Origin of the sequence: Achromobacter kerstersii, assembly GCF_902859595.1 — a bacterium.
Lineage (GTDB): Bacteria > Pseudomonadota > Gammaproteobacteria > Burkholderiales > Burkholderiaceae_B > Achromobacter > Achromobacter kerstersii.
In genome coordinates this window covers 284,468-341,088 of sequence record NZ_CADIJQ010000001.1, presented here as the reverse complement: position 1 = coordinate 341,088, position 56,621 = coordinate 284,468, and the positions used below count along the sequence as shown (strand labels likewise).

General features: G+C 62.1%; 55 protein-coding genes (2 of these 55 running past the window's edge). 26 read left to right on the top strand and 29 right to left on the bottom strand.

Features of this window, described 5'->3' with window-relative positions; genetic code table 11:
• Window positions 1-1,004 carry the 5' portion of an aminotransferase-like domain-containing protein gene (locus HV765_RS01590; protein WP_175168544.1) on the bottom strand. 424 nt of this gene lie to the left of the window's left edge, so 1,004 of the gene's 1,428 nt are visible here — the first part of the coding sequence; it begins with the start codon at window positions 1,002-1,004; its stop codon lies beyond the left edge, outside the window.
• A 154-nt stretch (window positions 1,005-1,158) separates the two neighbouring features.
• Between HV765_RS01590 and HV765_RS01585 the strand changes: the two genes are divergently transcribed.
• From HV765_RS01585 to HV765_RS01575, 3 genes are all read left to right on the top strand, one after another.
• A complete protein-coding gene (locus HV765_RS01585) occupies window positions 1,159-2,445 on the top strand; it encodes a hydroxymethylglutaryl-CoA reductase, degradative (protein ID WP_175169455.1) in 1,287 nt (428 codons plus the stop codon).
• Window positions 2,446-2,537: 92 nt separating this feature from the next.
• Entirely contained in the window at window positions 2,538-3,041 is a 504-nt protein-coding gene (locus HV765_RS01580) for a hypothetical protein (RefSeq protein ID WP_175168543.1), read from the top strand.
• A complete protein-coding gene (locus HV765_RS01575) occupies window positions 3,038-4,426 on the top strand; it encodes a tripartite tricarboxylate transporter permease (RefSeq protein WP_054427986.1) in 1,389 nt (462 codons plus the stop codon). Before HV765_RS01580 ends, HV765_RS01575 begins: the two co-directional genes overlap by 4 nt.
• A 132-nt stretch (window positions 4,427-4,558) precedes the next feature.
• Here HV765_RS01575 and HV765_RS01570 read toward each other — a convergent pair whose 3' ends face one another.
• The 3 genes from HV765_RS01570 to HV765_RS01560 are packed head-to-tail and all read right to left on the bottom strand — an operon-like array spanning window position 4,559 to window position 7,725.
• Window positions 4,559-5,545, bottom strand: coding sequence for a Bug family tripartite tricarboxylate transporter substrate binding protein (locus tag HV765_RS01570; RefSeq protein WP_175168542.1), 987 nt, complete (start codon window positions 5,543-5,545; stop codon window positions 4,559-4,561).
• Window positions 5,542-6,747: a CaiB/BaiF CoA transferase family protein gene (locus HV765_RS01565; protein ID WP_175168541.1), complete on the bottom strand. Its 1,206-nt coding sequence runs from the start codon at window positions 6,745-6,747 to the stop codon at window positions 5,542-5,544. The genes HV765_RS01570 and HV765_RS01565 overlap by 4 nt, the downstream gene beginning before the upstream one ends.
• Window positions 6,748-6,786: 39 nt before the next feature.
• Entirely contained in the window at window positions 6,787-7,725 is a 939-nt protein-coding gene (locus HV765_RS01560; protein WP_175168540.1) for a hydroxymethylglutaryl-CoA lyase, read from the bottom strand.
• Between the two features lie 178 nt (window positions 7,726-7,903).
• Here HV765_RS01560 and HV765_RS01555 point away from each other — a divergent pair, with 178 nt between their 5' ends.
• Window positions 7,904-8,632 (top strand): IclR family transcriptional regulator, encoded by a 729-nt coding sequence (locus HV765_RS01555; protein WP_175168539.1) that lies wholly within the window; start codon window positions 7,904-7,906, stop codon window positions 8,630-8,632.
• A 99-nt stretch (window positions 8,633-8,731) separates the two neighbouring features.
• Window positions 8,732-9,889, top strand: coding sequence for an NAD(P)H-dependent flavin oxidoreductase (locus HV765_RS01550; protein WP_175168538.1), 1,158 nt, complete (start codon window positions 8,732-8,734; stop codon window positions 9,887-9,889).
• 64 nt (window positions 9,890-9,953) lie between these two features.
• Here HV765_RS01550 and HV765_RS01545 read toward each other — a convergent pair whose 3' ends face one another.
• On the bottom strand, window positions 9,954-11,426 hold the full coding sequence (locus HV765_RS01545; protein ID WP_054427992.1) for a sensor histidine kinase: 1,473 nt from the start codon (window positions 11,424-11,426) through the stop codon (window positions 9,954-9,956).
• Window positions 11,423-12,151, bottom strand: a complete 729-nt coding sequence (locus HV765_RS01540) for a response regulator transcription factor (RefSeq protein WP_054427993.1) — start codon at window positions 12,149-12,151, stop codon at window positions 11,423-11,425. Before HV765_RS01540 ends, HV765_RS01545 begins: the two co-directional genes overlap by 4 nt.
• Window positions 12,152-12,300: 149 nt before the next feature.
• Here HV765_RS01540 and HV765_RS01535 point away from each other — a divergent pair, with 149 nt between their 5' ends.
• From HV765_RS01535 to msrA, 5 genes are all read left to right on the top strand, one after another.
• A complete protein-coding gene (locus HV765_RS01535) occupies window positions 12,301-12,933 on the top strand; it encodes a cytochrome b/b6 domain-containing protein (protein ID WP_175168537.1) in 633 nt (210 codons plus the stop codon).
• Window positions 12,934-12,943: 10 nt separating this feature from the next.
• Window positions 12,944-13,735, top strand: coding sequence for a molybdopterin-binding protein (locus tag HV765_RS01530; RefSeq protein WP_175168536.1), 792 nt, complete (start codon window positions 12,944-12,946; stop codon window positions 13,733-13,735).
• A gap of 41 nt (window positions 13,736-13,776) precedes the next feature.
• Window positions 13,777-14,118 (top strand): pentapeptide MXKDX repeat protein, encoded by a 342-nt coding sequence (locus tag HV765_RS01525; protein WP_054427996.1) that lies wholly within the window; start codon window positions 13,777-13,779, stop codon window positions 14,116-14,118.
• Between the two features lie 95 nt (window positions 14,119-14,213).
• On the top strand, window positions 14,214-14,714 hold the full coding sequence (gene msrB / locus HV765_RS01520; RefSeq protein WP_175168535.1) for a peptide-methionine (R)-S-oxide reductase MsrB: 501 nt from the start codon (window positions 14,214-14,216) through the stop codon (window positions 14,712-14,714).
• 32 nt (window positions 14,715-14,746) lie between these two features.
• Window positions 14,747-15,436, top strand: a complete 690-nt coding sequence (gene msrA / locus HV765_RS01515) for a peptide-methionine (S)-S-oxide reductase MsrA (protein ID WP_054427997.1) — start codon at window positions 14,747-14,749, stop codon at window positions 15,434-15,436.
• Between the two features lie 69 nt (window positions 15,437-15,505).
• Here msrA and HV765_RS01510 read toward each other — a convergent pair whose 3' ends face one another.
• A complete protein-coding gene (locus HV765_RS01510; RefSeq protein WP_175168534.1) occupies window positions 15,506-16,717 on the bottom strand; it encodes a diguanylate phosphodiesterase in 1,212 nt (403 codons plus the stop codon).
• A gap of 190 nt (window positions 16,718-16,907) precedes the next feature.
• Here HV765_RS01510 and HV765_RS01505 point away from each other — a divergent pair, with 190 nt between their 5' ends.
• Together HV765_RS01505 and HV765_RS01500 are read left to right on the top strand one after the other, a co-directional pair.
• Window positions 16,908-17,390, top strand: coding sequence for a DUF2165 family protein (locus HV765_RS01505; RefSeq protein WP_175168533.1), 483 nt, complete (start codon window positions 16,908-16,910; stop codon window positions 17,388-17,390).
• 81 nt (window positions 17,391-17,471) lie between these two features.
• Window positions 17,472-17,837: a VOC family protein gene (locus HV765_RS01500; protein WP_054428000.1), complete on the top strand. Its 366-nt coding sequence runs from the start codon at window positions 17,472-17,474 to the stop codon at window positions 17,835-17,837.
• Window positions 17,838-17,900: 63 nt separating this feature from the next.
• On the opposite strand, the gene HV765_RS01495 is transcribed toward HV765_RS01500, so the two are convergent.
• From HV765_RS01495 to HV765_RS01445, 11 genes are all read right to left on the bottom strand, one after another.
• Window positions 17,901-18,509 (bottom strand): PqiC family protein, encoded by a 609-nt coding sequence (locus tag HV765_RS01495; RefSeq protein WP_175168532.1) that lies wholly within the window; start codon window positions 18,507-18,509, stop codon window positions 17,901-17,903.
• Entirely contained in the window at window positions 18,506-20,170 is a 1,665-nt protein-coding gene (locus HV765_RS01490; protein WP_175168531.1) for a PqiB family protein, read from the bottom strand. Before HV765_RS01490 ends, HV765_RS01495 begins: the two co-directional genes overlap by 4 nt.
• A complete protein-coding gene (locus HV765_RS01485; protein ID WP_276529718.1) occupies window positions 20,167-20,730 on the bottom strand; it encodes a paraquat-inducible protein A in 564 nt (187 codons plus the stop codon). Before HV765_RS01485 ends, HV765_RS01490 begins: the two co-directional genes overlap by 4 nt.
• 68 nt (window positions 20,731-20,798) lie before the next feature.
• A complete protein-coding gene (locus HV765_RS01480) occupies window positions 20,799-21,431 on the bottom strand; it encodes a paraquat-inducible protein A (RefSeq protein ID WP_175168529.1) in 633 nt (210 codons plus the stop codon).
• A 96-nt stretch (window positions 21,432-21,527) separates the two neighbouring features.
• Window positions 21,528-22,049: a lipid-binding SYLF domain-containing protein gene (locus tag HV765_RS01475; RefSeq protein WP_175168528.1), complete on the bottom strand. Its 522-nt coding sequence runs from the start codon at window positions 22,047-22,049 to the stop codon at window positions 21,528-21,530.
• A 193-nt stretch (window positions 22,050-22,242) separates the two neighbouring features.
• Complete coding sequence (locus HV765_RS01470) at window positions 22,243-23,157, bottom strand: SMP-30/gluconolactonase/LRE family protein (RefSeq protein ID WP_175168527.1); 915 nt, start codon at window positions 23,155-23,157, stop codon at window positions 22,243-22,245.
• 57 nt (window positions 23,158-23,214) lie between these two features.
• Complete coding sequence (locus tag HV765_RS01465; RefSeq protein WP_054428007.1) at window positions 23,215-24,048, bottom strand: NAD-dependent epimerase/dehydratase family protein; 834 nt, start codon at window positions 24,046-24,048, stop codon at window positions 23,215-23,217.
• Between the two features lie 38 nt (window positions 24,049-24,086).
• Window positions 24,087-25,079, bottom strand: coding sequence for a TRAP transporter substrate-binding protein (locus HV765_RS01460; RefSeq protein ID WP_175168526.1), 993 nt, complete (start codon window positions 25,077-25,079; stop codon window positions 24,087-24,089).
• Window positions 25,080-25,151: 72 nt separating this feature from the next.
• Window positions 25,152-26,423 (bottom strand): TRAP transporter large permease, encoded by a 1,272-nt coding sequence (locus HV765_RS01455; protein WP_175168525.1) that lies wholly within the window; start codon window positions 26,421-26,423, stop codon window positions 25,152-25,154.
• Window positions 26,420-27,010 (bottom strand): TRAP transporter small permease, encoded by a 591-nt coding sequence (locus tag HV765_RS01450; RefSeq protein WP_054428010.1) that lies wholly within the window; start codon window positions 27,008-27,010, stop codon window positions 26,420-26,422. The genes HV765_RS01455 and HV765_RS01450 overlap by 4 nt, the downstream gene beginning before the upstream one ends.
• Window positions 27,011-27,134: 124 nt before the next feature.
• A complete protein-coding gene (locus tag HV765_RS01445; protein WP_175168524.1) occupies window positions 27,135-28,070 on the bottom strand; it encodes a 3-hydroxyacyl-CoA dehydrogenase family protein in 936 nt (311 codons plus the stop codon).
• A 143-nt stretch (window positions 28,071-28,213) separates the two neighbouring features.
• Between HV765_RS01445 and HV765_RS01440 the strand changes: the two genes are divergently transcribed.
• Complete coding sequence (locus tag HV765_RS01440) at window positions 28,214-29,107, top strand: LysR family transcriptional regulator (protein ID WP_175168523.1); 894 nt, start codon at window positions 28,214-28,216, stop codon at window positions 29,105-29,107.
• Between the two features lie 70 nt (window positions 29,108-29,177).
• Here the strand turns inward: HV765_RS01440 and HV765_RS01435 are convergent, their stop codons facing one another.
• Window positions 29,178-30,608, bottom strand: coding sequence for an MltF family protein (locus HV765_RS01435; RefSeq protein WP_175168522.1), 1,431 nt, complete (start codon window positions 30,606-30,608; stop codon window positions 29,178-29,180).
• Window positions 30,609-30,907: 299 nt separating this feature from the next.
• Window positions 30,908-32,467 (bottom strand): sensor domain-containing diguanylate cyclase, encoded by a 1,560-nt coding sequence (locus HV765_RS01430; RefSeq protein ID WP_254600397.1) that lies wholly within the window; start codon window positions 32,465-32,467, stop codon window positions 30,908-30,910.
• A gap of 420 nt (window positions 32,468-32,887) precedes the next feature.
• Between HV765_RS01430 and HV765_RS01425 the strand changes: the two genes are divergently transcribed.
• Window positions 32,888-33,280, top strand: a complete 393-nt coding sequence (locus HV765_RS01425; protein ID WP_054428017.1) for a PRC-barrel domain-containing protein — start codon at window positions 32,888-32,890, stop codon at window positions 33,278-33,280.
• 13 nt (window positions 33,281-33,293) lie between these two features.
• Here HV765_RS01425 and HV765_RS01420 read toward each other — a convergent pair whose 3' ends face one another.
• The 3 genes from HV765_RS01420 to HV765_RS01410 all read right to left on the bottom strand — a co-directional run bounded on the left by HV765_RS01420 (window position 33,294) and on the right by HV765_RS01410 (window position 38,152).
• The gene (locus HV765_RS01420) at window positions 33,294-36,347 is read right to left on the bottom strand and encodes an efflux RND transporter permease subunit (protein ID WP_175168520.1); all 3,054 of its coding nucleotides are present in this window, start codon (window positions 36,345-36,347) and stop codon (window positions 33,294-33,296) included.
• The gene (locus HV765_RS01415; RefSeq protein WP_175168519.1) at window positions 36,344-37,453 is read right to left on the bottom strand and encodes an efflux RND transporter periplasmic adaptor subunit; all 1,110 of its coding nucleotides are present in this window, start codon (window positions 37,451-37,453) and stop codon (window positions 36,344-36,346) included. Before HV765_RS01415 ends, HV765_RS01420 begins: the two co-directional genes overlap by 4 nt.
• 81 nt (window positions 37,454-37,534) lie before the next feature.
• Window positions 37,535-38,152, bottom strand: coding sequence for a TetR/AcrR family transcriptional regulator (locus HV765_RS01410; RefSeq protein WP_175168518.1), 618 nt, complete (start codon window positions 38,150-38,152; stop codon window positions 37,535-37,537).
• Between the two features lie 97 nt (window positions 38,153-38,249).
• Here HV765_RS01410 and HV765_RS01405 point away from each other — a divergent pair, with 97 nt between their 5' ends.
• The 3 genes from HV765_RS01405 (at window position 38,250) to HV765_RS01395 (ending at window position 42,865) form a co-directional block, all read left to right on the top strand.
• Window positions 38,250-39,704: an efflux transporter outer membrane subunit gene (locus HV765_RS01405; protein ID WP_175168517.1), complete on the top strand. Its 1,455-nt coding sequence runs from the start codon at window positions 38,250-38,252 to the stop codon at window positions 39,702-39,704.
• A gap of 101 nt (window positions 39,705-39,805) precedes the next feature.
• Complete coding sequence (locus HV765_RS01400; RefSeq protein ID WP_175168516.1) at window positions 39,806-40,876, top strand: NAD(P)/FAD-dependent oxidoreductase; 1,071 nt, start codon at window positions 39,806-39,808, stop codon at window positions 40,874-40,876.
• Window positions 40,877-41,203: 327 nt separating this feature from the next.
• A complete protein-coding gene (locus HV765_RS01395) occupies window positions 41,204-42,865 on the top strand; it encodes an arylsulfatase (protein ID WP_175168515.1) in 1,662 nt (553 codons plus the stop codon).
• A gap of 209 nt (window positions 42,866-43,074) precedes the next feature.
• On the opposite strand, the gene HV765_RS01390 is transcribed toward HV765_RS01395, so the two are convergent.
• Complete coding sequence (locus tag HV765_RS01390; protein ID WP_054428022.1) at window positions 43,075-43,365, bottom strand: hypothetical protein; 291 nt, start codon at window positions 43,363-43,365, stop codon at window positions 43,075-43,077.
• A 262-nt stretch (window positions 43,366-43,627) separates the two neighbouring features.
• On the opposite strand from HV765_RS01390, the gene HV765_RS01385 reads away from it, so the two are divergent.
• A complete protein-coding gene (locus HV765_RS01385) occupies window positions 43,628-45,247 on the top strand; it encodes a methyl-accepting chemotaxis protein (RefSeq protein WP_175168514.1) in 1,620 nt (539 codons plus the stop codon).
• Between the two features lie 241 nt (window positions 45,248-45,488).
• Window positions 45,489-46,316, top strand: a complete 828-nt coding sequence (locus HV765_RS01380) for an alpha/beta hydrolase (RefSeq protein WP_054428062.1) — start codon at window positions 45,489-45,491, stop codon at window positions 46,314-46,316.
• Between the two features lie 4 nt (window positions 46,317-46,320).
• Here HV765_RS01380 and HV765_RS01375 read toward each other — a convergent pair whose 3' ends face one another.
• Together HV765_RS01375 and HV765_RS31770 are read right to left on the bottom strand one after the other, a co-directional pair.
• Window positions 46,321-47,241 (bottom strand): tripartite tricarboxylate transporter substrate binding protein, encoded by a 921-nt coding sequence (locus HV765_RS01375; RefSeq protein ID WP_254600396.1) that lies wholly within the window; start codon window positions 47,239-47,241, stop codon window positions 46,321-46,323.
• On the bottom strand, window positions 47,238-47,486 hold the full coding sequence (locus HV765_RS31770; protein WP_254600395.1) for a hypothetical protein: 249 nt from the start codon (window positions 47,484-47,486) through the stop codon (window positions 47,238-47,240). Before HV765_RS31770 ends, HV765_RS01375 begins: the two co-directional genes overlap by 4 nt.
• A 130-nt stretch (window positions 47,487-47,616) precedes the next feature.
• Between HV765_RS31770 and HV765_RS01370 the strand changes: the two genes are divergently transcribed.
• From HV765_RS01370 to HV765_RS01355, 4 genes are all read left to right on the top strand, one after another.
• Window positions 47,617-48,603, top strand: coding sequence for a Bug family tripartite tricarboxylate transporter substrate binding protein (locus tag HV765_RS01370; RefSeq protein WP_054428025.1), 987 nt, complete (start codon window positions 47,617-47,619; stop codon window positions 48,601-48,603).
• A gap of 44 nt (window positions 48,604-48,647) precedes the next feature.
• Entirely contained in the window at window positions 48,648-49,436 is a 789-nt protein-coding gene (locus HV765_RS01365) for an SDR family NAD(P)-dependent oxidoreductase (protein WP_175168511.1), read from the top strand.
• Window positions 49,437-49,564: 128 nt separating this feature from the next.
• A complete protein-coding gene (locus HV765_RS01360; RefSeq protein ID WP_175168510.1) occupies window positions 49,565-50,236 on the top strand; it encodes a lysozyme inhibitor LprI family protein in 672 nt (223 codons plus the stop codon).
• Between the two features lie 31 nt (window positions 50,237-50,267).
• Window positions 50,268-51,221, top strand: a complete 954-nt coding sequence (locus HV765_RS01355) for a LysR family transcriptional regulator (RefSeq protein WP_175168509.1) — start codon at window positions 50,268-50,270, stop codon at window positions 51,219-51,221.
• Here HV765_RS01355 and HV765_RS01350 read toward each other — a convergent pair.
• Window positions 51,156-51,890 (bottom strand): SDR family oxidoreductase, encoded by a 735-nt coding sequence (locus HV765_RS01350; protein ID WP_175168508.1) that lies wholly within the window; start codon window positions 51,888-51,890, stop codon window positions 51,156-51,158. The two genes, HV765_RS01355 and HV765_RS01350, sit on opposite strands and share 66 nt — an antisense overlap.
• Before the next feature lie 356 nt (window positions 51,891-52,246).
• Here HV765_RS01350 and HV765_RS01345 point away from each other — a divergent pair, with 356 nt between their 5' ends.
• The 3 genes from HV765_RS01345 (at window position 52,247) to HV765_RS01335 (ending at window position 55,518) form a co-directional block, all read left to right on the top strand.
• Entirely contained in the window at window positions 52,247-53,176 is a 930-nt protein-coding gene (locus HV765_RS01345) for a helix-turn-helix transcriptional regulator (RefSeq protein WP_254600394.1), read from the top strand.
• A gap of 234 nt (window positions 53,177-53,410) precedes the next feature.
• Window positions 53,411-54,442 (top strand): DUF1254 domain-containing protein, encoded by a 1,032-nt coding sequence (locus HV765_RS01340; protein WP_175168507.1) that lies wholly within the window; start codon window positions 53,411-53,413, stop codon window positions 54,440-54,442.
• A gap of 47 nt (window positions 54,443-54,489) precedes the next feature.
• Window positions 54,490-55,518 (top strand): AraC-like ligand-binding domain-containing protein, encoded by a 1,029-nt coding sequence (locus tag HV765_RS01335; RefSeq protein WP_175168506.1) that lies wholly within the window; start codon window positions 54,490-54,492, stop codon window positions 55,516-55,518.
• A 105-nt stretch (window positions 55,519-55,623) separates the two neighbouring features.
• On the opposite strand, the gene HV765_RS01330 is transcribed toward HV765_RS01335, so the two are convergent.
• Complete coding sequence (locus HV765_RS01330; protein ID WP_254600393.1) at window positions 55,624-56,472, bottom strand: hypothetical protein; 849 nt, start codon at window positions 56,470-56,472, stop codon at window positions 55,624-55,626.
• A protein-coding gene (locus tag HV765_RS01325) for an acid phosphatase (protein WP_254600392.1) crosses the window boundary here: on the bottom strand, window positions 56,472-56,621 show its end. It continues 624 nt past the right edge of the window; the window shows 150 of its 774 coding nt (coding positions 625-774); its start codon lies off the right edge, out of view — the gene reads right to left on this strand; it ends in the stop codon at window positions 56,472-56,474. Before HV765_RS01325 ends, HV765_RS01330 begins: the two co-directional genes overlap by 1 nt.

The following is a 56,621-nucleotide window of genomic DNA, read 5'->3' as shown; positions in this document are numbered from 1 at the left end:
GCAATAAACCCCACGCGCAGCGCCGCTGAAAACGATTTTGAAAAACTGCCGATATAGATCGTGCGTTCCAACTGGTCCAACGCCGACAGCCGCACGGCAGACGTCGGTTTGAAATCCGCCAGCGCATCGTTTTCCACGATCATCAGGTTGTAGCGCTCGGACAGCTGCAAGACCTTGTACGCCTTCGCCAGCGAGATATCCGACCCCGTCGGGTTGTGCGCCAACGACTGCGTGAAAAACAAGCGCGGTTTCTCGCGCTGCAACAAGGCTTCCAGCGCGGCTACGTCAGGGCCATCCGATAAGCGCGGCACGCCCAGCATGCGCACGCCCGCCAGCTTCAGCTTGCCAAACAGCGGGTAGTAGCCGGGGTTGTCGACCAGCACGGTTGCGCCCGGCGGCACGAAATAGCGAATCACCAAGTCCATGGCTTCGTTCGCGCCATGCGTCAGCACCAGCTGGCGCGGCGCCACGTTCACGCCCACATCGCCCAGCTTGCGCACCAGGCTTTCGCGCAACGGCGCGTAGCCAAAACGGCTGCCATAGCGGAACAAGGCGCCCAGCCCAGTACGCACCACCTTCTGGTGATAGCGGTCCATGCGCATGTCGGCCAGCCATTCCACGGGCGGAAAGCCATCGCCCGCCTGCACGGCGTCGGGCTGCGTCTTGAGCTGTTCGCGCATCAGCCAGACGATGTCCATGGCGCGGCTCAGTTGGCCGGGCTCTTCGTCGGCCGCCTTGCGCGCAAAGTCGCCGTCCAGCACGAAGAAGCCGGAACCCCGGCGGGGTTCCACCAGCCCGCGCGCCACCAGCATTTCAAACGCCACCACCACCGTGTTCTTGGCGTAGCGATGCAACTGGGACAGTTCGCGCAATGAAGGCAGCTTGTCGCCCGGCCGGTAAACGCCGTCGGCGATTTGCTGGCCGATCAGCTTGGCCAGGCTTTCCGCGATGGGCGCCGCACGCGGCCGCGGGCCTGAATTGCCGGAGTGTTTAAGGTCGTCCATGCCGAGTGTTCTGCGTGATGGGCCGTCTTCGCGCATGACGGCCAGGGCGTAAAAATTGGTGCAGTGCGATGGTACTGTTTGCCAAAACTGTACCTCTCAATGGCGGTACAGTTTACCTAGAATCTGGCCACACATTCTTATACGGAGACCTGCCATCGTGGCCGATTCACGCCTGCCCAATTTCCGCGCGCTGACCCCTGCGCAACGCCTGGCCGCCATTGCTGACGCCGCCTCGCTCACCCCCGAAGAACGGCAACTGCTGGCCCAGCCCGGCGCGCTGGGCCTGGACCGCGCCGACGGCATGATCGAAAACGTCATCGGCGCATTCGAGCTGCCGCTGGGCGTGGCCGGCAACTTCCAGGTCAATGGCCGCGATGTGCTGGTGCCGATGGCAGTGGAAGAACCGTCGGTCGTGGCGGCGGCGTCGTACATGGCCAAGCTGGCGCGCGAATGCGGCGGCTTCGAAACGTCCAGCACCCGGCCGCTGATGCGCGCCCAGGTGCAAGTGCTGGGGCTGACCGACCCGCAAGGCGCACGGCTGGCGCTGCTGCGCGAACGCGAGCGCATCGTGACGCTGGCCAACAGCCGCGACAAAGTGCTGATTGAACTGGGCGGTGGCTGCCAGGACATCGAGGTCCACGTGTTCCCCGACACGCCGCGCGGCCCGATGATCGTGATGCACCTGATCGTGGACGTGCGCGACGCCATGGGCGCCAACACCGTCAACACCATGGCCGAGGCCGTGGCGCCGCTGGTCGAAACCATTACGGGCGGCTCGGTGCGCCTGCGCATCCTGTCCAACCTGGCCGACCTGCGGCTGGCGCGCGCCCGCGTGCGCCTGACCCCGCAAGTGCTGGACACCAAGGAGCGCAGCGGCGCCGAGATCATCGAAGGCGTGCTGGACGCCTACACCTTCGCCGCCGTCGACCCCTACCGCGCCGCGACGCACAACAAAGGCATCATGAACGGCATCGACCCGGTCATCGTCGCCACCGGCAATGACTGGCGCGCGGTGGAAGCCGGCGCGCACGCCTACGCCGCCCGCTCGGGCCGCTACACGTCGCTGACGCAATGGGAAAAGGACACGTCGGGCGCGCTGGTTGGCACCATCGAAATGCCCATGCCCGTGGGCCTGGTGGGCGGCGCCACCAAAACGCATCCGCTGGCGCGCGTGGCCTTGAAGATCATGGACGTGCGTTCCGCCCAAGAGCTGGGCGAAGTGGCGGTGGCGGTCGGCTTGGCGCAGAATCTGGGCGCGCTGCGCGCCCTGGCCACCGAAGGCATCCAACGCGGCCACATGGCGCTGCACGCCCGCAACATTGCGCTGGTGGCAGGCGCCGTGGGCGCCGAGATTGATGCCGTCGCCAAACGCATGGCCGAAGAAAAGGACGTGCGCACCGACCGCGCGCTGGCCTTGCTGGAGGAATTGCGCAAGCGATAACGCCCGGCCAGCACAGGCCACCCAGCATGCCCCCATAAGAACAGAGGCGGCGCACGGTAACGCCGGCGCCGCCCAACCCAACGGAGAGAGACATGGAACCAAAATCCCCGGCGCCGTCCTGGCGCCTGGCCGAGGTATGGAGCGACACCGTAGACCTGCGCCAGCTGGCCTGGGCCATCGGCATCGGCATCACCATCAGCGTGGCGGGCTTCTACGCCGCCAGCCGCTGGTTGCGCGGCATGGTGGCGTCGCCGGAACTGGCGCACGCCTACGCGATGCTGGCCGGGCTGGCAGGCTGCGTGATTGCAGGCGTGATCTGCGCGCGCCTGTTCCCGCCCAAACGCGAAGTCATCGAACACACGTCCACGCATGACCCGGCCTGGCGCGCCGAAGTGCTGGCTGAATTGGCCGAGCAACCTGGCGGTTTGGGCACCCTGGCGGACCTGCCGGAAGCCGTGGTGCGTGAACTGAAGGAACTGGATCTGTACGACCTGTTCACCGAGCCTCCGGCAAAAGCGGCTGACTCGGCCACCGCCACCGCCACCGCCACCGCCAACACTCTGCCGCAAGGCGCATCCAAGGAGGCGCTGGCATGAGCGACCCGATCCTGCTTGAACAAATCATGGTGGCCGCCGCCATGGGCCTGCTGGGCGCCGTGGTGTTCGCCGCCATTGGCTTGGTGTCCGGCACCGATGAAACCACCACGCTTGCGCCCCTGACCTTGCTGGTCGTGCTGCTGGGCGTGCCGCCCGCCGGCGTGTTCACGTTCTTCTTGGCGGGCGCCGTCGCCAAACACATGACGCACGCGGTGCCAACGGCCTTGCTCGGCATTCCCGGCGACACGCTGGCCACCCCCTTGCTGCAAGACGCGAATATGTTGCGCAAGCTGGGCGTGCCGCACATCGCGCTGCGCAAGATGGTGTCGGGCGCCATCGTCGCCGCCTTTGTCGCGGTGCCGCTGGCCGTGCTGTTCGCCGTGCTGCTGGCGCCGTTTGGCGCGGCCATCACCAAGTCTGCGCCGTGGATTTTCCTGGCCGCCGCCGTGTTGATCGCCTACTTTTCCGCAGGACGCTGGGCCGCCGTGGCGCTGCTGGTGCCGTTCGTGGTGGTGATCATCGCGCTGCAAAGCCTGACCGCCAAATACGGCGTCAAGCTCAGCATCAGCTACTTCCTGGGCATCGCCATCGGGCCGCTGATTGCCGATCTGTTCACCGTGATCTCGCCCATGGGCCGCGCGAAGATGATGCGCGAAAAGGTCCGCACGTTCTCGCTGGCGCCCGACGTCAAGGGCTGGTCGGGCTATTTCCCGAACCCGCTGAAGGTCATGGACCGCACGCAGACCCGCTGGACGCTGGCCACCGCCGCCATCTCCAGCGCCACCTTCGTGTTCAGCCCCGTCGCCATGACGGTGGTGCTGGGCGAGCTGGTGGGCTCGCGCATCAAGCACGCGTATCACCGGCTGACGACGGTGCTGTCGGCGCGCAATGGCGTCACCGAAGCCACGTACATCGCCGAAGCGCTCATTCCGCTGATCGCATTCGGCCTGCCGCTCAGCCCCGTGGCCGCCGGCCCCGCCGCGCCGCTGTTCAACGCGCCGCCGCGCTTTACGGTTGACGCCGCCACCGGCGAAACCCACAACCTGCACAACCTGCTGAACCACTGGGAATTCCTGGGTTACGGCATGTTGGCGGTGCTGCTGGCCGCGGTGGTGTCCTACCCCTTCGCCATGAACTTCGCACGCCGCGCCGCGTTGTTCGTGTCGCGCAAGGTCAGCCACGAAGCCATCATCGCCACGTTCGTCGGCCTGATCATCGTGATCAGCATCTGGGAAGGCCAGTTCCTGGGCCTGCTCGTGATCCTGACGATGGGTCTGTTCGGCGGCTTGTTGTCGCGCTTGTTTGGCTTCAACACGGGCGTGCAGTTCATGGGCTACTACACGGCGGTGCTGTCGGTGCCGGCCATTGTGAAGCTGATGGCCTGACGGTTTGCGCCCGCTTGGCATGCAAGGGCCGCCCGCGAATCGGGCGGCCCATTTTTTTGCCGGGGCGGCCCTTTTTGCCGGGGCGGCCCTTGTGCCGGGGCGGCCCTTGTGCCGGGGCGCCCCGTCCGTCATCTACGCCGCCGTCTGGATATTGGCTTCGCGGATCAGCCGTGCCCACTTCTGTTGTTCGTCCCGGATGTATTGCTGCGCGGCCTGGGGCGATCCGCCCATCGGCTTGCTGCCTTCCGCCGTGAACATGGCGATGGTGGCCGGGTCCGCCAGCACTTTTTCAACGACGCCGTTGACCGTATCAATGATCTCGGGCGGCGTGCCGGCCGGGGCCACCAGCGCCTTCCAGTCCACGGCCTCGAAGCCATCGAACCCGGATTCCGCCACGGTCGGCACGTCGGGCAGAATCGACAGGCGTTCGCGGGAAGTGACGGCCAAGGGGCGCAGCACCTTGCCTTTCAGCATTTCCTGCGCGGCCTGCGGCGTGGCGAACATGTAGTCGGTGTTCTCGCCCAACAGGTCGTTCAACGCGGGCGCCGCGCCCCGGTACGGCACGTTCAGCACCTGAAACTTGGCTTGATACGCCAACAGCTCGCCCGCCAGATGGCCCACGGTGCCGGACCCGGCCAGCGCCTGCTTGATGGCGCCGGGCTGCGCGCGCGCTTCCTTGACCAGATCGGCCAGCGTGTTCCAGCGCGCGTTGGCCTTGACGACCAACACCACGGGCAGCGACGCCACCATGGCGACCGCCGCGAAATCCTTGGTGGCATCAAACGGCATCTTGGGCATCAGCGCCGGGTTGATCGCCAGGTTGGCGGTTTGGCCCAGGCCCAGCATGAAGCCGTCCGGGCGCGTCTTGGCCACGGTATCCAGACCGATGTTGCCGCCCGCGCCGGGGCGGTTTTCCACCACCACGGACCACCCGGCGGCCCCGGTGATCTTGGCCGCAATCGCGCGCGCCACCGAATCGGTGCCGCCGCCCGGCGTGTACGGAACAATCAGCCGGATGGGCCGGCCGTCCGGATAGGCGGACGCGGCATGCAGCCGCAACGGCAACGCGGCCGCGCAAAGCGTGGCGCTCAAAAACGAGCGTCGGGTCAGCGTGATCATGATGGTTGGTCTCCTTCTGTTATGCGCCTTGCCTTCAAGGCCGCGATCTCGTCGTCGCGATAGCCGACCGCCCGCAAGAGCGCGTCGGTGTGTTCGCCCACAGCCGGCGGCTGCAAGCGGATGGGGGGTTGCCGCCCGTCCAGCGTCAAGGGGGCCAGCGGCACGAAGCTCTCGCGCCCGTCGGGCAGCGTGATCGGGGCCAGCCCACCGGTGGCTTTCAGATGCGGGTCGTCAAACAGCTGTTCGGGACGGGTGATGGGCGCAAAGGGCAAGCCTTCTTCTTCGAACCGTGCGGCAAGCGCCGCCGCGGGGTAATCCGCCAGATGCGAACGCAGCAGCGGCATCAGCCACTCGCGCGCCTGCACGCGGTCGTTGTTGGTCTTTAGCCGCGTATCCGCCAGCCATTCCTGCAAGCCGAAAGCGCGGCAGAAGATGTCCCACTGCTTGTCGCTGACAACAGCCAGGAAGATCTGCTCGCCATCCTTCACGGTGAACACGTCGTACACCGCCCAAGCCGATATGCGGCTGGGCATCGGCGCGGGCGCCTTGCCCGTCATCGCGTACTGCATCATGTGCTGGCCGACCAGGAACACGTTGTTCTCGAACAGCGAGGCCTGCACTTCCGTGCCGACGCCCGTGTGTTCGCGTTGCGCCAGCGCCGCCATCGCGCCCATCGCCCCGAACATGCCGCCCATGATGTCGTTCACGCTGGAACCCGCGCGCAGCGGGTCGCCTGACCGGCCCGTCATATAGGCCAGCCCGCCCATCATCTGCACCACTTCGTCCAGCGCGGTGCGGTTGTCATACGGGCCGGGCAAAAAACCCTTGTGGCTGACGTAGATCAGCCGGGGGTTGCGGGCTTTCAGCGCCGCATAGCCCAAGCCCAGCTTGTCCATGACGCCCGACTTGAAATTCTCACTGACGACGTCGGCGGTATCGATCAGCCGCCGCGCGGCTTCAACGCCTTCGGGCTGCTTCAGGTCCAGCGCGATGCTCTTCTTGTTGCGGTTGAACATGGGGAAAAACCCCGCGCCCGACCCCAGCAGGCGGCGCGTGGTGTCGCCGCCTATCGGTTCGACCTTGATCACTTCCGCGCCCAGGTCCGCAAGCAGCATGCCGCACGTGGGCCCCATCACCATGTGGGTGAACTCGACGACGCGGATGCCTTCATATGGAAGGCGGGACGTTGCACGGCTAGTCATGGGTAATGCACCTTGATTGCGAGGGGTAAGCGGATGCCGCTAGCGCGCCTGGACAAAGCCCAGAGGCAAGCCGGCGTCGGGCGTCATGCCGTAGAGCGGCTCGCCGGGCAGGCCGGCGGCCAGCGGCTGACGCGCCGCGATGATTTTTTCCAGGTCGATGCCGGTGCGCACGCCCATGGCCTCGAACATGAAGACGAGGTCTTCGGTGACGACATTGCCGGACGCGCCTGGCGCGTAGGGGCAGCCGCCCAAACCACCCAGCGAACTGTCGAACGTGCGCACCCCTTCGTCCCAGGCGGCCAGGCAATTGGCCAGGCCCAGCCCGCGCGTGTTGTGCATGTGCGCGGCGCCCGCCTTCGACCCGATTTCACCGCGCAAGCGCCGGAACAGCCGGCGCACCTGCGCCGGGTTGGCATGGCCGACGGTGTCCGACAAGCCTGATTCATCGGCGCCCGCTTCCACGCACATCACCGCCAGCCGAATCACCTCGTCTTCCGGCACCAAACCTTGCAGCGTGCAGCCGAAGGCAGTGGAAATGCCGGCCTCAAGCTTTACGCCGGGCGCGATGTCGTCCCGCAGCGCGGCAATGGCGCGCACGGTGTCCACCATGTCTTCCGGGGTTTTCCTCACGTTGGCCAGCGAATGCGCGCGGCTGGCCGAGACGGGCATCGTCAGCTTGTGCACGCCGGCCCGCAGCGCGGCCTCGGCGCCACGAAGATTGGGCACCAGCGCCATCACCGTCACACCCGGAATGCGCGCGGCATAGGCCACAACTTCAGCCGCGTCGGCCATTTGCGGCAGCAAGCGCGCCGGCACAAACGACGCCACTTCAATTTCGCGCACGCCGGCGGCGGCCAGCGCATCGATCCAGCGGAACTTGTCAGCGGTGGGCATCGTGGCCTTCACCGATTGCAGCCCGTCGCGCGGGCCGACTTCACTGATCAGGACATCGGTGTCGCTTGCGGCGGAATTCGCCATGGCGTGAGTCTCCGTTAAATTCTATCTTATAGAACGATGTTCTTTCTAATAGAATTAAACGACAAACCAAAAATTGCTGTCAAGCGCGATTTAGCGGGAGTGATGGCGCCGCGTTTGCCTACAATGTCGCGCAGCCGTTCTGAAGGATGGAACCTGCCGCCACAATTCAAGGAACCCTATGCCGCGTAAAGCCGCCACCGAATCCGTTGCCGATGCCGATGCCGCCCAAGGCGGCGTGGCGGCCGTTGACCGCGCCTTGAGCCTGATGGCCGTCTTCACCCCCACCGACCGCACGTTGTCCTTGGGTGAACTGGCCGAACGCACGCGGCTGTACAAAAGCACCGTGTTGCGTCTGCTGGCATCGCTGGAACACGCGCAATGGATTCAGCGCCTGGACGACGGCCGCTATGCGCTCGGCCCCGAAGTCGCCCGCCTGCACGGCATCTACTCGGCGTCGTTTTCGTTGGAGCACATCGTCGTGCCGGTGCTGCGCGAATTGGTCGCGGCCACAGGCGAAAGCGCGGCGTATCACGTGCGCCAAGGCGACGCGCGCCTGTGCCTGTACCGCGTCGATTCCCCGCACCCGGTGCGCGACCACATCCGCGCGGGCGACCTGCTGCCCTTGGAACGCGGCAGCGGCGGACGCGTGCTGACGGCCTATGACGACATCCTGGGCAATGCGCCCGGCCCCGAGCAGGCGCTTTACACGCGCATCCGCCACGACGGCTACTTTGCCGCCATGGGAGACCGGCTGAACGAAGTAGCGGGTATCTCGGCGCCCGTGTTCCTGCTGTCGGGCGGCATCGCGGCGGCCGTGACGCTGACCGCGCCCGCGCACCGCTACAACCCCGACCACCTGAGCCACGTGCTGAACGCCGCGCGGCGCCTGACCGGCCGGGTGGGCTGAACACTACGCCGCGCCTTTGCCCCCCGCTTGATCCTGCGCAAGGCGACCCGTCACCCCTTGCTCTAGCCTCTGTCCACTTGACCAGAGGAAAGACTCATCATGACGTGGTTCAAATCACTCAAACTCGCCGGACGCGACTTGCTGCCCATTGTTCAGGGTGGCATGGGCGTTGGCGTTTCCGCTCATCGTCTGGCCGGCGCGGTCGCCAGCCAGAACGCGGTGGGCACCATCGCCAGCATCGATTTGCGCCATCACCACCCCGATTTGCTTGAGCAAACCGACAAATGCAATGACCGCGATCTGATCGACCGCGTCAACCTGGAAGCCCTGGACCGCGAAGTCCGCGCCGCGCTGGACACGGCGCAAGGCCGGGGTCTAGTCGCCGTGAACGTCATGAAGGCCGTGCGCGGGCACCCCGCGCTGGTGCGCCAGGCCTGCGAAAGCGGCGCGCAGGCCATCGTGATGGGTGCGGGCTTGCCGATGGATCTGCCTGAAATGACGGCGGATTTTCCGAAGGTGGCGCTGGTGCCGATTCTGTCGGAAGCGCGCGGCGTGGCCGTCGTGCTGAAGAAATGGATGAAAAAAGGCCGTCTGGCCGATGCCGTGGTCATTGAGCACCCCGGCTATGCGGGCGGCCATCTGGGCGCGGCGCGGCTGGATGACATCCACGACGAACGCTTCGATTTCCAGCGCGTGCTGGCCGAATGCCATGCCTTGTTCAACGAGCTGCAACTGGGCCAGGACGCGCCTCGCCTGATCGTGGCGGGTGGTGTCGGCAGCCATGATCAGGTGCGCCATTGGCTGGCCAACGGCGCCGACGGCGTGCAAGTGGGCACCGCCTTTGCCGTCACGCATGAAGGCGATGCGCACGAGAATTTCAAGCGCGTCTTGATCGATGCCGACCCGGCCGAGCTGGCGGAATTCACCAGCGTGGCAGGACTGCCGGCACGCGCCGTGGCCACGCCGTGGCTCACGCGCTATCTGCGCCAGGAAAAGACCCTGCAAGCCGGCACGCGCTGCGATCCCCGGCGTTGCAGCCAGCGCATGGACTGCCTGACGCAATGCGGGTTGCGCGATGGCCTGTCACGCTTCGGCCAATTCTGCATCGACTTGAAGCTGGCCGCCGCCCTGCGTGGCGAAGTCAGCCGCGGCCTGTTCTTCCGCGGCGCGTCGAAACTGCCGTTTGGCCACGCGATGCGTTCGGTGCGTGAACTGATGGACTATCTGCTGCACGGGCAGATGCCCGCCACGGCGTGATGGCCGATTAGCAACAGCGCCGAAACAACCACCGGAAGGCACCGCAAGACTCGACCGCCCCGCCCTACCGCGCCGCCGACAGATCAAACTGGAACACGGCGCCGGGTTCGGGGCGTTCCACCAGCCGGATCTCGCTTTGATGCAGCTGCAAAATACGCTGCACAATCACCAGCCCCAAGCCGCCGCCATCGCGCGGCCCCCGGTTCAGCGCCGACGCACGCGTGAACAGGCCGCTACGCAATTCCGGCGGAATACCCGTGCCGGAATCACTGACCTGCACCTGCACGCGGTTCTGCGCCACGCCCAGCTGCAATTCGATCCGGCCGCCCGGCGGACTATGCCGGATGGCGTTGTCCAACAGATTCGTCAGCACCCGTTCGATCAGCCCTAAGTCCGCGCGCACCAGCGGCAGGGCCTGCGGGATATCGGTGGTCAGATGCTGCTGACGCGCTTCGGCCGCCAGCTCGAATTTTTGAAACACGTCCTGCACCAATTCCGGCAATGAAAACGTCTCGGGCTCCAGCCGCACCAGCCCCGATTCCAGCCGCGCCAGCTCAAACAATTCCTGCGCCAGCCGGCCCACCTTGCGGCTTTGCGCCAGCGCGATGTCCAGATACCGGCGGCGTTCGCCTGCGTCCAGCGTCTCGTCTTTCAGCCGCAGCGTTTCCAGATAGCCGTGCAAAGACGTCAGCGGTGTGCGCAGGTCATGCGAGATATTGGCGACCAGATCGCGCCGCTGCTGATCTTGCCGCGTCAGTTCACGCCATTGATCTGAAATGCGCCGGCCCATCTGAACAAAGCTACGCCGCAGCAACGAGATTTCATCGCCGCTGTTATCTTGCGCATCACCCGGTTGCTCCAACGCCGCCAGCGCCTGGCCGTCATCGCCATCAAACGCCTTGACCGCCCGCGTCAGCCCGCGCAACGGCCGCGTGATCAGCGCAAACGCGGTCAAGCCCGCCACCAACCCCAACAAGGCCACCAGCGCAATCGACCACAGCGTGGTGCGCAACACGGAACTGCGCGATACCGCCATCGCCAACGCGTCGTGCGCCTGGCCTTGCAGCACCACATAGACATAGCCCTTGTCCTGCCCGCCCACGCGCACCGGTGCGGCGCTGAAGACCTTTTGCGCGTCCACGTTGCGCGGGTCATCGCCCACAATCGGCAGCATGCCGCCTGACAACAGCTGTTTGATGGGCGCCAGATCGACACGATCGCGCTTGATCTGGCCGGCCGGCGCGGCGTCGCCAACGATTCGGCCATCGTTGGACAACAGGTACACCTCAACCGCCGGGTTCACCGCCATCAGCATGTCGAACAGCGAGCGCACGGCATCCGGTTTCCAGCCGTTGGCATCCATCAATTCGGTGGTGCCGGCAATGTGCTGCGCCAGCCCGCTGGACAAGCGCTGCACCACCTCTTGTTCGTAGCGCGAATTGGCGGCGATCTGCAACCATGCCGACGCGCCGCAGCACGCCAGCAACAGCAGCGCGAACACTGCCGACAAGCGTTGGGTCAATGTTGTGCGTTTCATGTTGCGGCTCCCGCGCCGCCCGGGTCCGCCGCAAACTTGTAGCCCCTGCCCCAAACGGTCAGGATGCGCTGCGGGTTGGACGGGTCGGCTTCGATCTTCGTGCGCAGCCGATTGATGTGGGTGTTGACGGTGTGCTCATAGCCTTCGTGCTGATAGCCCCACACATGATTCAGCAAATCCATGCGCGAGAACACCTTGTCGGGATGGCGCGCAAAGAAATGCAGCAGATCAAACTCGCGCGGCGTCAGGTCCAGCCGGCGGTCATCGATGTCAACCGTGCGCGCGATGGGGTCAATGGACACGCCATGCACCGCCAGGCTGCCGGCGTCGATGCGCGCGTTGCGCTCCACGGCGTCGCTGCGGCGCAGCAGCGCCCGCACACGCGCCACCAGCTCCAGCATGGAAAACGGTTTGGCCAGGTAATCGTCCGCGCCCAGCTCCAGCCCCAGTATGCGATGCACCTCGCTGGACCGGGCGCTGGTGATGATGATGGGCGTGTAGCGCGCCATGGCGCGGGCGCGTTTGCAGATTTCCAGGCCATCGATGCCGGGCAGCATCAGGTCGAGCACCAGCGCGTCCCAGCTGCCCTCTTCCAGCCGCCGCATGCCTTCGTTGCCATCGGCGGCGTGTTCCACCGCATAGCCTTCGTCGCGCAAGTGCAAGCGCAGCAATTCGGCAATGTGGGCATCGTCTTCAACAATCAGCACGCGTCGGGGCGTATCCATGGGGGGGAGCTCGGGCCAGTTCAGTACCGCCATTGTCGCCAATACGGGGCGGTGGAGTTATCACAATTATTTTAAGTTTGCGTGAGGACTTGGATATCGGCCCCGGGGAAGAATGGCTCCAACAAGTAAACGCCCCCCGGAGACCCGCCATGATGGCAAGCCCCGCAACCCCCGATACCCCGGCCGCCCCGCGCGCCGCCGGCGTCATTCACCCCGGCTGGTTGCGGGTGATGCATTGGATCAACGCGCTGGCCGTCGTGATCATGGTGATGAGCGGCTGGCGTATTTATAACGCCGCCCCCTTCTTCAACTTCGTGTTTCCCAAAGACATCACGCTGGGCGGCTGGCTGGGCGGCGCGCTGCAATGGCACTTTGCCGGCATGTGGCTGCTGTTCGCCAACGGCCTGCTGTACCTGGCCTTGAACGTAGGCACCGGCCGGCTGTTCCGCAAGTTCTTCCCCGTCAGCCCCCGTGGCGTCGCCGCCGACCTGGGCGCGGCGCTGCACGGCAAGCTCTCGCACAACGACCTGCGCCATTACAACCAGGTGCAGAAATTGGCCTACCTGTTTGTCATCGTCGACATCGTGGTGCTGGTGCTGTCCGGCCTGGTGCTGTGGAAGTCGGTGCAATTCGACCTGCTGCGCGAGCTCTTGGGCGGCTATGAATTTGCACGCCGCATCCACTTCTTTGCGATGGCGCTGCTGGTGGCTTTCGTGGCCGTGCACCTGGTGATGGTGGCGCTGGTGCCCCGCAGCCTGATCGCAATGATCCGCGGCAAATAAGGAGCCTGACGTGAGCCAGAAAAGACGTTTGTCGCTGTTGGGCCTGGATGGCGGCGCCATCCTAAAAGAAGCCAAGAACCTGTTGGCCAAGCGGGTTGAACAACCCTCGCGCCGCACCTTCCTGCGCAACAGCCTGACCTTGGGCGGGCTGGCGATGCTGTCCGGGTGTTCGCTGTCGGATGACGAAAACGTCGAAAAAGCGCTGTCCACCGTGTCGCGTTTTAACGACCGCGTGCAGGGCTGGCTGTTCGACCCCAACAAGCTTGCGCCGACGTATCCCGAATCCATGATCACGCGGCCGTTTCCATTCAATGCCTATTACGGCATCGACGAGGTTCGCCACGTCGACGAGGAATCGTTCAGGCTGGAAGTGACCGGCATGGTCGCCGACAAGCGCCAATGGCGCCTGGAGGAACTGCGCGCCATGGCCCAGATCGACCAGGTCACCCGCCACATCTGCGTGGAAGGCTGGAGCGCCATCGGCAAATGGGGCGGCGTGCCCTTCTCCACGTTCCTGAAACGCGTGGGCGCCGACCTGACGGCCAAGTACGTGGGCTTCAAGTGCGCTGACGACTACTACACCAGCATCGACATGCCGACCGCGCTGCACCCGCAGACGATCCTGGCGCTGACCTATGACGGCAAGACCTTGCCCCCCGAGTACGGCTTCCCCATGAAGCTGCGCATGCCTACCAAGCTTGGCTACAAAAATCCCAAGCACATACAGGCGATCTTTGTCACCAACACCTACCCAGGCGGTTACTGGGAGGACCAGGGCTACAACTGGTTCGGCGGAAGCTAGGTGGAAATTCCAATAGTCCCTCTCCCTCAAAGGAACGCATCATGAAGACTCTTACCACTGCCGCTTTTTCCCTGTGCCTGGCCTTTGGCGCCGTGGCCGCTCATGCCGCCGACACCATGGGCAAAGACAATATGGCCAAGGATTCCATGTCCAAAGACAGCATGTCGAAAGACGGCATGTCCAAGGGGGGAATGACGAAGGACGGGATGGCCAAGGATGGCATGGCGAAGGACGGCATGGCCAAGGACGGTATGTCGAAAGATGGGATGTCGAAAGATGGAATGTCCAAGAGCGGCATGTCCAAGGATGGCATGTCGCACGACGGGATGAAGAAGGATTCCATGTCGAAGGACGGCATGGGCAAGGACGACATGAAGAAGTAAGGCTGCGCTTTTCAGCCCGAACAATCGCCGGCACGCGGGGCGACAGCATTCGCCCGCCCCGCCGCCCGCCCCCGCCACGTTTTACGGAGCCCGCCATGACATTGAATCGCAGACATTTCCTGAGCCTGGGCGGCGTTGCGGCCCTGGCCGCCGGCATGGCCCCCTTGCTTGCCGCACGCAGCGCGCCGCCCAAAGCGGCCGCCTCGTTTCCCTACACGCTGACCGACGCCGAATGGCGCACCCGCCTGACGCCCGCGCAATTCGATGTGCTGCGCCGCGAAGGCACCGAACGCCCCTACACCAGCCCGCTGAACGACGAGCACCGCAACGGCACGTTCTCGTGCGCGGGCTGCGAGCAGCACCTGTTTGCATCCAGCACCAAATTCGATAGCGGCACCGGATGGCCCAGCTTCTGGCAACCGCTGGCGGCCGCCGTGGGTGAAACCCGCGACAGCAGCTTTGGCATGGTCCGCACCGCCGTCCACTGCGCCAACTGCGGCGGCCACCTGGGCCACGTCTTCGACGACGGCCCCCGCCCGACCGGCCTGCGCTACTGCATGAACGGCGTGGCCATGACGTTCGCCCCGCAAGCCTGATCCTAAACGCCTATTTTCAGGACCGACTCATCATGACATTCACCATCCGCAACCTCTGCGCCAGCCTGGCCGCCGCCACCGGCCTGCTGGGCGCAGCCGCCACGCAAGCCGCCGAGTCCGCGTTCATCATCCCGCCGCCCGCGGTAGATCAAGCGAATGACGCCACCGCCCAGCAAAAAGCCGTGATCGCAGGCGGGTGCTTCTGGGGCGTGCAAGCCGTGTTCCAACACGTCAAGGGCGTATCCGGCGCCGTGTCCGGCTACGCAGGCGGCAAAGCAAACACCGCCAACTACGACACCGTCAGCAGCGGCCGCAGCGGCCACGCCGAAGCCGTCGAAATCACCTACGACCCCAAGCAGATCAGCTACGGTCAACTGCTGCAGATCTATTTTTCCGTGGCCCATGACCCCACCCAGCTGAACCGCCAAGGCCCCGACAGCGGCACGCAATACCGCTCAACGGTGTTCCCCGCCAACGACGACCAGCGCAAAGTGGCTGAAGCGTATATCGCGCAGTTGAACAAAACCGGTGTGTACCCCAAGGCGCTGGCCACCACGGTGGAACCGCTGCAAGCGTTCTATCCGGCCGAGGGCTACCACCAGGACTATCTGGTGCGCCATCCCAACAGCATGTACATCGTGGTGAACGACATTCCCAAGGTAGAGAACCTGGCGAAAACGTTTCCCGACAAGTGGCGGGATAAGCCGGTGCTGGTGAACTGACAACGCGGAATTAACCCACTCCTTGTGCGCCGGCTGAGCCGGCGCTTTCCCTTTCTTGACCCGAGGCCGTCACCGGCGCTCCGGCCACCAGATATCGGGTACGCGATTTAACGCGGGCCTGGCGAACAGATACCCCTGAAACCGCTCTACGCCAGCGGCTTGCAGCCAGCACCACTCCTCCACTGACTCAACGCCTTCCGCTACCGGCGTAATGCCCATTGCCTTGCATGCCTGGATGATGGCAAGCACGATGGCTTGCCGTGGCCCATCGGTATGGATGTCTTGGATGATCTTGCGGTCGATCTTGAGCTTGTCCGGCTGAAACTCCGCCAGAAGCGACAGCCCCGCGTATCCCGCGCCGAAATCATCAATCGCCACGCCGATGCCCGCAATGCGCAATTGCTTGATGGCGCCTCTGAACGAGCCTAAGCACGAAATGGCCTCCTGCTCGGTCACCTCTACGAACACCTGGCTGGGCGATAGGCCGCTCGCCAATATTTGATCAACCAGCAGGTCCACGGCATTGGGGATGGCAATCAACGACATCGGGAACAGGTTGACCGAAATCTTGATGTGTTGCTGACCGAGCCGATGCGCCAGTTGAAAGGCGCGTGCTTTGGACTCAAGGTCGGTCTGATAAAGCAGCTCAGTGGGAAGCGATGAAAAAAGCTGCTCAGGCGATCCGCCGGACGGACCGCGGATAAGAAATTCGAATGAGGTGATGTTGCGCCGCATCGGATCGACAATCGGCTGAAGCGCAAATTGATAGTGGTTTCCGTGCGCAGGTTCCTCACCATCGCGATGACTGGGGTAAGCGACTGGCGCGAAGGTCCATTCTGATGCGGGATCGCCTTCGACGATGTGCGCAATCCCGCGGGCGTTCACGTACATCAAGAGGATCTTGATCACCCGGTCGTCACTACTGGCAAGATGCGCGCTGACTTTCATCTTGGCAAGAATCGCCTTCCGGGGCTCCTCCGAAGCGTCTCGCAAGTCGATCAACGCCATCGCATCGCCATCGAATCGACGATCTGGTGCATCGTCTCGCAAAAGATGGACCACGTTGATGTGCCTGGGATCGCGTTTTATGACTTCAAACAGTGCATCGACGGCATCGTGAGGGCCTTCCAGCAGTTGCACGAAATGCACGCCATCGAAAAGCAAAATTCCCGTAATCGAAGCCGCGGCGTTCCGTTCTTGAGCGCTCTGCATTAACCGGCTGAGGTCATTCGCTTGAAGCGGCGTCGCGACGCGGCTGCGATAGATCAAGGTTGAGAGCATGGGCGTCCTCCCTTACATCGATTGAGACGGTTTTATGCCAAAAGCCTATCACGGCCGGATAAGCCCGCTCTTGCACGACCTTGCCGTCGCATCGGAGCCAAATGCCCCCAGCCCGCACGGGGGCTTTACCGCATGAAAAAAGCCGCGCTCATATTATGCAAGCCAGATCTTGTTTAATAGAGGCGCCCTGTTGATTCCGTTTACCGCCATTTGGTTGTTCCTGGCCGTTCAGGCTGTCGGCTTGGCGCTGTGGCTCACGCTTGCCGCACTGAACAATAGTCGTGATTTTGTAGGGTCCGCCGCAGCCGTCGGCGCAACGATGGCCATGCTGCCGTTGAAAGAGCCGCCCCGCATTCCCACGCCCTTGCTCAGCCGCGCCGTTTCCGCGCCCTATGCGCATCGGGCGGCGCTTAGTGTGTTGCTGTGGATCCAAACCATAGGCGCCGCACTGGCCTGGGCGGGCTGCTACCTGTTGTTGATTCAGGGGGATCTAGACTCCGCACGGCCTTGGCTGAATGGCGCGCTCGCCGCCATGTCTGCCTGCCTCTTCGCCATGCATCTTGCCGGCTTGTGGTTTGGATACTGGATTCGCCAAGACACGCTGCAACTGACCCATGTCGCTCTGCTGCTCTGGACCGGAATTGCGTTCCTGAGCTTGAATCTGATTCAGTGAAGCGCCCGTGCCTGAAAACGCGAAATAATGGCGATCTAAGTTTATGGACGGCAAGCCCGCCGTCCCCAACGGAGAGGCGTCATGTTTGATCACCTTGGTTTCGGCGTGAGCGATATGGATGAAAGCCGCAAGTTCTTTCTTCAGGCGCTGGCCCCGCTGGGCGTGGGCTTGGCCATGGAAGGCCCCAACAGCGTCGGCTTGGGCCGGCAAGGCAAGCCATCAATGTGGCTGTACGCCACATCCGCCGTGACGCCGCCCTTGCATATCGCCATTGCGGCCCACGCCCGAGCCGACGTCGACGCGTTCTACCAAGCCGCTATCGCCGCGGGCGGAAAGGACAACGGCCCCCCAGGCTTGCGCCCGCACTACCACCCCCACTACTACGCCGCGTTCGTCCTCGGCCCCGATGGCCACAACGTGGAAGCCGTGTGCCATCAGCCAGAGTGAATCAGGAAGGCGCAGAGGTCGATGTTAAAGACGTTGACGTGTCGTTGAGCGTTGCGGCCAGTGTCAACATTTCGACTGCCGCGAAGCCATCCACGCCTTCGCGTCCTGGCCGATCTGATGGGCCAACGCAGCAATCAAGCGCTGCTGCGCCTGCACTAACGCGGGATAACCGGCGGCGGCAGGTTGCTCAAAACGTCCTTGGCAAACCAGCGTGGCGCCGCCCGCGTCACGCGCATCCCGCAGGGTCCAGCCCGCTTCAAGCTGCACGCGCTTTCCCGGCCATGCGTCAAAGCGGCGGACCTGAAGTTTCACTTTGATCACCTGCGCATCGCTTGGCCACGACAAGCCGGCGACGTCCTGGGTGCCCAGGCCATCGGCAAGCTGCGCGGACAGCGCATTGCGTATCTCTTCGTCCAGCGGACCCAGCCAGCGTTCGTCATCCAGGACGGCGAGCATGCCGCTGTCGTCTTGTCTGACGACGAGTTGGGGTTGGTTCAGATATTCCGGCACCGTCACAGGCAGCACGTCGACCAGGAAGCGCGCGGGCGCCGCCTCGCGCCGGACATCGTCCTGTGCGCTTAGCAAGGTGTAATAGCGTACCGGCGCAGAAGTGGTGCAAGCCGCCAGGCCCAGGGTCAGAATAAACAGGCTGAATCGAATAGACCGGGTCATCGCGGAAGCGTCTCCATCGTGCTTGCGGGCGGCGTGCTGGACGCCTCGAACGTGGCGTTCTTGGGGCGGCCTCGCACCAGCGCCTCGGGGTTTCGGCTCAACAGGTCGGTCAATGTCCGCACTGAACGAGCGGCGCGCTGAATTTCCTGAAGGGTCTGTCCCAGGCTTTGTCGCAACGTCGCGTCCTCGGCCAGCATGCCGTGGGCGGCGCCAATGGTTTGTTGCGCTTGGCGCAAGGTCTGCGTGGCCTGTGGCAGAACCAGGCCGTTCACTTGCAGCAGCGCTTTGTTCAGGTTGGCAAACGACGCATCAAGATTGCGCGCGATGCTGTCCAGGGGCATTTTGTCAATCTTGCCCACGATGTTGGCGACGCGCGCTTGCAATTGATCGAACGTGCCACTGACCGTGGGCAGCGTGATCGGACGCCGTTGCGAATCGAATACCACCTTTGGGGTGTTGGGTATGAAGTCCAAGGCGATATAAAGCTGGCCGGTCAGCAAGTTTCCCGTCCTGGCCTGCGCCCGCAAGCCGTGGGCCACCATTTCTTGCAGCAGGCGTACCAGCCTGTCTTCCTCGGTCCCGTCGGACGGCGGCATTTTTTCCATGATTTCATTGAGCCGCTGCGGATACACCACGATGCCGACTTTGGATTGAAAGCGCCGCCTGTCGGGATCGTAATCCGGCTTGATCGAGATGACCTTGCCCAGGTCCATGCCATCGAACTGCACGGGCGCCCCAATGGCCAGCCCCCGCAGGGATTGCTCGAAGACCAGATAAGCGGTTTGCGATGGCCCGTCAGGCGGCGCCAGCGCCGCCTGCTGATCCTTGGCCAGTTCGTACGTGGCATCCGCCTGGGCGGGTTCACCGGTCAGCCCCAAGGCCGTGCCGAAAGACACGCCCCCGGCCAGAATGGTGGCAATAGACTGGGTTTGCAGCTTGAACCCGTCTGCGCCAAGCGAAACATCCACGCCGCTGGCGTTCCAGAAGCGCGTCGCCGTGGTGACAAAGCGGTCATAAGGCGCATTGATGAAGAGCCGCAGGGCGACGGCCTTGCCATCGTCGCCCAACTGATAGGACGCCACGCGGCCGACCTGAATGCGTCGGTAATAGACAGGAGACCCCACATCCAGCGAGCCGAGATCTTCGGTATGCAGAATGAACGATCGGCCAGGCGTGTCGCCTATCACAGTGGGCGGACTTTCCAGGCCAGTGAACTCTTTTGCAGGCTCCGTTGATTGCCCGCGATCCACGCCGATGTATGCCCCCGACAGCAACGTATCCACGCCGGAAACCCCATCGATGCCGATGCGCGGGCGCACCACCCAGAACCGCGAGCCTTCGCGCGCCAGGCTGGCCGCATCCTTGTCCAGCGCCACCGTTGCCACCACACGGGAACCGTCTTCGCTAAGGCTGATTGCCGTCACCGTGCCCACATTCACGTCCTTGTATTTCACAAGGGTCTTGCCCTCTTCCAAACCGGCGGCAGTACGAAACGTAATCGTGATGACCGGGCCTTCAGTGACCCAGGTTTGCACCAGCATGGAAAGGCCGACCAACGCGGCGATCAGGGGGACCAGCCAGACAAGCGAGATCCGCCACGTTCTGCGGGGGATCACCGTGGGCGCATCCAGCCCGTGAAGATCCTTGGAAGATTCAATCATTCAACACCACCATTGATTTCACCATCCCAGATATGTCTGGGGTCGAACGACATGGCTGCGAGCATGGTGAAAATCACGACCATGCCGAAGAAAAGGATGCCGACACGCGGCGATATATCGGTAAGGCCTTGGAATTGCACCAAGGCAGCCACCACCGCCACCACCAGCACATCCAACATGGACCAGTACCCCACAAACTCCACCAAGCGGTACAACTTGGCGCGCTCACGTGTCGCCCATCGGCTACGCCGCTGTGAGGTCACGAGCAACAGCCCAAGAATCAGGAATTTCGCGCAAGGCACCGCCACGCTCGCAATGAAAATAACGAACGCGATGCCATAGGAGCCCGATGTCCAGAACTCCACGGCCCCCTCCATGATGGTGCTGCTGCTGCCCCTGCCCAGCAGACTGGAATGCATGACCGGCAGCACATTGGCGGGGATGTAGCAGATGATGGCGGCCACAAGCAGCGCCCACGCGCGAGCAAACCCGTTGGGACGCCGTTGATGCAGCGTTGCGCCGCAGCGGGGGCATTGAACGTCTCGCCCGGGCGTGTCCACGCGTTCGCAAACCAGCCCGCATGTGTGGCAGCCCACTACCGACAAATCGCTTGCGAATGGCGTCCTGGTCACGCCGCACCGCCACGCCGCAATGCCGATTCATCTTCGGTCTGATCCCACAGCGCAGACAGGTCTCGGTGAGCAATCACCGTCAGCAATACCATCAGGGCGGCAGTCGCCCAGACGCCTGCGCCGAGCGTCACGTCCACAAGACTCACCAGCTTGATGATCGCCACCAGAATCCCAAAAATGGCGACCTCGACCATGCTCCAGGGACGCAAGATCGCCAGCGCCCTCAACGCCCGGGCAAAGCCCGGTGCGCGACGGCCAACCCGCGCATAGCTCAGCACCCATGTCAGCAAGGCGATCTGGGCAAGCGGCACCAAGATCATCACTAAGCCTGCAACGATGGCAAGGGGCGCCACGCTTCCCTGGGCCAAGGCCCAAGCGAATTCCCACAACGTTGCCTGCCGGTGCGTGCCATTCAGGCTGATGCGGACGATGGGGCAAACGTTTGCGATCAGAAATACGACGGCTGTCGCGATGGTCAATGCCAGCCATCGGTCCGCATCCAGCGGGTTGGCGCGCTCAAGCACGGCGTCGCATCGACGGCAACGCGCGACCTCGCCTGCCGCCAGCGTGCAACGCCGGTACACGCTGTCGCAATGCTCGCAGGCCACCAGGTGTGGGTAAATGTTCATATCGTTGGCGGCATAACGCTGCGCCGGCTGCTGCTGCTGCTGCGATTGCCTTGCGCAGGCCTGCCCATGAAAACCGGCTGACGCAGACGCCGGGCCTCAGGGGCGGATATGGGTAATCTTCGAGCCCTCAAGCCCCATACCCGCCATCAACCCTTGTGCGCCGAAGGGCACGGCAAACACTTCCTGAGACAAGGTTGTCGTCGACAAGGTGGAAGCGATGGATTTATCCCAAGCCACCAGGCTGGGGCCACTGCCCAACGCCCAGCCGTCACTCTTCTCCAGATAGTTCAGCGACTTCTGGTTCATGAAGAAAAGCGCATAGCCAAAGGTCTGGGCGCCGGCTTGCAGCCCCAAGGACACCGCGGAGATTTCGTAGTAACCGATAGGCTCCTTGCCCTTGAACAAGGCGCCTTGCCCATGCTCGCCGCCCACCACGAAGCCCGCTTTATAGATCTTGGGAAAAACCAAGACGGCCACCGCTTTGTCGCCCAGTTCTTTCGTGCTGGGTTCGACCGCGTAAAGGTGCTTCAGCGCATTGGCGGATTCATTGCGAATCGCGAGTGCAGAATCAGCGAAGGCCACGCCTGGTGGCAGCAGCAAGGCGGCGAACGCTAGCAAGGCCGACCGCAGGCAACGCGCAAACGGGCGTCGAAAAGATTTCAGCTTTTTATGACTTGCCATGAACTTGGAAAACCCTGATTTGGTTGTACGCGCGCTCCGCCAACGATGTGTGTGCGTGGCTGGCCGTAGCGCGACGTACTCTATACGTACGTCTCAGGGCAAGCTTGCCATTTGATGCCAACCAGGGGCTTCAAACACCCGAATACATGACCCGGCCCGCGGTGGGCATCGGGGCTCGCAGGATGGACCCTGACTCGGACTCGGTGATGTAAAGCGTTTTGCGGTCCGGGCCGCCGAAGGCAACATTGGTCGTCAATGCCCCGAGCGGCGAATTGATGCGCAACATGGGCTCGCCCCGGTTGCTGAACAACCAGACCGCGCCCAGCCCCACATGCGCCACGGCCAGATTGCCGTCTTCATCGATGGCCAGGCCGTCCGGCCCGCCTCCGCCGGACATCTGGATGAAGGTTCCGACTTTGGTCACCTGCCCCTCGCGAGTGAGCGGGACGCGCCAGATGGCGTTTGCCCGCGTTACCGCCACATAGAGCACCGACTCGCTGGGGTCCAGCACCAGACCGTTGGGGCTGGGGATATTGTCCAACAGGCAATCAACACGGCCGTCGGCCCGACGCCGGAATACCCGGCCGGTCTGGTCGTGCCAGCCGGTCAGCCCTTGATCGGTGAAATACAGATCGCCGTTAGACGCGAACACCAGGTCGTTCACGGCCTTCAGACGCTCAAGGTGCACCCTTTCAAGCACGGGCGTTGCCTTGCCCGTTTCAGGATCAAGCTGCATGATGCCGCGCGCATAGTCCGCAATGAAGATGCGCCCGTCCCGGTGGATCTTCAGGCCATTGGGTTCGCCGTCGTATTCGGCGATCAATTCGAACCCGCCCTGCGTGTCCACCCGGAACACGCGGCCCCAAGGCACATCCACGCAATACAGACGCCCGTGTGCGTCAAAAGACGGACCCTCCAGCAGGGAATGAGGCGGCTGGTTGCCCGGCTGGTAGCGATGCCACTCGGAAGTGCCTTCCGGCTTGCGGAAGGCGTCGGGCAGGCGGGCAAAGACTTCGGCTTGAATGGCAGGCGGTGCGGCGTACATGGTTTCCCGGCAACTGGTTGATGGCTGGTGGACGGCAACGATTTCTACGCGGGCCGCTCAAGAAATGCGGTCGGTCGTGCCAACGAACTCCAGGGGGCAATAGAAGCCGCCATGGAACTGGGCGGCGATGGGGTCCTCGGGTACGTTCTGGGCGAGTATTTCCGCGGCGAAAACTTCGGAGTCGTCTTGCGGCTCGTACCCCAGGAATTTGACGTTGGAGTTGTCCCACCGGTTGCGCAGGTTGTTCGACGCGCCATAGACCACAACGAAGTGATAGGACTCGTGCTCAATGCAGCGGCGCGCCAACTGCGCCATGTCCCGGTGGCTGAGCCAGGTCAGGAGCTGGCGTGCTTCGCTTGGGCGGTCGGGCGTGCGGAATGTGCCGATGCGCAGGCAGGCAACCGACATGCCGTACTTGTCGGCATACATCCTGCCCAGGGCCTCGCCAAACACTTTCGAGACGCCGTACAGCGAGTCCGGCCGGGGTTCCACAGTGTTGTCCAGAAATTTTTCCCTGCGGTGGTAGCCCACGGCATGGTTCGAACTGGCGAAAATGACGCGCGGCACGTGTTGGCGGCGAGCCGCCTCGAACACGTTGTAGCAGCCGTCGATGTTCATCGGCAGAATCTTGTCCCACGTGTCCACGCCGGGAATCCCGGCCAGGTGGACGACGCAATCGATGCCTTCCATGCAACGCGCAACCGAATCCATGTCGCGCACATCGATCGTGCAGATTTCCTCGCCCGCTTGCGCGGGTTCCTGTTCGGCAATATCGGCCAGGCGCAGCAAGGCATAGCGGCCGCGCAGATGTGCGCGCAGGCATTTGCCTATGTTCCCTGCCGCGCCCGTGATCAGCACCCGCAGGTTTTCAGGTTGGTTGAAATGAGTCATCGGCTTTCCTGTTTTTTCCGGCGGGGCGGAGTCATGGATCATTTTTTGGTGTTGGCTTTGGCTTCGATCACGGCGTCATAGAGCGCCTGGCCGCCTGGCGCATCGCCGACCAGCTTTTTCACGACAGGCCGGGTTGCCTGCACCAGGGAGTCAATGTCGCTCGGATGAACGACGGTGACGCCCTTTGCCGCCATGGTCTTCATCCCGTCGTCGTAGACCTTCTTGTAATAGTCGCGGGCATAGGCCATGGCTTCATCGGCAGACTCCTTCACGATTTTCCGGTCGTTCTCGGAAAGGGAATCCCAACGCGTCTTCGACATGACCAGCAGCGCCGGATGGATATTGATGTGCGTCATGTTGAAGTACTTGGACACCTCGATGAACTTGTCCGACACGAATTGATCCGGGGTGGTCTCGCCGCCGTCGATCACCTTCTGCTGCAGCGCCAGGTACAGCTCGGAATACGCCATCGGGGTGGCCTGTGCGCCCAGGGTCTTGTAGCTTTCGACGTATCCCGGCGACTGGATGACGCGGATTTTCATGCCTTTCAAGTCGCCAGCGGAATTGATGGCACGGTTGCCAAAGACGTTGCGTTCAATGGCGGAAAACCAGCCCAGGCCGACAAGGCCATACTTGGGAAGGATGGCCATGAACTTGTCGCCAACGGGTCCGGCCAGGATCTCATTGGCCTGCTGGACGTTGTCGAACAGAAACGGTGTGTCAAAAACCAGGAACTCTTTCACCACATTGTTCAGGGCCGGTTGCCCGGTAACAAACAGGTCCGTCGCGCCGGCCACGGCGCCTTGAATCATCGTGAGTTCCCCGCCCAACTGTGAGTGCGGGAACACCGTGACGTTGATCTTGCCGTTCGATTTCTCTTTGAGGATATCGGCAAATTTCTGCGTGCCGACGTGGAACGGGCTGTCCGTGGTCAGTGTGTGCCCCACATCCATGTTCAATGCATGAGTGGGCGCCGACAGCAGCAACAGGCTGATGGCTCCCGTACCAATGATCTTCTTGAGCATGCTCATTTTTGTCTCCTGGGTGACTTCCAGATTTATGATTTTTTTAGTTCGCACCGGGCGGCGGCCCGGTGCTGCTGCCTACAGAAACGCGGTACTGAGGATGGGCACGTACGAAATGATCATGATGTCCACGACCAACACCGCCAGGAAGAGGACCAGGTAGCGGGCCAACTGATGCATCTTCAGCTGGGCAACCTCGCACACCACGAACAGATTCACGCCCACTGGCGGCGTCACCATTCCGACTGCCAGGTTGGTGATCACGATCATGCCGAAATGGATCGGGTCGATGCCGAAGGCCACGCTGATGGGCGCCAGGATCGGCACAATGATCAGGATTGCCGCCAGCGCTTCGATGAACATGCCAACGACGAACAACATGATGTTCACCAGCAGCAGGAAAACGATGGGGTTGGTGGTCATCGAACCCAGCATGGCGGCAACGCGCTGCGGCACCTGGTTGATGGTCAGCAGGTAGGCAAACACCGCGGCAAAAGCGACGATCAGCAAGATGATCGCGGACATCACCGCGGCCCGGCCGAAGATGGTGGGCAAATTCTTGAGGGTGATTTCCTTGTAGACGAACATCCCCAGCGCCAGGCCGTAGAGCACCGCAACGCAGGATGCCTCGGTAGGCGTGAACAAGCCGCCATAGATGCCGCCGAGAATAATGACGGGCATCATCAGCGCCAACATCGCGTCCCGCAAGGCCGTCAGCACGCCAGTTGTCCAGTCCTTCAGGCTCATCACACGCACGGCGTCAAAGCCTTTGATGCTGGCGATCACGCAAACCGTCAGGATCAGCGACAAGGCAATCAAGAGCCCCGGCAGAATGCCCGCGATGAACAGCGCACCGACCGACACATTGGCCGTCAGCGCATAGACGACCATGGGAATGGAAGGCGGGATGATGGCCCCCAGTTCCCCGGACGACGCCGCAATCGATGCGGCGAAGGCTCGTGGATAGCCCTTTTTCTCCATTTCGGGGATCAGCACCGAGCCAATTGCCGCAGTGGTTGCGGACGACGACCCGGACACGGTGGCAAACAGCAAGGACGTGAGCACGGCGACGGCGCCCAAGCCGCCTCGAATCCAGCCGACGAACGCATTGGCCAACTGAACCAGCCTTCGCGCCACGCCGCCCGACTGCATGAGATGGCCCGCAAGAATGAAGAATGGCACGGCCATCAGGCTGAATGAATCCAGCGCCTGGAAGGCCATCTGCACCACCATCAGTAGCGACCGGTCACCCGATTGCAATGCCATCGCCGCGGACAGCCCCAGCGCGGTCATGATCGGCGCGCCGATCAGCATGATCAGAAAAAACGACAAGCCAAGCACGAGAATCATATTGCCCCCTCGACACTGTTCTTGATTTCCATGGCCTCTTCCATTTCCGCTGATTCACGTTGTGGCGATTCCACGTTCAGCAGCTCTTTGGCTGCATTGGTCAGCGTGTTCGCACACATGAGCAGGCAGCCGATCGCCATACATGCATAGACATAGGCCATGGGCATTTCCATCGCGGGCGACCATTGCTTCATGCCCAGTTCAATCAGCCGTGTGGATTTCCATACCAGCAGCACCGCCAGCGCCAGGGTCAGCAGATGGGACACAAACCGCAGCCAGCGGGCAAGCCGCTCGGGGACCAGGCTGGCAAAGACGTCGACCCCGATCAGGCGCAGGTGGTAGGCGGCCACCGCGCCGCCAATGAAGACGCTTCCGACCATCAGGAAGCGCGCAAGCTCTTCGGCCCATGGCGTGGACACCGAGATGCCGGTGTAGGTGTAAAGCAGCCGGGCTAAAACAGAAATGGAAACGGCAACGATCATGCCGAAGAGAAAAAGCCCGGCGACTTTTTCTGCGGCGTTGTTGATGGACTCCATGGTTCGTTGCACCGCCCGGAACGTGCTGTGGGATGCAGAGTGTTCGTTCATCGTGCCTCCCCGTGTTGCTTGTCTTGTCTCATCACCTCTCCCCTTTGTTTTTGGCAGGGAACTGCATTGCAGATTTTTATTGTTGGCGTCGTTTATGAATGCCGCGCTTGCTGGATATGGGGTGTCAGTGGGCCACCTCTTCATCCGCCAGAATTCGCGCGGCTTTCAGCAGTGCCGTCTCGTAACGTCTCTGTTCGACCGCCACTTGCTCGGGCGTCCATTGGTAGAAGCCGCGCAACGAGGGCGATTTCACGCCGATGTCGCCGTTGGCGACCAGTTTGCGCATGTAGGCGCTGGGCTCCTGGTCGGTACGCAAGTACGGATACATCGTCGTCGCCGCCGCGCAGTGGATGTCGATACCCGCCAGATCTTTTTGCAGCAGCGGGCCGGCCGCGATGTACCGAAAGCCGAACCCATAGCGCACGGCGGCGTCTACGTCTTGCGCCGAGGCGAAGCCCTCTTCGACCAGGGCGATTGCCTCGCGCATCAGCGCATGCTGAATGCGGTTGGCCAGAAACCCCGGGATATCGCGCTTGACGCGGATCGGCTTTTTGCCGACCGCCAGCATGATGGCGCTGACATCATCGGCGGTCGACGCATCGGACGCCTCGCTGCAAACCACCTCCACCGCCGGCACAAGATGGGCGGGCATGAAAAAGTGCAGCCCGAGCATCCGGCTCTGGGTCGCCAGGCCTTTCGCGATCTGGCTGATGGGAAAGCTTGATGAATTGCTGGTCAAGGGAATCGGGGCTGGGCACAGCGTTTCAAGTTCGGCAAAGACTGCCTGCTTGAGTGCGAGATCCTCGAATACGCATTCAATGACGATATCGACATCGGCCCAGTCCACATGGATCAGCGCACTATGAATGGATGGCGGTGATTGACGCCCATCGGCGCCAAGCGCCTGCGCGGCAGCATCCACTTTTCCGGGCAAGGCAAGCCGCGCCGCCGCATCCGACTCGACAACATGGACGCGCCACCCCGCCACATTGAACATGGCGGCCACCGCGCAACCCATGGTTCCACCGCCCACCACCACCACTTTGTTGATGCTGCTCATCGCTTGTTCCTGGTTAGGTGCCTGGTCAACTGCTGCACCACAATTTACAGAGGCGGTAGCGATTGGTAAAATTCAAAGAAACGAATAGAGTTTTCAAAAATATCAATAGTTCGTCAGTTGGCGTACCAACACGGAGACCGGTAATGCTGGGTGATCTCAAGCAGTTGCGCGCCTTCCTCGCGATCGCCCGCCTGGGAAACTTCACCCGGGCCGCCTACGAACTGCACATCTCCCAGTCGGCGCTCACCATCCAGATCCAGCAGCTTGAAAAGCACTTGCGCACGGAACTGTTCGACCGCAATCGCAGAAGCGTGACGCTGACGCCGCATGGCCAGGAACTGTTCCCGCGAATCGAACGCTTAGTCGCTGAAATTGAAGACCTGGTCACCCATGCCCGAGAGGCAACCGATCCCGACCGTGGCACCGTGACGGTGGCGGCCCTGCCGTCGGTGGCTGCGGGCCTATTGCCCCGTGCGATTCATCGGCTGAATCGCGACTATCCCCGCATTACCCTCCGTATCCGAGACACCGTGGCCGCTCGCCTGACCTATATGATCCGCAACGGCGAGGTCGATTTTGGTGTTGGCAGCCCGGTTAAACGCGATCCGGAGCTGGTCTGGGAGAAGTTGATGACCGACCGCTTCTGCGCCTTTGTGGCGCCGGATTACCCGTGGACGAAGCGGAACTCAGTGAAATTCAAAGACCTGGCCGGCCCGCCGCTTATTCTGCCGGTCAGGGAAAGCAGCATCCGCATGCACATTGAGGCCGCGGCCGACAAGAACAAGATTTCGCTGCCCGCGGCATACGAGGCCGTCTATAACTCGACCATCACGGCGATGGCGGCGCAGGGGCTCGGGGTGGCCATCCTTTCAGAGCTGGTGGTGCGAGGAGACGACACCACGCGCCTGCGGCGCATTGCGATCGAAGATCCTCCGCTATATCGATACATCGGCATCTTGCGGCGGGCGGGCCGCTCGCTGTCCAGACCGGCCGAGTTGCTCATCGGCGCGTTGCGGGAAGCGGCAAGTGCGGACTGATTCGCCAAATTGAATATCGCGTATCAAGGGCGACTTGCTGTCGTGCTGTCGCAGAGCGCAGTCAGACTCCTTAATTCGCAGCGCCCTGCGCCCGCACGAGCGAATAGGCGATGTAGTACTTGTAGATGTTGCTGACATACTGAACGGTTTCCCGGCCGATGCGCTGGGCGGCGACGCGTTCCACGTTGTCGAACCACACGTTCGGGTCCAGTCCTTTTTCGGCAGCTTCCTTGCGCAGCTGACTGATCCGGCCGGGGCCGGCGTTATAGGCAGCAAACGCGAACAGGCCCTTGTTCAGTTCCGTCATGGGCTCTTTGGCGTAGTACTGGTCAATCATGAAACGGATGTATTTCACGCCGCCGTGAATGTTCTCTTCTTCGCGGCGGATGTCTCCCACGTCCAGGTCTTTGCCCGTGGCGGGCATGATCTGCATGACACCCACCGCGCCCACCGAACTCTTGGCCTGTTGATCCAGCCGCGACTCCTGATAGCCCTGCGCCATCATCAACAGCCAGTCAATGCTGTACTGATCGCTGTACTTGCGGAAGAACTCTGCCAACCGGTGGAATTTATCGATTTCCTTCGGGTCCGTCGCGCCCTCCACCCACTGAACGGACTTCAAGTACTTGGTCAGTTGCTGGTTGCCGAATGACGTGCCAACGCGGTTCTTCTCCATGAAGGGATTCAGCGTGGCGGCCAGCTTGGGCGAACCCTTCCGGAAGGCGAACGCGATGTCATTGCCCGTAGCCACTTCCAGGTTTTCATACACCCGTATCTGCGGAAAGATCTGCTTCCAGAAATTCGCCAGATAGCGGTCCGACACGGTGTACTTCACCAAGTCAGCACTGACCATTTCCAGAATGTCGTCGGTTTCGAACACGCCAGGCGCATCGCGGACGATGGCGGGCTTCAAGCCCCTGGCTTCCAAATCCGTGTTCAGCTTTTTGACGCTGCCGTAATAGCTGCTGGCGGGGTTAATGAAGAGTTCCTGCCCGGCAAGGTCGTCCAGCGATGTCAACGCCGGCGCACCGGGCGCAGCGACGATGATTTCGGGCACGCCCTTTGCCAGGGGCGTACTGAAGTCCACTTGCTTCTGACGTTCTTCAGTCACCGTTAGATTGGCGGCGATGATGTCGCCTTTTCCTGCCAGCAAATCCGGGATCAGACGTTCTCGGGACGTGGGCAGAAAGACGACGTGAACCCGGACGTTCTTGTTCTTCAGTTGTCGGTTCAAGTCGTTATCGAACGCCGTCATCATTTCAGCAATGATGCCGCGCTGGGTGCCGCCCTGGTCCAGAAAATAAAGGGTTCTGTTGTAGGGCACCAGCACGCGGATCTGCCGGCGCTGAATCATCCCGTCCAGGTCGCCCGTCCAAGGCTTGATGTTATAGGCCAGCGTCAGGGGATCGGTCTTGGATGGCGGATCGGCCGCGTGGGACACGCCTGCGGATACGAAAGGCAAACATGCGGACAGCGCCAGCGCAATTAGACGGAACGACATGGCGCCTCCGAAGCGTGGGAACGATGAAGCTATCTCGTCAAGCAAACCCACTGAATAGCAGTGTCAGACTGCAATTTGGAATTGCCCGCCGCATAGCGTGTCAGACTGCAATTTCAAAATGATATTGCAGTCTGACTCCGCGATTCACATTTATTGTGGCGACCTCGCTGAAGCATCCTGCAAGCGCACGCCGTCACGGTGGGCGCGGCTTAGGGCTTTCACCATGAATGCGTGGGAGCAACGTTGTCCGGTCTTCGAAAAGCCGCCCTTGCCCCAAAACCAGGCCCCGCCGGGTCGTGCTATCGATAAGACACCGATTCAATCCGATTGCGTCCCCGTTGCTTGGCGTAATACAGCGCGCGGTCACTGCGGCTGAGCGCCAGCTCTGCATCCTCGTCCTTCGTATGCAGCGCGGAAATGCCGATGCTGACCGTCAGCGGTATGTGCCGCCCGCCCGATGAGTACGGCGTATCGGCGATCTGGCGCTGCACGTTTCGGGCGAACAGGTGTGCGTGTTCGATGTCGGTATCGGGCAGCACAACGGCGAACTCCTCGCCGCCGATGCGCCCCACCAGATCGGTGTCGCGCAACTGGGCGCGCAGCATATTCGCAAAATGCTGGAGCACCCCATCGCCGATGGCGTGGCCCCAGGTGTCGTTGATGTGCTTGAAGTGGTCCAGGTCGCACATCAGCACCGCCGACCCCAGGCCGCCGTGGCCCTTGATACGCGTGAGTTCTGCGGCGATGCGCGACATGAAATGGCGCCGGTTGGGCAAGGTCGTCAGCGCGTCCGTGGCGGCGAGCTCGCGCAGTTCGAGTTCAGCGCGCTTGCGGTCGGTGATATCCGTGACGAATCCGTGCCACACCACGCCACTGTCGGCATCCCGCCGCGGGCTGGCGTCGCCCTGCCGCCACCGCACGCCCTGCTCCGGCAGGCAAACGCGGAACTCCATGTGCCAGGGCGTTAGCGCAGCGGCTGCTTTCTGCAACGACGCGCGATAGGCGGCCAGGTCATCGGGGTGGATGCGCTGTTCGATCGCGGTGGTGCTGGCGCGCACATCGTCGGCGGTGAGTTCGAACATGTCCCAGATGCCAGCGCTGACATACGAAAACAACGAGCCGCCCTCGGGCACCGGCCGGCACTGGAAGACCAGGCCAGGTACGGCGTCGGTGAGGTTGACGACAAGGTCGGCCGTCTGTTTAAGCCGCTCCGACATGGCGCGCACCGCGCTGATGTCGGTGGTGGTGCCCATCATCCGCAGCGCCTTGCCCGCGTTGTCCCGGCTGATCACCTTGCCGCGGCTGCAAATCCACTTGTAGCTGCCGTCTTTGCAACGGATGCGGTGCTCAACTTCGTAGCTGTCGGTCTTGCCGTCGAAATGGTCCTGCATGACCGCGCGCACGTAGTTCAGGTCGTCAGGGTGCAGGCGGGTGTAGGCGTCTTCGATGCGCGTCGTCAGCTCCGATTCAGAATAGCCAAGCAAGGCCTTCCAGCCAGGTGAATAGGTGATTTCACCGGTCACCACATTGCGATCCCAGACGCCCGTGCCACTGCCCGCGATGGCCAGCGACAGCTTTCGGGCCTCTTCGCGCCAGGGGTCTTCGCCCTCGCGCTCGCCCGACAGCGCATGGCGCTGTTCGATCGCCGTGGCCGCCAAGCCAGCCAGGTCTTTCAAGGCCTGGCTGTCTTCATCCGTGACGTCGCGCGCTTGCCCGTGCAGCAGCCGCAAACCGCCAAGCAGGCGCCCATCGGCGGCGCGCACCGGGCATTCGATGGACCAGGGTTGGGAGTCCGCGGGCGGCGTGCCGTCCACCGCCTGCCATGCAGCATCTGCATCGGTGCACGCAAGGATGGCCATGTCCACACTAAACAGCCGCCGGGCCAAGCGCGCCAACCGGGCTAGCGAGCCGTCAGGTTCACATTGCGCGCCGTCCGCGCGATCGCCAGGGGGTGGGGTTACATACGGATCACCGGTAACGGGCATTTCAGGGCCTGATCAATACGGCATTCACCGGTACCGCCGGGTTGCACGTGCCTTGCATTTTGTCACGATCCGCACGGAAACAGCATCGTTTTGGAAGGTGTGGCCGCCACGCCGCACTTACGAGCGGAATGCGCTGCCCTTAGGCATAAGGCTTGCTGAGCAGAGCCACAGCCACGGCCCCCGCTGGGGAACCCCCTCTGGCCCACTCTGCAGTCATCGTCCTTCCGTTACGCGGAGGACGACTGCCGCGCGCAATACAAAGTGCCGAAGGCAACATTCCAAAGGAGATCCGCGATGAGCGAAAAAACTGCATTGTTAGGCTTGGCCGTCCTGCTGGGCGTCTTTTCAAACGTGCCGGCCGCTTTGGCGCAGGGCGCGCCGCAGTCGGTAACCGAAGTCCGCGTGGATGTTGCGAAGGTGGACGCGGGATACCGCGCATCGAAGATGAGCGGCTCCACCGTCTACAACAGCAAGAAGGAAAAGATCGGCACCGTCGATGACCTGATCCTGGGGCCTCCGGATTGGGTGCCGTACGCCGTCCTGTCGGTCGGCGGCATACTCGGCGTGGGTAATCACCTTGTGACGGTGCCCTTGGCACAAATGCAGGTTGCCGACGATCAGTTGGTGCTGCCGGAGGCAACCAAGGACACGCTGAAGGCGCTGCCCGAGTTCAAGTACATGAAATAGGGCCAGCGGGCGGCTAGCGTTGGATCTTGAACCAGATGGAGTACATGGCTGGCAGGAATACCAACGTCAGAACGGTTCCCGCCAGCGTGCCGCCAATCAGCGTGTAAGCCAGCGTTCCCCAGAAGACGGAATGGGTCAGCGGAATAAAAGCCAGAATAGCCGCCAGCGCCGTCAAGACAACCGGGCGCGCTCGCTGCACCGTTGCTTCGACGACCGCATGGAACGGGTCCAGGCCCTCTTGCTCGTTGTGGTGGATCTGTCCAATCAGGATCAAGGTGTTGCGCATCAGAATGCCTGACAGAGCCACCAAGCCGACCAGCGCGTTGATGCCGAAGGGCTGCTGGAAGAGAATCAACGTTGGCACCACGCCAATCAAGCCAAGCGGGCTGGTCAGAAACACCATGACCATTGCCGAGATCGACCGCACCTGAAAGATGATGATGATCAGGGTGATCGCAAGCATGATGGGAAATAGCGGCAGCATGGCTTTGGTCGCTTTGCCTGACTCTTCAATCGACCCGGCCTGATCAATGCGGTAGCCGCTTGGCAGTTTGTCCATGATGGGCTGTAGCTGCTGGGTGATGGCGGCGGACACATCCGGCGGTTGCAGGCCATCGGCAATATCGCCGCGCACGGTGATCGTAGGCGTGCGATCGCGGCGTCGCATGATCGGTTCTTCCATGCGCACATCCACCACGCCCACTTGCGACAGCGGGATGCGCTGCCCATTGGCGCCCGCCAAGGTGAAGTCCGCAATCTTGGCCGGGTCAAGCCGGATGCCGCCGGCAGCGCGAGCCACCACCTGCACCGAGCGGATGTCCTCACGAACCGCGGTGACCGTCACCCCGCTTAGCAAGAATTGCAGCTGCTGCGCCACCGCGCTGGACGTCAGGCCCAACGCCTGCAAACGGTCTTGCTGCAAGGTGAAGTGCATGGTTGGGGTGCGCGTGCCCCAATCAGCGTTCACGGTACGCATCATCGGGCTGGCCGCCAACACCTGCTGCACGTCAGCCGCAATGCCACGCAGCGTATTGACGTCATGACCGGTAACCCGATAGGCCACCGGGAATGGCGAATATGGACCGAATACGAGTTGAGTGACACGCACTCGGGCCTCGGATGCGAGCCCCCCCGCTATGGCCTGGCGCAAGCGCATCTTCAATGCGTCCCGCGCGTCTTGGTTATCTGTACGGATCACGATCTTGGCGAACGAGGGATCCGGCAGCTCCGGCCCCATGGCCAGATAGAAACGCGGCGCCCCCTGGCCGACGTAGGCCGTGACGATTTTCGATTCTTCCTGTTGGGCCAGCCACGCTTCCACCTTGGCGGTCGCGGCACTGGTCTGAGCGATGGATGTGCCATAGGGCATCTGCACTTCGACCAGCACTTCGGGGCGGTCAGAAATCGGGAAGAACTGCTTCTTCACCACGCCCATGCCAAGCACCGATAAAACGAAAAGGCCAACCACCGCCCCGGCGACCAGCCACTTGCGGGCGATGACGCGCGCAAGCACCCGACGAAAGCGGTTGTATCGCGGCGTGTTGTAGAGCGCATCGTGACCGCCCTGCACTTTTTTCATCTCGGGCAGCAGCTTGACCCCCAAGTACGGCGTGAACACCACCGCGACCACCCAGGATGCGATCAGCGCAATGCCGACGATCCAGAACATATTGCTGGTGTATTCCCCGGCGGTAGACGGCGCAAAACCATTGGGCATGAAGCCCACGGCAGTGACCAGCGTGCCAGACAGCATGGGCGCCGCGGTATGGCTCCACGCATAGGCCGAGGCCGCCAGACGGCTGAAGCCCTCTTCCATTTTCACGACCATCATTTCAATGGCGATGATGGCGTCGTCCACGAGCAACCCAAGCGCCAGGATCAGTGAGCCCAACGTAATGCGGTCAAAATTCTTGCCCGTTGCCGCCATCACAATGAAGACGACCGCCAGCGTCAGCGGCACGGCGGCCGCGACGACGATCCCGACGCGCCACCCCATGCTGACAAAGCACACCAGCATCACCACGAGCAGCGCGGCGAAGAACTTGATCATGAATTCGTCGACCGCCGAACTGATGTTCACGGCTTGGTCTGTCACCTTCGAGAGGCTCATTCCCAACGGCATTTCGGCATTGATGGCGCCTACCTCGCGGTCAAGCGCCTTGCCCAGATCTAATCCGTTCCAACCGTCGCGCATGACAATGCCCAACAGCAAGGCGGGTTCACCGCCGTTGCGAATCATGAACGTCGACGGGTCTTCATATCCGCGTTCGACGTTAGCGATATCCGACAGTTTCAGCGTGCGGCCATTGGCCATCACCGGCGTATCGCGGATCTTCTGCAGCTCGTCGAAGGCGCCATCAAGCCGAATGAATATCTGCGGGCCTTTGGTTTCCACCGAGCCCGCGGGCGTCAAGGCATTCTGGCTATTGAGCGCAGCAAACACATCTTGCGGACTGAGGCCCAGCGTGGCCAGCCGCTCATGCGAGAACTCGACATAGATGCGTTCGGCCTGCTCGCCAATGATGTTGACTTTCTTCACACCGGCCACGTGCAGCAGCCGCTGGCGCATCGTCTCGGCCTCGCGTACCAACATGCGTTGCGGCTCGCCCTTGGCCTTGAGCGCAAACAGCGCAAACGTGACGTCGGCATATTCATCGTTGACCATGGGGCCGATCACGCCTGGGGGTAGGCTGGCGGCCTCGTCCCCTACCTTCTTGCGGGCCTGATAGAACTGCTCCGGCACTTCCGATGGCGGCGTGCTGTCAAGCAGGGTTAGCGTCGTGAACGCCAGCCCAGGTCGGGTATAGGTTTCGGTGCGCTCATACCAGCGCAATTCCTGCATGCGCTTTTCGATCTTCTCGGCGACTTGATCCTGCATTTCTTGCGCGGTGGCGCCCGGCCAGGCCGTGACGATGGTCATCACCTTGACCGTAAACGCAGGGTCTTCGGCACGGCCCAGCTTGAAGAAAGAAATGAGCCCCGCCAGCGAGATCAGGCAAATCAGAAACAGGGTGACAGAGCGTTCACGTACGGCGAGCGCGGATAAGTTGAAACGGCCTTCGCTCACGGACGCGCTCCCGCGGCGGCGGCAGTGGCCTGGCCCCCGACCCGCACCAATTCGCCTTCGCGCAACAGATGGGCGCCAAGCGCGACGATCTTGTCTCCCGGCTTGAGCTCCCCGGTCACCCGGGCGCTATCGTCCTCCAGCCGTTGAACCGTGACCGGCTGCCAGGTGACTTTGGCTGGCTCGCCTTTGATGACCCACACCCCCGGGCTGGCGCCCGCATCGAACAAGGAACCCATGGGCACCTGCACGGCGCTAAGCGCCGAGGAAGCGCCATTCGAGATCTGGATCGTGACGGTCGTTCCCAACGGGGCGTTGGCGAGTGCCCCTTCGAGCACATATCGGGCTTCGAACGTGCGGGTCAGGCGGTCTGCGGCGTCAGAAAGTTGCCGAAGCGTCGTCGGCGCCGTCACCCCCTCCTTGCCAAAAAGCGTCGCTTGGCCGGTGGAGCCCACTTCGGGGCGCAGGGTTTCCGGCAACTGGACAATGGCTTCGCGGCTGCCTGCATGCGCCAAGCGAACCACCACCTGCCCGGTACTGACCACCTGGCCAGGTTCAGCCAGCGTGTCGATGATGACGCCGTCCGCATCGGCCAACAGCTCCGTGTACCGCATCGCGTTGCGGGCGACTTCTGCCTGCGCCTGCGCCACTTTGAGCTGAGCGCTGGCGGAATCGGACGCGGCTTTGATCTGGTCGTAGGCCGATGCCGATATGGCGCCCGTTCCCCGCAGATCGCGATAACGAAGTTCGTCCTGTGCAGTTTGCTGCGCGCGCGCCCGCGCCGCCGTCACGGCTTCTTGCTGCGCTTGCGCGGCCAGTTTCAAGTCGACAGGGTCGATGCGCATCAGCGGCTGACCCCGTTTGACGGTTTGACCCGTGTCGACCAGCCGTTCGAGCACCTTGCCCGAAACACGAAACCCCAAATCACTTTGCACCCGGGCCGCCACGGCCCCCGTGAACGAGCGCTCCACAGCCCCCGCCCCTTGAACGACGGCTACCCGTACTAACGGCGCTTCCGTGCGCGGATCGGTTTGAGAGGTGTCACCGCACGCGGCCAGCACAAGCGGCAACGAGCAGATGGCGGTGGAAATAGAAAGGCGCCGGAGCATGGGAGTCCCATCGACGAAATGAACAGGGCTCCCATTTTGGTTCTAGTGACTATTTTAGTCAACGGTCACAACGCATTTTTCTTACGGGGACAGGCTACGAAGGATCAGGCTGGACAGTTGAGCAGGCGCTTCATCGGTGTAGTCGAAGCTGTGCTGCAAGATCAGCGGATTGAGGTACGGCCGCATGACCAGGAAGATCGCCGTCGACGTTTCGTCCAGCGGCGTTTTGCGCTCGAAATCCCCAGAGTGGCGCCCTTCCTGCAAGATGTCTTGAAGCAGCTTCCGGATGCGGTCTTCATAGGCGACGGCCGACTGCCAGTTCTCGGTGGCTGCGGACGCTGCAATCTCGTAGAGCTTGCGATCCCGGAAAAACAGCCGCAGGCTCGCCTCCACAATGGCTTTAAACATGCGGCGAAGCTTCTCGGGGGGCCGGTCGGCTTCTTCCACTGCCGCCCTGACCTCTGCCTCAATTTCGCGCAAGCAGTTGGCGCAAATCATCTCGCCAATGGCTTGCTTGGAAACGAAGAACTTATAGATGTAGGCCTTGGAAATGCCAATGGCCTTGGCAAGGTCGGATACGGTCGTTTTTTCATACCCGTACAGACTGAAATGCTCAGTGGCCGCCGTCACGATCTGATCGCGCACATCATGGTCCGCCGGGCCGCGGGCGGAAACGGGATAAGAGGTGGTCTTGTTCATGGGATGAAGCTTACCCCCCTGCTAAAAAGTCGACAACGAGTGACTGTTTAGTATTATAGTCACCTCTCTTTCGTTCCTTCTGCCTCAGAAGAAGTCCATGCTTCCTACTCGTTCGCTCGCCATTCTGACCACCGCCATCACCTTGGCGGGTTGTGCTGTCGGCCCCGACTACGTCCGGCCAGACACGTCCCTGCCTGCCGCGTACCTCGGTCAGCCTGCGGTGGACCAGCGGCACGCCGACGCCAGGGCCGACGTTGCCACTTGGTGGACGGCGTTCGGCGATCCCCAGCTGGCGCACTATGTCGAGCTGGCGTTGGATCAGAACCTGGACTTGGCGCAAGCGGCGGCCCGCGTCAGACAGGCGCGCGCGGGGCTCGGCGCGGCCAACGCCGCCCTTCTGCCCTCGGGCGGCGTCAGTGGCCAGGCTGCCAGAACCTACCAGTCAGTCGAAACGCCCCTCGGGCAAGTATTGAACTCCACGCCGGATTTTGACCGCTACGGCAATGCCTATGAGGCAAATCTCAATGCAAGCTGGGAGATCGATGTGTTCGGCGGGCTGCGCCGTGGACAAGAAGCGGCGCTGGCCGAATACCAGGCCTCGGAAGCCGCCGCCACCGCAACACGATTGGCCGTCGCCGCCCAGACCGCTGACATCTACATCAGCATCCGCGGGCTGCAAACCCGCATTGACGTGGCCCGTCGCCAGGTGCAAACGCAGGAAAAATTGCTTTCAACGATCAAGCTGCTTTACGGCAAGGGCTTGGCGGCGGAGCTTCAAGTTCAGCAAGCCGAGGGCGCTTTAGCTCAAGTTCAGGCATCCCTGCCGGTGCTTGAAGACGGGTTGAACGCGGCCATGAACGCGCTCGACGTAATACTTGGAGCGGTACCCGGCACCCATCGCACGGAGTTGGCATCCGCACCAGGCATTCCCACGCCCCCGCAAATCGGCGCCATGGGTTCGCCCGGAGATTTGCTAAGACGCCGGCCTGACCTGATCGTGGCTGAACGCAGGCTGGCCGCGTCGAATGCTCGTATCGGTATCGCCATTGCCGAGTACTACCCCAAGTTTTCTCTCAGTGGATTGATCGGCAGCGCGACGTCCCTTTCGGGCGGCAACGTGTTCACCAGTGGCGCCAGCCAATCTGCCGGCGTCATGGGCTTGCGCTGGCGTCTTTTCGACTTCGGACGCATCAACGCACAGATCGAATTGGCCAAGGGGCAAGAAGCGGAAATGCTGGCTGCCTATCGGGTCGCCGTACTGCATGCGACCGAGGACGTGGAAAACGCCCTGTCGGCGCTGGTCAAACGCGAGGACCAAGCCAGCGTGCTTGCCCGTGGGGTGGATTCTCTGACGCGAGCGCGCACGGCTTCGTTTGCGGCGTACGAGAAAGGCGTGGTGAGCCTTATTGAAGTCCTTCAAGCCGACGACAGCTTGCTTCGCGCCTCCGATAATCGCGTTCAGGCGCAGACAGGCGCGGCGCGCGCGGCAGTCGCCGCATTCAAAGCGCTGGGCGGTGGTTGGGAGCCCTCTTCCGACGCGCGGCCACTTTAACGAGTCGTCGCTGAACAGCGTCATCGAACCGTCTGGTGCTCATGTCATAAAACATCCCCGCTGTGTACCATCCACCCCTGATCCATAGAACAGAGGTTGCAGTGGGAAACGATCTGGACAAACGCGTCGTCGTCATCGGTGCTGGCATCGTGGGCGCGTCACTGGCGTATCACCTGGCTCGTAAAGGCGCGAAGGTCACCGTGGTTGAGGCGGACGGTGTCGCCTCAGGCGTAACCGGAACCTCGTTCGCATGGATCAACGCCACACACGGCGAAGCGGACCCCATCGCGCCATTGCGCGGTGCTGCCATTGCCGAATACCGTCACCTTGAAACGCAGCTGCCTGGCCTGAAAGTCCGATGGACAGGGGCTTTATCCTACCGCGCGAGCTCCACAGAAGCGTTGCCGGGATCGGGTAACCCGGCTTCGAAAAATGGGGTGTCCCGGTCGCAGATTATCGACCTGGAGCCGAACCTCAAGCATCCTCCGGAATCTGCTTCGTACGCTGCCGACGAAGGGGCGCTGGACGCGGTGCAAGCCACGCATGCGTTGATCGCAGGCGCCCAGGCGCATGGGGCCAAGGTTCTGACTCACACACGCGTTCTCGGCTTTGCACACCACGATGCGGTGACGGGAGTGAACACCTCCAACGGCATCATCGAGGCCGATATCGTCGTACTGGCAGCCGGGACAGGCATCACGAAGCTGACCGGGATGCTTGAAGTGCCGCTTCCGATAGAAGCGTCTCCTGCGATTTTCATTCGCTATCAGTCACCCGGCAACCTTGTCCAAACCTTGATCTCCAATTCGGAAATGGAAGTCAGGCAAAGTTCGGACGGCGCGTTGCTGGCAGCGGAAGATTACGTGGACGACACCGCAGAAAACCAGCCCGCAGCGATTGCGCGACGAACGGCCAAGGCGATTCAGAACGAACTCCATGGCGTTGCTGACCTTGCTCCGGAAGTGGCCTGCGTGGGGTACAGACCCATACCTGCCGATGGCGTCCCTATCATTGGTTTTTTACCCAAAATCGCCGGCGTATACGTTTGCGCCATGCACCCCGGCGTTACGCTGGCGGCAATCGTGGGCCGTCTTGCCAGCGAGGAAATCCTGGAAGGCAAGCAATCACGCGCCCTTGAACCCTGCCGGCCCCATCGATTCTTCCAAGCGTAGGGACGCAGGCGTTCGTCCAAACGCGTCGGGTCCCCTGCCAGCACTTCGTGACATCGGGCATCGCGTCACATGGCACGGCGTGGGTTCGAGGTGTAGTGCGATCACGCCGGTGCGGACGGATCAAATGGCTCGCACGCTCCGCATTCCAGCGGCATATCCCGATTGACAGCGCTTTAGAGAAGGTGAAAATAAGTCCGACTCAAGGGCGCGATAGTGCCTGCCTTTGAACTCCAGTACGTATGCCAAAGTAAACCCGTATGCCATGTGCGCCGCGCGGTTTGACGCTTCGTGCGGTCGATTAAATTATCTTTCAGCGGAGAGTTGAAGATGACGACCAAACGAGCATTTTCGTCGGGTGCTGCTGCGCTTTTTATAGCCACAGCGGTTTTCTCTACACCCTCGATAGCGCAGGAACCGCGCAAACCAAACATCATTCTGATCGTATCGGACGACACGGGCTACGGTGACCTCGGCCCCTACGGTGGCGGTGTAGGACGCGGAATGCCAACTCCTAATATCGACCGGCTTGCCAAAGAGGGGATGACCTTCTTCTCGTTCTATGCGCAGCCCAGTTGCACGCCCGGGCGCGCTGCCATGCAAACCGGTCGCATCCCAAATCGCAGCGGCATGACGACGGTCGCGTTCCAAGGGCAAGGCGGAGGCTTGCCTAAGGAGGAATGGACATTGGCGTCAGTGCTGAAGACGGGCGGCTACAAGACCTTCTTCAGCGGAAAATGGCACCTGGGCGAAGCGGACTACTCGTTGCCAAACGCCCAAGGCTACGACGAGATGAAATACGCCGGCTTATACCATCTCAATGCCTATACCTATGCGGATCCAACTTGGTTCCCGGATATGGACCCTGAACTCCGCGCGATGTTCCAGAAGGTGACACGCGGCGCCCTGTCGGGCAACGCCGGTGAAACGGCGCGCGAAGAATTCAAGATCAATGGCCAGTATGTCGATACGCCTGTCGTGAACGGCAAGGAAGGCGTGGTTGGTATCCCCTTCTTCGACCGCTACGTTGAAAAGGCCTCGCTTGAGTATCTGGACCGCAACGCTAAATCCGAGCAGCCGTTCTTCATGAACATCAATTTCATGAAGGTCCACCAGCCAAATATGCCGGACCCCGACTACAAGGGTAAGTCGATGTCCAAGAGCAAGTATGCAGATTCGGTCGTAGAGCTGGATGCGCGGATCGGGCGGATCATGGACAAAGTTCGAGAGTTGGGCCTGGACAAGAACACATTGGTCTTCTACACCACCGACAACGGCGCGTGGCAGGACGTCTACCCCGATGCGGGCTACACCCCCTTCCGCGGTACCAAGGGCACCGTTCGCGAAGGTGGCAATCGCGTTCCCGCCATCGCCTGGATGCCGGGCAAGATCGCGCCCGCGTCGACGGACCACAGCATCTTGGGCGGCCTTGACTTGATGGCAACCTTCGCGTCGATGGCGGGCGTCAAACTGCCCGTTAACGATCGGGCGGAAAAGCCTATTGTGTTCGATAGCTACGACATGTCGCCGGTGCTGTTCGGCACGGGCAAATCTGAACGGAAGTCGTGGTTCTATTTCACGGAAAACGAGTTGTCTCCGGGCGCCATTCGCGTTGGCAACTACAAGGCGGTATTCAATCTTCGAGGCGACGACGGCGTGAAAACGGGTGGCCTGGCCGTTGACACCAACCTGGGCTGGAAAGGCGCTGAGTCATATGTCGCGGCCGTTCCGCAGGTATTTGACTTGTGGGCGGACCCCCAAGAGCGTTACGACATCTTCATGAGCAATGTCACGGAACGCACATGGACAATCGTCTCGATGAACGCGGCCGCCGCGGACCTGATGAAGACGTATGTGAAGTACCCCCCGCGCAAGGCCCAAAGCGAGGTCTATGACGGGCCGATCACCCTCTCGCAGTACGAGCGCTTCCAGCACATACGGGACGGTCTGGCCAAAGAAGGCTTCAGTCTGCCAATGCCGTCGGGGAACTAACGCGGCGTTTGCATTGCGTGGACCGGATCGGGCGGCCGCAGGCCATCCGATCCGCCACGCAACCGGCGAGCCCGGCCAAACCCAGCCGAGCGCTTCGCCCCCGACGACGGCATGGTTCCCCACGACGCACCTAAGCGCGTAACGCGCTCGGGGGTTATGCCGGTGCAGTGACTTCTATTGCATCCGTTATCGCACCAGCGTTCAGGCGCTCAGGCGCTCAGGAAGCGAATGACTTCGTCCCAATCGTTGGTCGACAGGTCAACGTCCTCGTAGTCGCCCGCTTCCTCGTCGTAGCGCGAAACGCAGAAGCGCTGGCTGCGGCCGGATTCGCGGTCGGCATAGTTGGCGTAGTCAACAAACACTTTCAAACCGCGCTCCGCGTTCTCGAATGAAGGAGCCGCATCGATGTAGCTCGACGCGTCGACATACCCTTCGGGTATGGTCGGCAGGGTTGTGATGTCGTAGTCGGGAAATTCGCGACGCAGTCGGTCAAGGTTCATTAGGAAAGCATGTAAAGGCTGAAGACCCGACATTTTACGTTGCTCAGGGTCAGTCGCCACGGATGTTGACCCATGCGCAGGCGCAGGCTCCCGACGACTTGGGAAATTTCACCCCTTTCAAGCGTTCCAGGATTTCGAGAAGGCTCAGGCAGCCAGGCTATCTTTCGTCCTATTGTGCAATCGCAAACTTTCATTACAAATTCGTTGCTTAATGTGTCATGAATTTTATACTCGGGTTTTCCCTTAGACGTAATACAAATTCATGCTCTCCCGCTTCACTATTGGCAATCTATCCATCGGAACCCGGCTGACGCTGGGATTTGGCGTCGTACTCGCGCTATTACTGGCGCTGACTGGCCTGTCTCAGTACGAGCTGACTCACATCGGCGGCATCAACCGGGCGATCACGCAAGAGACGTGGGCCAAAGCGAATGCCATCAACACCATTGATGTCACGACGCGCGCCAATGCGCGCACGAATCTCGAACTCATCGTCAACACGGACCCCCGCGCCGCCGAACCGTTGCTGGCCCGCATCGACACGAATCGGAAAGTCATTGATCAGGCGCTTGCCACGATGCGGCCGTTGTTCGATACCGACGACGAACGCCAGAAGTTGCGGTTGTTGGAAGAGGTGCGCGGCCGCTATGTGAAGTCATTTCAGGGAGTGGGTGCACTGCTCAAGGGTGGTGAGCGCGATGCCGCTCGCCAGCGCTTGCTGGAAGAAACCCTGCCCCTTCTGGACAGCCTGCAAGACCGCATTATCGAGATTTCCCGGATTCAATCTATCGAGATGGCGGACGCTGGCGCCGCCAGCCAGCAGGTCATCGAAGGCGCGGGCCGCATGAATCTGATGCTGTCGGGCCTGGCCGTCGTGCTGGGCGGATTTTTTGCGTGGAAGGTAAGCAAGTCGATTACCGTGCCGCTGGCTCAAGCCGTCACCGTGGCGGAAACCGTGGCGCGTGGCGACCTCGGCCAGCCCATCCACGCCAACACCCTGGATGAAACCGGCCGACTGATGCGCGCGCTGCATGACATGCAGGAGAAGCTGGCCGGCGCTGTTCGGATTATTCGCGCGGGGTCAGAAACCATTTCCAGCGCTTCGGGGCAAATCGCAGCCGGCAACACAGACTTGTCCAGCCGGACGGAAGAGCAGGCCGCGTCGCTGGAAGAAACCGCAGCATCGATGGAAGAACTGGCGTCGACGGTCAAACAAAATGCTGACAACGCGCGTCAGGCCAATCAATTGGCGGCAAGTGCTTCCGAAATCGCCCAGCGGGGCGGCGCCGTCGTGTCGGCAGTGGTGAGCACGATGGGGGATATTTCTGCCAGTTCGCGCAAGATTTCCGAGATTGTTTCGGTCATTGATGGGATTGCATTCCAAACCAACATCCTGGCGCTGAACGCCGCCGTTGAAGCGGCCAGGGCGGGCGAACAGGGCAAGGGCTTTGCGGTCGTCGCGGGCGAAGTGCGGTCGTTGGCGCAACGCAGTGCGCAGGCCGCTCGCGAGGTCAAGGTGTTGATCGAAGCGTCCGTGGGCAAAGTGGCCGAGGGTGCGGAACACGCGGAAAACGCAGGCAGCACGATGCAGGAAGTGGTTGCATCAGTGAAGCGTGTGACGGACATCATGGGTGAGATCGCTGCGGCATCCCAAGAACAGGCGAGCGGTATCGAACAAGTTAACCGCGCCGTCTCGCAGATGGACGAGGTAACCCAGCAAAACGCCGCGCTGGTTGAAGAGGCCGCCGCGGCGGCGGGTTCCATGCAGGATCAAGCCCATGCATTGGTGAAAGCGGTTGGAGTGTTCCGGTTGGGCGAGGACGCCGCACGGCGCGATGATGCGACCATGCCGCGCGAGCGAGGCGCGCTGATGTTGACCTGATCATCCGGCTCAATGGCGCTGAGGCGTGCATTCAGACTGCAATTACAGGCGTTGCATTCAGACTGCAATTCAACGGTGATATTGCAGTCTGAATGCCATAATTATTATCTCTCCCCTTCGCCGGCGACGCCCTCACCTTCACATGCGACCACGTTTCCTGAACGCCTTACTTATTGCCCTGATCGCCAACGTCAGTCTCGCCGTCGCTCCAACGCAAGCCCAAACCCGGCCGCCGCCCAAAGTGCAGCCGGGCGAAGGCCGGCCCTACGAGATCGCCGATAGCGAAGTATGGGATGTGCCCGACCCGGTGTCGGGGCGCGGCTACCAGGTGTTTGTGGCGTTGCCGCCGTCCTATGCGAAATCGCCGCAACGGCGCTACCCGGTGCTGTATGTGACCGATGCCGACTACGCGTTCCCGATCATCCGGCAGTTGGCGCGCCGCCTGAACGTTGAAGGGCCACGCATTGAGGAATTCATTCTTGTCGGCCTGTCTTATGCAAAGGGTGAGGACGGCGGGGTCAGCCGTCAACGTGACTACACGCCAACCCCGAACGGCCCAAGCACCGCGCCTGCCAATGCCGTCCATGGCCAAGCGCGCGCCTATCAAGACTATCTGCGCGATCAGGTAAAGCCCTTTGTCACTGAGCGATATCGCACCGATCCGGCCAACGCCATTTTCTACGGCCATTCCTACGGCGCCCTGCTTGCCACACAAATCCTTTTCACCGAGCCGGGCCTGTTCAACAGTTATATTCTTGGCAGTCCGTCTCTTTGGTATGACAAGCGGCACGCTTTGAAGCTTGAGGCGCGCTACGCCAAGCAGCATCAGGACCTGGCGGCGAATATCTATCTGTATGTCGGCGAATATGAGGCGCTGCGCAAAGGGGACAAGCGCTATAACCAAACCGTAGATATGGTCGCCGACAACCTGGCGCTTGAGAAGGCGTTGCAGACCCGGCGGTATCCCAGCTTGAAGCTGAAGTCAGAGGTCCTGAACAATGAAGACCATCTCACTGTCGCGCCGCGTGGCTTCATGCAAGGTCTGACGTATCTGCTGCCGGTGCGCTAACCCGTCATTCGTTTTTCCGCTCTTTTGCGCTTGCTTCAAAATCATGGGCCAAGCGCATGAGCTCTTGCTTGTAGTCGTCCAGGCTGCCGCGGTAGGCATCCAGATAAAGATCCCGCCGCGCCTTGTCCATCGCTTCAGACGTTGCGGCCTGCCGGACGAAATTCGCCAGCTGCTGTCTCACAGGCTCGGGAATGCCGGTGCGCACGGCCACGCTGTAGCTGCTGTGAAACACCATGTCGGGCACGCCGAGTTCGGCGAACGTTTTGACGCCGGGCAGATGGCTGGTGCTTCCCGGCCGGCCCGTGTAGGCCAGCACTTTCACATGCAGATTGTCCTTGACGCTCTGCGTGGTTCCAATCGTGGTGAAGTAGCCATCAATCTGGCCGCCAAGAATTGCCGTTAGTCCTTCCGCGCCGCCCTTGAAGGGAATGGCGCGATACGTCGCGCCCAGCCCGGAAGCAAGTCTTGCCGCCAGCGTGGAATAGGTGCCCACGCCGAGATCGGCGGTGCCGATATCCAATTCCCGCTTCAAGCCCTTCAGGTCGTCAAGCCGGTTCCAGCCCCGGTCGGCGGGCACGATGAAGGCGTAGCTGCTCTGGGCTAGCGGCGCAAGAATTTCAAAATCCGAGAACTCGTAGCCCGCGCCGGGCGTCGTGAACTTGGCGCTGTAGAAACCTTCGGCATGGACCAGCAAGGTGTACCCGTCGGCGGGCCGGCTTTTGACAGCCTGAATGCCAATGGCCGAACCGGCGCCGGGCCGGTTCTCGACCACCACGGTCTGCCCCATGATCGACCCCAACTGTTGGGCGAACGCGCGCGAAATTGCATCGGTGGCGGCGCCTGGGGGATACGGAACGACGAGCCGGATGGGTTTCGACGGATAGTTCGTTTCGGCGGCAGCGGCAACCGGGAACAGTGCGCTCAATGCGCTGGCGAATGCGGCAATACCGAATGCTGCAACACCGAATCCTGCGCGACTGAATCCTGCGACTCCGAATCCTGCAACACCGAATGCTGCACGACCAGAGCGCGCGCGGCGGCGAATGGCGAATGGCATGTTTTGCTCTTTTTCAGTTGTCTCGCCGAAAGTGTATCGATCGCCCGCTCACCGATTCCCCCCACATCCTGAAGAAGTCTCCTGCAAAAAATGCAGCACACGGCAAGTGCCATTAGCCACGGCCGTATCCATGACTCTGTCGATTCGTGCAGTTCTGATCTGCGGTTTCAGCTATAGGCAATCCGGTCACGCTACCTAGAATTTAGAGCTTCCTAATAATTCAAAAATTCTGGAGACAATGAAATGAACCCCTCATTTCTGACGCGGCGCGCCGTGCTGCTTGGCGGCGTGCTGATGGGCTTGGGTGTCAACGCCTTTGCCGCCCCCAGCAACTGGCCCGAGCGCCCTATTCGGCTTGTCGTCGCCGGATCGCCCGGCGCGGGCGGAGACATTTTTGCCCGCCTGATCTCCCCGTTCCTGTCCAAGGCCCTGAAGCAGCCGGTGGTTGTGGAATCGAAGCCGGGCGCGAACGGCATGATCGCGTGCGACACGGTGGCCAAGGCTGCGGCCGATGGCTACACGCTGCTGTTCGCGCCCTCGTCCGCCATCCTGCTGAACCCCGTTGTGCTCCCGTCGATTCCCTACGACACGGAAAAGGATTTGCTTCCCATCGCTCAAGTCGGGGCAGCGGGGATTTTGCTGGTCGCCAACCCCAGCACCGGCTTCAAGAACCTGGCGGACATGGTCGCCTATGCCAAGGCCAACCCCGGCAAGCTCGCCTACGGGTCGTGGGGCACCGGCTCATCCGGCAACCTGGCCATGGAAGGCATCAAGGCCCATTACGGTCTGGACATGCCCCATATTCCCTACAAGCAATTGGTCACTGAAAGCACCGACCTGATCGCCAACACCATCAGCGTCGGCTTCATGGATATTGCTTCGCCGATTCCTTTCATGCGCAGCGGCAAGCTGGTTGCGCTGGGGCAGACGGGTTCGCGGCGCTGGCCTGCCACGATGGACGTGCCGACCCTGGCCGAACAAGGCTACACCTTTGAAGCGGACGGCTGGTATGGCGTGTTTGCCCCGGCGGGAACGCCGCCCGAGATCATCGACCGGCTCAACGCCGAGATCTACCGCGCGCAGCACGCCCCAGACGTCCGCGAAAAAATCGAAGGCCAGAACATGATCGTGCCTGCAAACCTGTCGGCGCAAGAGTTCGCGTCTTCCATCAAGCGCGACGCCGTCATCTGGCAAGGGCTGGCGAACGTGGCTGACCTGAAGAACAAGTAGGCCTGCGCACACTCCGTTGCCCCCTCTTTTCATCAGGTAAACGTATGGACATGCCCTCCTCTGCTCTCCCTTTTTCTCACCACGCTTTGCAGGGCCGCGTGGCCGTGGTCACGGGCGCCACCGGCGGCATCGGGCTGGCCATATGCCAGCAGCTGCGCACGATGGGCGCGGCCGTGGCGCAGGTGGATATCAATGCGCCCAACACCCCTGCCGACACGGATGGCGTGCTGAATGTGCGCTGCGATATCTCGAACCCCGACTCGGTTGCCGACATGGCCAGGCAGGTTCGCGCGCGCTTTGGCCGATGCGACGTGCTTGTCAACAATGCGGCCATCAGCGCAGCGCCGGTCGGCCTGGAGGAATTTTCGATCGAGTTGTGGGACCGCATCTTCCGCGTCAATCTGCGCGGCGCCCTGCTGTGCGCGCAAGCCGTGTTTCCCTTGATGCGGGACCAACAGGCGGGCAGCATCATCAACGTGGCGTCGATATCGGCCCAGTCGCCAACCCGGCTCGGCGCCTACGGCACGACCAAGGCGGCGTTACAGGCCCTGACTCGCCAAATGGCCGTCGAATGGGGCCCGCGCGGCATCCGCGCCAACGCCATCAGCCCCGGGATGATCCGCACGCCGCTATCCGAACGGCACTACCGCGATGAATCCGTGCTGCAAAAGCGCGTTTCACGCATCCCCGCACGGCGTATCGGCCTTCCCGCAGACATCGCGCAAGCGGTAGCCTTTCTTGCCAGCGACGCGTCTCTATACGTTAACGGGCAAGACATCGTGGTGGACGGCGGCTTTCTCAAAGCGTCGCTCAGCAATCTATACGACGCGTAAAACGGGTAAGGGCTGATTCCAATCCAAACCCTGCTCTGGATGAATGCAGATCAGGCCGGTAAACTGCGCGATTATCTCGGCGCGGACGGGCTGGCTGAACGCGCACATCATCCTGAGAGCTACCCACCATGATTCGTCGTCTGGTCTTTGCTGCATCGCTGGCCGTGGCAGGCAGCGCTGCGGCTGCCCCCTCCTTCAACTGCGCCAAGGCGACGACTCCGGTCGAAAAATCCCTATGCGGCAATTTGGTCCTGGGCGACCAAGACGCGGCCATGGCGCAGCAATACAAGGCCGTGCGGGGCAAGCTTGACGCCGAGGCGGCCAAATCGCTAACGGCTGACCAGCGTTATTACCTGGGCGTGCGTGACGACATCTATGCCGAACCCTACACCGGAAGCACGCCGTTCAAAGAGATCAGCACAAGCATGCGGTATCGGTTGGATTTTCTGAAGTCGATCAATCCGCAGCCGCCAGCCGGCTTTGTCGGTTCGTGGAAAAACATCGAAGGTGAAATCAAGATCACGCAAGCCGCCGATGGCAAGCTGTTCGTGGAGGCCAACTCGTCGCGGCCCTACACCGGCCGCTGGGTCTGCGACTTGAGCGGCAACGCGGTGGCGTCCGGCGACACCCTGAAAGTCACCTATCAAGACGGCCCGCCCTGGGTCCTGTCGCTGAAGCGTCGTGGCGCCGTGCTGGTGACCACCGTGACGCCGCCCCCTGGTGTGGAAGAAGACGGTTTCGGCCCGCCCTTCTGCGGCATGAACGGCAGCCTGGCGCGCGACTGGTTCGCGGTGCACTGATCCCATCACCATCGGTCTGTGGGGGTTTCACATGTTTCAACTACGGCAACTGAAGATCTTCATCGCGGCAGTGGAAACGTTGAACTTCACCCAGGCCGCCAAACGGGTACACCTGTCGCAACCCAGCGTGACGGAGCAGATTCGGGCGCTGGAAGAAAGCGTCGGCCAGACGCTGTTCAACCGCCAGAACAACCGCCTGCAACTCACCCCGGCCGGACAGCAATTGGCCAGCCGCGCGCGCGAGCTGCTTGCCCTGGCCGATGATGCCTTGCGCGAGGTGCGCGACGCCGTAGGCGACACCCCCGGCGCGATAAGAGTCGCCGCACCGCAGACCTTGTGCACCAGCGTGCTGGTGCCGCAACTGCTGCACTTTGCGGGCAGGTATCCCGACACGCAGGTCGCCGTGCAGGAACGAAACTCCATGGCGACGGCCCAGGCCGTGCTCGATGGAACGGCCGATCTGGGGCTGGTACACGGCTGGCCGGCGAACGACGCCAAGCTGCGCGTGGAAGTCATCGCGCGAGACATGCCGGTGGTCGTGCTGCCCCCGGGCCATCCCCTCAGCCAGGCAGATGAAATCAGCCCAGAATCACTTGCGGCGTTTCCGCTGATTGTCACGATGGAAGGCTGCCGGTATCGCGAATACCTGGAGGCCCTGTTGCAGGAAGCGCCCGTCAGGCCCAACATTCGCGGCGTTGCAGACAGCGTGCCCGCCTTGATGCAGATGGTGGCAGCGGGCCTTGGGGTGTCGATCTTGCCGCAGATGGCCATGGAGCCCGCCGCGACGGCGGCACGCGTCGCGTGGCGGCCGCTGCTGACAAGCGGAGACGGCCTTCCCATCTGCCTGCTTACCGTGCAGCAAACGCCGGCGCGCCATGTGGCCGCGTTTATTGACATGATCCGGCTGGCGGCAACACGCTCAGACCAGCCGATGCCCGCCATCCACGTGCAGCACGGTGCCGGTCGTATAGCCGTTGCCAAGTAGGAAAACGATGGCGTCGGCGATATCGTCGCCGGTGCCGACTCTGCCCACCGGAAGCCGTTCGGCCATCGATGCCAAGAGCGTTTCACTGTCAGCGCCGGCCACGTCATTCCAGATTGGCGTGCGTACCCACCCCGGCGATACGGCGTTGACCCGCAACGGCGCAAGCTCGATGGCCATTGCCCGCACCACCCCTTCCAGCGCGGCATTGATCGCCGCCACGGCAACGCCCTTCGGCCGGGGCCGGTAGGCGGCGATGCCGGACGTCAACGTCATGGAGCCGTGCGCGGGCATACGCGCGGCCCCATGTTTGGCCAGCAAGATCGGCGCGACGACCTTCGAGCGGATGGCGCGGTCCAGCGCGTCCAGGGACAATTCCGGCAGCAACTCGTACGCCCCGCGTATGTCGGCTGCGGTGCACACCACATGATCCACCGGGCCGGAGGCGTCAAAAAAACGCTGCACTTGCGCCTCGCTCGTCACATCCACTTGATGCAGGTGCGGGTCGCCAAACGCGCCTAACTGCTCGCGCGCCGCGTCAAGCTTGTCGCACGACCGGCCCACGATCAGCACGTCGCAATGCAGGCGCAGCAGCTGCGCGCTGACCGCCAGCCCCATGCCCGAGCTACCACCCACGACCACAACGCGTTGTCCTGCAAGACTGTTGCCCATGCTCATTCCTTGAATAGGTGTTTGGAATGAGCGATGGTGGCGCGACGCCCTGCTGGGTGCCAGCAGGAATGTTCGATGGGGGTATCGGTGTTTCCGATGCGGCGCGCCTTGGCCCAAACGCCACCGACGAGGCCAAAGCGAAAAATGTCTCATTATTCATGCCGATCTGTCTCAGCCGGCCAATTCTTGCGCATCCTTCCCGGGGCCGCGGTGTAAATTCGGCAACGATTTCAATCACAAACGACATCGGGCAGCGCAGGTTTCTGGGGGTGAATCGGCCCGCGAGTTGACTGCCGGTATCACTGAATGCCATGCAGAATCCCGCCCCCTTGATCAAGCTTCGAAGCTTTTTGCACATGGCTCCCTACCTGGCGAGCCGGGGCGTTTCCCCGCTTGAGTTCTTCCAGCGCGTGGGTGTGTCGCCGAACATTTTCCAGACGCCCGATACCTGGTTTCCCCGCGCGATGTGCTTTCGCATTGCCAACGAGATGGCGGCTATTTCGCAGGACCCGTTCGCGGGAGCCCACGTGGGCCGCTTGATGGCGCTGCCTTCATTGGGCGCATGGGGGCATCTGGTGCTGCGCTCGGAAAATGTGGCGCAGGCATGCGCCCGGGCCGCGGCCAACTCAGAAATGCTGCATCAAGGCGGACACGTCCACATCGTCACCGAAGGCCGCAAGACCCGGCTGATTCACCAATTTACCGGGCAGCTAGAGGCCGATCCCCGGCAGTTCATCTATGGAAGCCTGGCCGTGCTGCGCAAGGTGCCGCTCATGGCGGGTGAACCGTCCGCGATACGCGTGCATTTAAAGACGGCACGAACCCGGGGCGATGACGCGCTTGAAGCCGCCCTGGGCCCGAACATCGAAACCGGCGCCGAATACGACATGATCGAGTTCGACCGCGACCTGCTGGAACGCCCGCTGAAGCATTTGACGGACGACGCACGAACGATCACGCAGGCGTTGCAATCTACGATCGCTACCGCAAGCCTGCTTGTCGACCGCATGTCGGACCAGGTTGAAATCAAGCTCGGATCGGTGGCCAAAGAGATCGGCACGTCTGCCCGGACGCTACAGCGCCGCCTGAAATCCACCGGCGTCGACTTCGAGGCATTGCGCGACGAGACGCGTCGCAGCGAGGCGCTGCGGTTGATTGCCCTGCGCAGATATTCGGCCACCGAAATCGCCTACATGGTCGGCTACAGCGACCCCGCCCACTTCACGCGCGCGTTCAAACGCTGGACGGGGAATACCCCAACACAATTTCGCGCCGCGGCCGCGTAACCTGTTCGGCGCAAGGTAGGGCGCGGGACTGCGCCCATGCCTATGCCCATGCCCAACGTATTCAGCGCCTTGATCCGCCATTGATTTTGGCATCGAAAGGCAAGCCAGCCACGCCGCCGTCCAGTAGAGTCCGGCGCATCCGACGCCGTGTCCTGCCGGCGCAACGTGCCGCGCTACGCACACGAGACGCCAGCCGCCGTGCAATGGAACAGACTTACCTCAACAAGGATTCACATGCGTTATCTATCCGCGTCCAGCATCGCCACCCTGACGCTGGCCACCTTTGCAAACGTACACGCCCAGCCCGCCCCCGATGCGGCAGTGCCCGTGGGCGTCAATAATTTCGTCCGTGCCGAATCCGATCTCTACATGGGCAAGATGGTGGCCGACGGTGGCCTGGGCAAGTTTGTTCATAGCCGCGAACCGGTGCCCATTGACGCGCAGAACGTCATCCGCATGAACCGCGACACTCTGTACTCGTCGGCCGTGTTTGATCTGGATGCCGGGCCTGTCACGGTCCAGCTGCCGCAGGCCGGCCAGCGATTCATGTCGATGCAGGTCGTTGACGAGAACCACTATGTGCCCGCCGTGTATTACGGCGCCGGCAGCCATACGCTGACCAAAAAGGACATCGGCACGCGCTATGTGTTTGTGGCGATCCGCACGCTTGTCGATCCCACCGATCCCAAAGACCTGAAGCAGGTTCACCAGCTGCAAGACGCCATGAAGGTCACCCAGGCCAAGCCCGGCGAATTCGTGGTGCCGAAATGGGATCAGGCCAGCCAGAAAAAAATGCGCGACGCCCTGCTCGTTCTGGGTTCGACGCTTCCCGACTACAACCTGGCGTTTGGCACGAAAGACGCGGTGGACCCGATTCAGCATTTGCTCGGCACCGCCACGGGCTGGGGCGGCAATCCCAGCAAAGACGCCACCTACCTTAGCGGCGCGATTCCCCAAAATGATGGCAAGACCGTGTATCGGCTGCACGTGGGCCAGGTGCCGGTCAAGAGCTTCTGGTCGGTTAGCGTCTACAACGCGGACGGCTACTTCCAGAAGAATGCGTACGACGCCTATTCGATCAATAACCTGACTGCCAAGAAGAGCCAGGACGGTTCCATTACCATTCAGTTCGGCGGCTGCGATGGCAAAATCGCCAATTGCCTGCCCATCACGCCGGGTTGGAACTATACGGTCAGGCTGTATCAGCCGGACGCCAGCATCCTGAATGGTCAATGGCGCTTTCCGCAGCCGCAGGCCCAGCCGTAGCCGTCGGTTATCGTTGCACACCACGCGAAGCAAGGTAAGACGTCACCATGAGCTGCCCAGAAACGTTCATTTCCACCGACGCAATCGAGCCTGCCTTGCGTGACGAATACTGGCGCGAGGTCACGCGGCCCTTTTGCGAGACCTCCCCCGCTTCGACGGACGGCACGGCCACGCTGGAAGGCAGCATGCGGCTGCGTCATCTTGGCGGTTTGACGCTGGGTTCAACCACCTTCAACGCGCAACGCTACAAGCGGGACAAGCCCACCATTGCCCGCAGCGGGCTCGATCACTATCTGGTCCATGTCTTGACCGCCGGCACCATCCACGGCGACTTCGACCGCCGCAACGTCATGGCGGCTCAGGGCGGCATATGCATCATTGATCTGGCCCGGCCTTACGAATGCAAGGTGGATGCGGGCGAACGATTGGCCATGACCATTCCACGCGCCGGCATCGACAAGCTGCTGGGCCAGCGCGACCTTCACGGTTTCGTGCTTCAGGCAGGCCATCCAATGACGCGCCTGCTGGTGGATTACCTGTGCGGCTTTCACGCGGTGGCGGGGCAACTTTCCGCAAGCGAAGACGTCGCGGTGCAAGACGCGCTGGTCACCCTGCTGTCAGCGGGTCTGTCAGACGCCGCGCCCATGCAAGACGAGCCGAAATCCGTGTTGGGCCAGGCGCTGCGCGCGCGTGCGCTTGCCTATATTGATGATCATCTCTCTGATCCCGCGCTGGGCCCGGATCTGCTCATGCAGCGATTCAGGGTGTCACGGGCCCATCTTTATCGCATCTTTTCGGACCTGGGCGGCGTCACCCATGCCATCAAGAACCGGCGCCTTGACGCCGCTTACGCCCGCCTTGTCGACCCACGGAACGCACCGCGCCCAGTCAGCCAGGTCGCGGCGGATTTCGGTATTCGTGATGTGCAACGCTTTCGCAAGGCGTTCGTGGCACGCTTTGGCGTAGCGCCCGAAGACGCCAGTGAATGGGCCCGAAACGTCTCGCCGCCTGTGGACAGCAACGATGTGCTGTCCCGGCATTTTGCCGCGCACCGCCCGGGGTTGCGGGCGGCGTAAGCAGAGCGAACGGCACGGGCGCCATGATGGGCCGGGTGTGTCGGCTGGGGTTGTCGGCGGGGGTTGTCTGCCAGGCCTGTCTGCCGGGCGTGTCGGCCGGACGTGTCAGAACCGGTAAGCGAATCCTAGAATCGGACCCTGCTGGACGACGTTGTACACAAAGCCGTTGCGATTGAAATTGACGCCAAGCGCGCGGTAACCGAGCATCGCCGACAGGTTGGACTTGAACTGATAGCCAAGCGCCGCCGTGGCGTCCCAGTCAAGCTTGGCTTGCCCTGCGCCGATAACGCCCCAGCCGGTCAGATACCAGTGCTCGTTCAAGGCGTATTGCCCGCGCAACCCGGCCACCGCATCCACCCAGGTTGCGCTGTCGGTTCGGCTTCTTCCGCCAAGCGCCCCGCCCTTCAAGGCGATTTCCGTGCTGGCGTACCAGAGCCGTCCGCCGCCGATGACGTCAAGATGCCCGTTATCGCTTTCCAGCACGGTGTATCCCGCGCCAAAAAAGCCAGAGAATGACTTCGACTTGACCTCGACGCTGCGGCTCAGAATGCCGTAATCCGTACTGCCGTCGGCGGACAGCTGACTATACATTACGTCGCCCAACAGGCTGAAGCGCCCGTGGCGCGCTTCGACCGCGCCCATGAAGGCCAGGTCCAGCTCGCTCATGACGTCGCTGAAACTGGAATTGAGCCTGGCCGGCGGCTGCCCGAACTGCCCCACCTTGCCTCGGATGCCGGACGCCCAAATATAGGGGCTGACACTCACACTCCAAGCATCGGAACTGCCGCCTTCGTTCTTCAAAAGGGGGCTGACCGGCAGCATGTTGTCGGCCCAGGCCGAGTGGCTTGCGGTAAACAGCAGGCAAGAAATAACCAGCGAAGCAGAAAAGCGTTTCATGAATACTCGAAGATGCGGCGTCGTAGAACTAGGCAAGAGAAAGGGCGGCGCAATCACTATGGCTTAAGCGCCAGTGCCTCTGCCCCGCAGTCCAGCCCCACTGCCTGCGGCTTTGCCTTGGCTGCCTGCACTTCCTGACGCGCCGCGTTCAAATCCGCACGAAACTCGGCGTAGTTTTGCAATAGGGCCACGGTTGCCGCGCCCAT

Excerpts from the sequence above, each read along its gene's own strand:
- HV765_RS01465 (WP_054428007.1), bottom strand. The coding sequence starts at position 24,048 with ATGACTCATTTCAACCAACCTGAAAACCTGCGGGTGCTGATCACGGGC.
- HV765_RS01350 (WP_175168508.1), bottom strand. The coding sequence starts at position 51,890 with ATGGGCAACAGTCTTGCAGGACAACGCGTTGTGGTCGTGGGTGGTAGC.
- HV765_RS01570 (WP_175168542.1), bottom strand. The coding sequence starts at position 5,545 with ATGATCACGCTGACCCGACGCTCGTTTTTGAGCGCCACGCTTTGCGCG.
- HV765_RS01510 (WP_175168534.1), bottom strand. The coding sequence starts at position 16,717 with ATGCTCTCAACCTTGATCTATCGCAGCCGCGTCGCGACGCCGCTTCAA.
- HV765_RS01405 (WP_175168517.1), top strand. The coding sequence starts at position 38,250 with ATGCTTCCTACTCGTTCGCTCGCCATTCTGACCACCGCCATCACCTTG.
- HV765_RS01355 (WP_175168509.1), top strand. The coding sequence starts at position 50,268 with ATGTTTCAACTACGGCAACTGAAGATCTTCATCGCGGCAGTGGAAACG.
- HV765_RS01360 (WP_175168510.1), top strand. The coding sequence starts at position 49,565 with ATGATTCGTCGTCTGGTCTTTGCTGCATCGCTGGCCGTGGCAGGCAGC.
- HV765_RS01335 (WP_175168506.1), top strand. The coding sequence starts at position 54,490 with ATGAGCTGCCCAGAAACGTTCATTTCCACCGACGCAATCGAGCCTGCC.
- HV765_RS01555 (WP_175168539.1), top strand. The coding sequence starts at position 7,904 with ATGCCGCGTAAAGCCGCCACCGAATCCGTTGCCGATGCCGATGCCGCC.
- HV765_RS01340 (WP_175168507.1), top strand. The coding sequence starts at position 53,411 with ATGCGTTATCTATCCGCGTCCAGCATCGCCACCCTGACGCTGGCCACC.
- HV765_RS01385 (WP_175168514.1), top strand. The coding sequence starts at position 43,628 with ATGCTCTCCCGCTTCACTATTGGCAATCTATCCATCGGAACCCGGCTG.
- HV765_RS01435 (WP_175168522.1), bottom strand. The coding sequence starts at position 30,608 with ATGTCGTTCCGTCTAATTGCGCTGGCGCTGTCCGCATGTTTGCCTTTC.
- HV765_RS01495 (WP_175168532.1), bottom strand. The coding sequence starts at position 18,509 with ATGACCCGGTCTATTCGATTCAGCCTGTTTATTCTGACCCTGGGCCTG.
- msrB (WP_175168535.1), top strand. The coding sequence starts at position 14,214 with ATGACATTGAATCGCAGACATTTCCTGAGCCTGGGCGGCGTTGCGGCC.
- HV765_RS01535 (WP_175168537.1), top strand. The coding sequence starts at position 12,301 with ATGATGGCAAGCCCCGCAACCCCCGATACCCCGGCCGCCCCGCGCGCC.
- HV765_RS01345 (WP_254600394.1), top strand. The coding sequence starts at position 52,247 with ATGGCTCCCTACCTGGCGAGCCGGGGCGTTTCCCCGCTTGAGTTCTTC.
- HV765_RS01365 (WP_175168511.1), top strand. The coding sequence starts at position 48,648 with ATGGACATGCCCTCCTCTGCTCTCCCTTTTTCTCACCACGCTTTGCAG.
- HV765_RS01395 (WP_175168515.1), top strand. The coding sequence starts at position 41,204 with ATGACGACCAAACGAGCATTTTCGTCGGGTGCTGCTGCGCTTTTTATA.
- HV765_RS01525 (WP_054427996.1), top strand. The coding sequence starts at position 13,777 with ATGAAGACTCTTACCACTGCCGCTTTTTCCCTGTGCCTGGCCTTTGGC.
- HV765_RS01560 (WP_175168540.1), bottom strand. The coding sequence starts at position 7,725 with ATGGCGAATTCCGCCGCAAGCGACACCGATGTCCTGATCAGTGAAGTC.
- HV765_RS01575 (WP_054427986.1), top strand. The coding sequence starts at position 3,038 with ATGAGCGACCCGATCCTGCTTGAACAAATCATGGTGGCCGCCGCCATG.
- HV765_RS01440 (WP_175168523.1), top strand. The coding sequence starts at position 28,214 with ATGCTGGGTGATCTCAAGCAGTTGCGCGCCTTCCTCGCGATCGCCCGC.
- HV765_RS01450 (WP_054428010.1), bottom strand. The coding sequence starts at position 27,010 with ATGAACGAACACTCTGCATCCCACAGCACGTTCCGGGCGGTGCAACGA.
- msrA (WP_054427997.1), top strand. The coding sequence starts at position 14,747 with ATGACATTCACCATCCGCAACCTCTGCGCCAGCCTGGCCGCCGCCACC.
- HV765_RS01565 (WP_175168541.1), bottom strand. The coding sequence starts at position 6,747 with ATGACTAGCCGTGCAACGTCCCGCCTTCCATATGAAGGCATCCGCGTC.
- HV765_RS01390 (WP_054428022.1), bottom strand. The coding sequence starts at position 43,365 with ATGAACCTTGACCGACTGCGTCGCGAATTTCCCGACTACGACATCACA.
- HV765_RS01425 (WP_054428017.1), top strand. The coding sequence starts at position 32,888 with ATGAGCGAAAAAACTGCATTGTTAGGCTTGGCCGTCCTGCTGGGCGTC.
- HV765_RS01500 (WP_054428000.1), top strand. The coding sequence starts at position 17,472 with ATGTTTGATCACCTTGGTTTCGGCGTGAGCGATATGGATGAAAGCCGC.
- HV765_RS01550 (WP_175168538.1), top strand. The coding sequence starts at position 8,732 with ATGACGTGGTTCAAATCACTCAAACTCGCCGGACGCGACTTGCTGCCC.
- HV765_RS01455 (WP_175168525.1), bottom strand. The coding sequence starts at position 26,423 with ATGATTCTCGTGCTTGGCTTGTCGTTTTTTCTGATCATGCTGATCGGC.
- HV765_RS01470 (WP_175168527.1), bottom strand. The coding sequence starts at position 23,157 with ATGTACGCCGCACCGCCTGCCATTCAAGCCGAAGTCTTTGCCCGCCTG.
- HV765_RS01410 (WP_175168518.1), bottom strand. The coding sequence starts at position 38,152 with ATGAACAAGACCACCTCTTATCCCGTTTCCGCCCGCGGCCCGGCGGAC.
- HV765_RS01370 (WP_054428025.1), top strand. The coding sequence starts at position 47,617 with ATGAACCCCTCATTTCTGACGCGGCGCGCCGTGCTGCTTGGCGGCGTG.
- HV765_RS31770 (WP_254600395.1), bottom strand. The coding sequence starts at position 47,486 with ATGGCACTTGCCGTGTGCTGCATTTTTTGCAGGAGACTTCTTCAGGAT.
- HV765_RS01415 (WP_175168519.1), bottom strand. The coding sequence starts at position 37,453 with ATGCTCCGGCGCCTTTCTATTTCCACCGCCATCTGCTCGTTGCCGCTT.
- HV765_RS01540 (WP_054427993.1), bottom strand. The coding sequence starts at position 12,151 with ATGGATACGCCCCGACGCGTGCTGATTGTTGAAGACGATGCCCACATT.
- HV765_RS01490 (WP_175168531.1), bottom strand. The coding sequence starts at position 20,170 with ATGATTGAATCTTCCAAGGATCTTCACGGGCTGGATGCGCCCACGGTG.
- HV765_RS01460 (WP_175168526.1), bottom strand. The coding sequence starts at position 25,079 with ATGAGCATGCTCAAGAAGATCATTGGTACGGGAGCCATCAGCCTGTTG.
- HV765_RS01480 (WP_175168529.1), bottom strand. The coding sequence starts at position 21,431 with ATGAACATTTACCCACACCTGGTGGCCTGCGAGCATTGCGACAGCGTG.
- HV765_RS01430 (WP_254600397.1), bottom strand. The coding sequence starts at position 32,467 with ATGGCCATCCTTGCGTGCACCGATGCAGATGCTGCATGGCAGGCGGTG.
- HV765_RS01445 (WP_175168524.1), bottom strand. The coding sequence starts at position 28,070 with ATGAGCAGCATCAACAAAGTGGTGGTGGTGGGCGGTGGAACCATGGGT.
- HV765_RS01580 (WP_175168543.1), top strand. The coding sequence starts at position 2,538 with ATGGAACCAAAATCCCCGGCGCCGTCCTGGCGCCTGGCCGAGGTATGG.
- HV765_RS01545 (WP_054427992.1), bottom strand. The coding sequence starts at position 11,426 with ATGAAACGCACAACATTGACCCAACGCTTGTCGGCAGTGTTCGCGCTG.